General features: G+C 74.6%; 46 protein-coding genes and 1 pseudogene. 38 read left to right on the top strand and 9 right to left on the bottom strand.

Translation table 11 applies throughout. The features are described from left to right. Nucleotides 1-60 precede the first annotated feature (60 nt). The 23 genes from ABD158_RS14065 to ABD158_RS14175 all read left to right on the top strand — a co-directional run bounded on the left by ABD158_RS14065 (nucleotide 61) and on the right by ABD158_RS14175 (nucleotide 24,440). A complete protein-coding gene (locus ABD158_RS14065; protein WP_344008229.1) occupies nucleotides 61-744 on the top strand; it encodes a hypothetical protein in 684 nt (227 codons plus the stop codon). Nucleotides 745-755: 11 nt separating this feature from the next. After that, nucleotides 756-3,071: an ATP-dependent DNA helicase RecG gene (locus tag ABD158_RS14070; RefSeq protein ID WP_344008157.1), complete on the top strand. Its 2,316-nt coding sequence runs from the start codon at nucleotides 756-758 to the stop codon at nucleotides 3,069-3,071. After that, nucleotides 3,068-3,640: a 16S rRNA (guanine(966)-N(2))-methyltransferase RsmD gene (gene rsmD / locus ABD158_RS14075; RefSeq protein WP_344008158.1), complete on the top strand. Its 573-nt coding sequence runs from the start codon at nucleotides 3,068-3,070 to the stop codon at nucleotides 3,638-3,640. Before ABD158_RS14070 ends, rsmD begins: the two co-directional genes overlap by 4 nt. A gap of 12 nt (nucleotides 3,641-3,652) precedes the next feature. Beyond that, the gene (gene coaD / locus ABD158_RS14080; RefSeq protein WP_344008160.1) at nucleotides 3,653-4,132 is read left to right on the top strand and encodes a pantetheine-phosphate adenylyltransferase; all 480 of its coding nucleotides are present in this window, start codon (nucleotides 3,653-3,655) and stop codon (nucleotides 4,130-4,132) included. Between the two features lie 75 nt (nucleotides 4,133-4,207). Next, nucleotides 4,208-4,804 carry a YceD family protein gene (locus ABD158_RS14085; RefSeq protein ID WP_344008161.1) on the top strand — a complete coding sequence of 199 codons (597 nt, stop codon included), beginning with the start codon at nucleotides 4,208-4,210 and terminating at the stop codon, nucleotides 4,802-4,804. Nucleotides 4,805-4,869: 65 nt separating this feature from the next. Further along, complete coding sequence (gene rpmF, locus ABD158_RS14090) at nucleotides 4,870-5,055, top strand: 50S ribosomal protein L32 (protein ID WP_344008162.1); 186 nt, start codon at nucleotides 4,870-4,872, stop codon at nucleotides 5,053-5,055. Nucleotides 5,056-5,066: 11 nt separating this feature from the next. Further along, nucleotides 5,067-5,765 carry a ribonuclease III gene (gene rnc, locus ABD158_RS14095; RefSeq protein ID WP_344008230.1) on the top strand — a complete coding sequence of 233 codons (699 nt, stop codon included), beginning with the start codon at nucleotides 5,067-5,069 and terminating at the stop codon, nucleotides 5,763-5,765. Nucleotides 5,766-5,777: 12 nt separating this feature from the next. Continuing rightward, on the top strand, nucleotides 5,778-6,674 hold the full coding sequence (gene mutM / locus ABD158_RS14100) for a bifunctional DNA-formamidopyrimidine glycosylase/DNA-(apurinic or apyrimidinic site) lyase (RefSeq protein ID WP_344008163.1): 897 nt from the start codon (nucleotides 5,778-5,780) through the stop codon (nucleotides 6,672-6,674). Nucleotides 6,675-6,812: 138 nt separating this feature from the next. Next, nucleotides 6,813-7,025 carry a hypothetical protein gene (locus ABD158_RS14105; protein ID WP_344008164.1) on the top strand — a complete coding sequence of 71 codons (213 nt, stop codon included), beginning with the start codon at nucleotides 6,813-6,815 and terminating at the stop codon, nucleotides 7,023-7,025. A 66-nt stretch (nucleotides 7,026-7,091) separates the two neighbouring features. Further along, the gene (locus tag ABD158_RS14110; protein ID WP_344008166.1) at nucleotides 7,092-8,471 is read left to right on the top strand and encodes an FAD-binding oxidoreductase; all 1,380 of its coding nucleotides are present in this window, start codon (nucleotides 7,092-7,094) and stop codon (nucleotides 8,469-8,471) included. Between the two features lie 190 nt (nucleotides 8,472-8,661). Beyond that, nucleotides 8,662-9,489 carry a type IV toxin-antitoxin system AbiEi family antitoxin domain-containing protein gene (locus ABD158_RS14115; RefSeq protein WP_344008167.1) on the top strand — a complete coding sequence of 276 codons (828 nt, stop codon included), beginning with the start codon at nucleotides 8,662-8,664 and terminating at the stop codon, nucleotides 9,487-9,489. A gap of 291 nt (nucleotides 9,490-9,780) precedes the next feature. Next, nucleotides 9,781-13,362 (top strand): chromosome segregation protein SMC, encoded by a 3,582-nt coding sequence (smc, locus tag ABD158_RS14120; protein ID WP_344008168.1) that lies wholly within the window; start codon nucleotides 9,781-9,783, stop codon nucleotides 13,360-13,362. A 46-nt stretch (nucleotides 13,363-13,408) separates the two neighbouring features. Next, nucleotides 13,409-13,540 carry a hypothetical protein gene (locus tag ABD158_RS14125; RefSeq protein WP_344008169.1) on the top strand — a complete coding sequence of 44 codons (132 nt, stop codon included), beginning with the start codon at nucleotides 13,409-13,411 and terminating at the stop codon, nucleotides 13,538-13,540. 115 nt (nucleotides 13,541-13,655) lie between these two features. After that, nucleotides 13,656-15,017: a TrpB-like pyridoxal phosphate-dependent enzyme gene (locus ABD158_RS14130; RefSeq protein ID WP_344008170.1), complete on the top strand. Its 1,362-nt coding sequence runs from the start codon at nucleotides 13,656-13,658 to the stop codon at nucleotides 15,015-15,017. Further along, on the top strand, nucleotides 15,001-15,498 hold the full coding sequence (locus ABD158_RS14135; protein ID WP_344008171.1) for an acyl-CoA thioesterase: 498 nt from the start codon (nucleotides 15,001-15,003) through the stop codon (nucleotides 15,496-15,498). Before ABD158_RS14130 ends, ABD158_RS14135 begins: the two co-directional genes overlap by 17 nt. A gap of 153 nt (nucleotides 15,499-15,651) precedes the next feature. After that, entirely contained in the window at nucleotides 15,652-15,861 is a 210-nt protein-coding gene (locus ABD158_RS14140; RefSeq protein WP_344008172.1) for a hypothetical protein, read from the top strand. Between the two features lie 47 nt (nucleotides 15,862-15,908). After that, nucleotides 15,909-17,099 carry a signal recognition particle-docking protein FtsY gene (ftsY, locus tag ABD158_RS14145; protein WP_344008173.1) on the top strand — a complete coding sequence of 397 codons (1,191 nt, stop codon included), beginning with the start codon at nucleotides 15,909-15,911 and terminating at the stop codon, nucleotides 17,097-17,099. A 219-nt stretch (nucleotides 17,100-17,318) separates the two neighbouring features. Continuing rightward, entirely contained in the window at nucleotides 17,319-18,626 is a 1,308-nt protein-coding gene (locus ABD158_RS14150; RefSeq protein ID WP_344008174.1) for an ammonium transporter, read from the top strand. Further along, nucleotides 18,623-18,961, top strand: a complete 339-nt coding sequence (locus ABD158_RS14155) for a P-II family nitrogen regulator (protein WP_344008175.1) — start codon at nucleotides 18,623-18,625, stop codon at nucleotides 18,959-18,961. The genes ABD158_RS14150 and ABD158_RS14155 overlap by 4 nt, the downstream gene beginning before the upstream one ends. Before the next feature lie 128 nt (nucleotides 18,962-19,089). Continuing rightward, on the top strand, nucleotides 19,090-21,342 hold the full coding sequence (locus ABD158_RS14160) for a [protein-PII] uridylyltransferase (protein ID WP_344008176.1): 2,253 nt from the start codon (nucleotides 19,090-19,092) through the stop codon (nucleotides 21,340-21,342). A 42-nt stretch (nucleotides 21,343-21,384) separates the two neighbouring features. Beyond that, nucleotides 21,385-22,950 carry a signal recognition particle protein gene (ffh, locus tag ABD158_RS14165; protein ID WP_344008177.1) on the top strand — a complete coding sequence of 522 codons (1,566 nt, stop codon included), beginning with the start codon at nucleotides 21,385-21,387 and terminating at the stop codon, nucleotides 22,948-22,950. Between the two features lie 38 nt (nucleotides 22,951-22,988). Next, nucleotides 22,989-23,327: a hypothetical protein gene (locus ABD158_RS14170; RefSeq protein ID WP_344008178.1), complete on the top strand. Its 339-nt coding sequence runs from the start codon at nucleotides 22,989-22,991 to the stop codon at nucleotides 23,325-23,327. 39 nt (nucleotides 23,328-23,366) lie between these two features. Beyond that, nucleotides 23,367-24,440, top strand: a complete 1,074-nt coding sequence (locus ABD158_RS14175; RefSeq protein ID WP_344008180.1) for an amidohydrolase family protein — start codon at nucleotides 23,367-23,369, stop codon at nucleotides 24,438-24,440. Here ABD158_RS14175 and ABD158_RS14180 read toward each other — a convergent pair. Further along, nucleotides 24,359-25,054, bottom strand: coding sequence for a hypothetical protein (locus ABD158_RS14180; protein ID WP_344008181.1), 696 nt, complete (start codon nucleotides 25,052-25,054; stop codon nucleotides 24,359-24,361). The genes ABD158_RS14175 and ABD158_RS14180 overlap by 82 nt on opposite strands. Before the next feature lie 188 nt (nucleotides 25,055-25,242). On the opposite strand from ABD158_RS14180, the pseudogene rpsP reads away from it, so the two are divergent. The 12 genes and pseudogenes from rpsP to ABD158_RS14240 form a co-directional block, all read left to right on the top strand. Next, a pseudogene (gene rpsP, locus ABD158_RS14185) lies at nucleotides 25,243-25,707 on the top strand (30S ribosomal protein S16); the annotation flags it as partial. Nucleotides 25,708-25,829: 122 nt separating this feature from the next. Then, a complete protein-coding gene (locus ABD158_RS14190) occupies nucleotides 25,830-26,069 on the top strand; it encodes an RNA-binding protein (RefSeq protein ID WP_344008232.1) in 240 nt (79 codons plus the stop codon). Between the two features lie 35 nt (nucleotides 26,070-26,104). Next, complete coding sequence (gene rimM, locus ABD158_RS14195; RefSeq protein WP_344008183.1) at nucleotides 26,105-26,713, top strand: ribosome maturation factor RimM; 609 nt, start codon at nucleotides 26,105-26,107, stop codon at nucleotides 26,711-26,713. Between the two features lie 2 nt (nucleotides 26,714-26,715). Then, complete coding sequence (gene trmD, locus ABD158_RS14200) at nucleotides 26,716-27,876, top strand: tRNA (guanosine(37)-N1)-methyltransferase TrmD (RefSeq protein ID WP_344008184.1); 1,161 nt, start codon at nucleotides 26,716-26,718, stop codon at nucleotides 27,874-27,876. 224 nt (nucleotides 27,877-28,100) lie between these two features. After that, the gene (rplS, locus tag ABD158_RS14205; protein WP_344008185.1) at nucleotides 28,101-28,451 is read left to right on the top strand and encodes a 50S ribosomal protein L19; all 351 of its coding nucleotides are present in this window, start codon (nucleotides 28,101-28,103) and stop codon (nucleotides 28,449-28,451) included. Between the two features lie 46 nt (nucleotides 28,452-28,497). Beyond that, nucleotides 28,498-29,343 (top strand): signal peptidase I, encoded by an 846-nt coding sequence (gene lepB / locus ABD158_RS14210; protein ID WP_344008186.1) that lies wholly within the window; start codon nucleotides 28,498-28,500, stop codon nucleotides 29,341-29,343. Then, entirely contained in the window at nucleotides 29,340-30,080 is a 741-nt protein-coding gene (locus tag ABD158_RS14215) for a ribonuclease HII (RefSeq protein WP_344008187.1), read from the top strand. Before lepB ends, ABD158_RS14215 begins: the two co-directional genes overlap by 4 nt. Nucleotides 30,081-30,161: 81 nt before the next feature. Beyond that, a complete protein-coding gene (locus ABD158_RS14220; RefSeq protein WP_344008188.1) occupies nucleotides 30,162-30,539 on the top strand; it encodes a YraN family protein in 378 nt (125 codons plus the stop codon). Beyond that, nucleotides 30,539-31,516, top strand: a complete 978-nt coding sequence (locus ABD158_RS14225; RefSeq protein WP_344008189.1) for an ATP-binding protein — start codon at nucleotides 30,539-30,541, stop codon at nucleotides 31,514-31,516. Before ABD158_RS14220 ends, ABD158_RS14225 begins: the two co-directional genes overlap by 1 nt. 36 nt (nucleotides 31,517-31,552) lie before the next feature. Continuing rightward, nucleotides 31,553-32,299: a hypothetical protein gene (locus ABD158_RS14230; protein ID WP_344008190.1), complete on the top strand. Its 747-nt coding sequence runs from the start codon at nucleotides 31,553-31,555 to the stop codon at nucleotides 32,297-32,299. Between the two features lie 92 nt (nucleotides 32,300-32,391). After that, a complete protein-coding gene (locus ABD158_RS14235; RefSeq protein WP_344008191.1) occupies nucleotides 32,392-32,913 on the top strand; it encodes a hypothetical protein in 522 nt (173 codons plus the stop codon). A 133-nt stretch (nucleotides 32,914-33,046) separates the two neighbouring features. Then, nucleotides 33,047-33,232: a hypothetical protein gene (locus tag ABD158_RS14240; RefSeq protein WP_344008192.1), complete on the top strand. Its 186-nt coding sequence runs from the start codon at nucleotides 33,047-33,049 to the stop codon at nucleotides 33,230-33,232. Nucleotides 33,233-33,326: 94 nt separating this feature from the next. Here the strand turns inward: ABD158_RS14240 and ABD158_RS14245 are convergent, their stop codons facing one another. The 7 genes from ABD158_RS14245 to ABD158_RS14275 form a co-directional block, all read right to left on the bottom strand. Further along, complete coding sequence (locus ABD158_RS14245) at nucleotides 33,327-36,014, bottom strand: tape measure protein (protein ID WP_344008194.1); 2,688 nt, start codon at nucleotides 36,012-36,014, stop codon at nucleotides 33,327-33,329. Then, entirely contained in the window at nucleotides 36,011-36,244 is a 234-nt protein-coding gene (locus ABD158_RS14250) for a hypothetical protein (RefSeq protein WP_344008195.1), read from the bottom strand. Before ABD158_RS14250 ends, ABD158_RS14245 begins: the two co-directional genes overlap by 4 nt. Before the next feature lie 367 nt (nucleotides 36,245-36,611). Next, a complete protein-coding gene (locus ABD158_RS14255) occupies nucleotides 36,612-36,920 on the bottom strand; it encodes a hypothetical protein (RefSeq protein ID WP_344008196.1) in 309 nt (102 codons plus the stop codon). Next, complete coding sequence (locus ABD158_RS14260) at nucleotides 36,917-37,174, bottom strand: hypothetical protein (protein ID WP_344008197.1); 258 nt, start codon at nucleotides 37,172-37,174, stop codon at nucleotides 36,917-36,919. The genes ABD158_RS14255 and ABD158_RS14260 overlap by 4 nt, the downstream gene beginning before the upstream one ends. A 136-nt stretch (nucleotides 37,175-37,310) precedes the next feature. Beyond that, a complete protein-coding gene (locus ABD158_RS14265) occupies nucleotides 37,311-38,147 on the bottom strand; it encodes a hypothetical protein (RefSeq protein ID WP_344008199.1) in 837 nt (278 codons plus the stop codon). Between the two features lie 34 nt (nucleotides 38,148-38,181). Further along, the gene (locus ABD158_RS14270; protein ID WP_344008200.1) at nucleotides 38,182-38,373 is read right to left on the bottom strand and encodes a hypothetical protein; all 192 of its coding nucleotides are present in this window, start codon (nucleotides 38,371-38,373) and stop codon (nucleotides 38,182-38,184) included. 691 nt (nucleotides 38,374-39,064) lie between these two features. Then, on the bottom strand, nucleotides 39,065-40,645 hold the full coding sequence (locus ABD158_RS14275) for a recombinase family protein (RefSeq protein WP_344008201.1): 1,581 nt from the start codon (nucleotides 40,643-40,645) through the stop codon (nucleotides 39,065-39,067). On the opposite strand from ABD158_RS14275, the gene ABD158_RS14280 reads away from it, so the two are divergent. Genes ABD158_RS14280 through ABD158_RS14290 form a run of 3 tightly spaced genes read left to right on the top strand, consistent with a single transcriptional unit; the run spans nucleotide 40,618 to nucleotide 43,491 of the window. After that, the gene (locus ABD158_RS14280) at nucleotides 40,618-41,352 is read left to right on the top strand and encodes an ATP-binding protein (protein WP_344008202.1); all 735 of its coding nucleotides are present in this window, start codon (nucleotides 40,618-40,620) and stop codon (nucleotides 41,350-41,352) included. The two genes, ABD158_RS14275 and ABD158_RS14280, sit on opposite strands and share 28 nt — an antisense overlap. Then, a complete protein-coding gene (gene dprA, locus ABD158_RS14285) occupies nucleotides 41,349-42,512 on the top strand; it encodes a DNA-processing protein DprA (protein ID WP_344008203.1) in 1,164 nt (387 codons plus the stop codon). The genes ABD158_RS14280 and dprA overlap by 4 nt, the downstream gene beginning before the upstream one ends. Before the next feature lie 28 nt (nucleotides 42,513-42,540). Further along, nucleotides 42,541-43,491: a tyrosine recombinase XerC gene (locus tag ABD158_RS14290; RefSeq protein WP_344008204.1), complete on the top strand. Its 951-nt coding sequence runs from the start codon at nucleotides 42,541-42,543 to the stop codon at nucleotides 43,489-43,491. A gap of 52 nt (nucleotides 43,492-43,543) precedes the next feature. On the opposite strand, the gene ABD158_RS14295 is transcribed toward ABD158_RS14290, so the two are convergent. Further along, nucleotides 43,544-44,092, bottom strand: a complete 549-nt coding sequence (locus tag ABD158_RS14295) for a murein hydrolase activator EnvC family protein (RefSeq protein WP_344008205.1) — start codon at nucleotides 44,090-44,092, stop codon at nucleotides 43,544-43,546. Nucleotides 44,093-44,355: the final 263 nt, after the last annotated feature.

Below are 44,355 nucleotides of genomic sequence, written 5' to 3' on the forward strand. Positions count from 1 at the left end.
TACCCCGACGCGGCCCCGGGCGACGGGTCCGCCGTGCGCACGGGTCGCCGCGTCGTCGCCGTGGCGGCGGGCGAGGGGCTGGCGCGGCTGTTCGGCGAGGCCGGCGCGGTCGTCGTGCCCGGCGGGCCCGGGCGACGACCCTCGGCCGGCGACCTGCTGGCGGCGGTGACCGGCTGCGAGGCCGCGGAGGTCGTGCTCCTGCCCAACGACGCCGACACCGTCGCCACGGCGGAGCTCGCGGCGGGCGAGCTGCGCTCCCGGGCGGCCCGGGCCGGCGACGCCGCGACGACCACCGTCGCGGTCATCCCGACCCGCTCGCAGGTCGAGGGCCTGGCGGCCCTCGCGGTCCACGAGCCGGGCCGCGGGTTCGGGGCCGACGTGCTGGAGATGACGGCGACCGCGCGCCACGTCCGGCAGGGCGCCGTGACCGTCGCGGCGCGGCGGGCCATCACGATGGCCGGCCCCTGCGAGCCCGGTGACGCCCTCGGCGTCGTCGCGGGGGACTTCGCGGTGGTCGGCCAGGACCTCGCGACCGTGGCCCGCGAGGTGGTCGAGCGGCTCCTGGCGGGCGGCGGGGACCTGCTCACCGTGGTGGCGGGCCGCCCCGACCCCGCCACGGGCGCCGACGGGCCTGCGCTCGCCGCCGGGCTCGCGGCGTACGCCGAGGAGGCCCACCCCACCGTCGACGTCGTGGTGTACGACGGGGGCCAGGACCGCTACCCGCTGCTGATCTCCGTCGAGTGAGGGGGGACCCCGTGACCACCAGCGCCCCACCACCCGCCTCCGGGGCCCCGGCCCTCACCCTCGACAGCCCCGTCGCCGCCGTCTTCGGCAAGGCCCACGCCAAGCGCAAGCGCGCCGAGGAGGGCCTCGGGCTGCGCACCCTGGGCGACCTGCTGTGGCACCTGCCGCGCTCCTACGAGGCGGCGGACGAGCCGAGCGACGTGGGCGACCTCAGCGAGGGCCAGGAGGTGAGCGTGGTCGGCCGGGTCATCTCCTGCGAGGTCCGGACCCACGTCGACCGGCGGACCCGCCGCACGGCGTACCGCGTGCAGGTGCGGCTGCAGACGAAGGGCCCGAGCTTCGAGGCGACGTTCTTCGTCGCCAACCCCGGCCACGCGCAGGCCGAGGCCGAGCGGATGCCCGTCGGCTCGCTGGGCGTGTTCACCGGGCGCACCAAGCGGTTCAAGGGCCAGTGGCAGCTCGCGAGCCCCCACAGCTTCATGACCGAGGGCTCCACCCGGCAGGCCGGCGAGGCGCTCGCGGCCAGCGTCAAGGGCCTGATCCCGGTCTACCGCGCCACCAGCGGTCTGGACTCCTTCCAGGTGCTGGCGGCGGTCCACGCCGCGCTCGACCTGCTCGGCGAGGTCCCCGACCCGCTCTCCGCCGAGGACCGCCGCCGGTTCGGGCAGCTCGACCTCACCACGGCGTTCTCCTGGGTCCACGGTCCCGACGACCCCGCCCAGGCCGCCCGCGCCGCCGCACGGCTGCGGTTCACCGAGGCGCTGGTGGCCCAGCTCGTGCTGCTGCGCCGCCGGGCCGCCGCCCGGGAGCGCGGCGCCCGGGCCCGCACGGGGCGACCCGACGGGCTCGCCGACGCCTTCGACGCCCGGCTGCCGTTCACCCTCACCGCGGGCCAGCGGCAGGTGGGCGCCGAGATCGAGGCCGACCTCGCGCAGCCCCACCCGATGAACCGGCTGCTGCAGGGCGAGGTGGGCTCCGGCAAGACGCTGGTCGCCCTGCGCGCGATGCTGCGCGTGGTCGACTCCGGCGGGCAGGCGGCGCTGCTCGCCCCCACCGAGGTGCTGGCCCAGCAGCACCACCGCTCGATCACCGCCATGCTGGGCGACCTGGCCGGGGGAGGGATGCTGGGCGCGAGCGCCGACGCGACCTCCGTCGAGCTGCTCACCGGCTCGATGACCAGGTCGCAGCGTCGCGAGCCGATGCTCCGGGTCGCCTCCGGCGAGGCGGGCATCGTCATCGGCACCCACGCCCTGCTCGAGGACCGGGTCTCCTTCGCCGACCTCGGGCTCGTCGTGGTCGACGAGCAGCACCGCTTCGGCGTCGAGCAGCGGTCGGCGCTGACCGACAAGGCCGGCACGCCGCCGCACGTGCTCGTGATGACCGCGACGCCGATCCCGCGGACCGTCGCCATGACCGTGTTCGGCGACCTCGACACCTCCGTGCTGGGCGAGCTGCCCGCCGGCCGCGCGCCGATCCAGACCAGCGTCGTGCCGGCCTCCGAGGCGCCCCGCTGGCTCGAGCGGGCCTGGCAGCGCGTCCGCGAGGAGGTCGAGGGCGGCCACCAGGTCTACGTCGTGTGCCCCCGGATCACGGGCGACGAGCCGGAGGAGGGCGAGACCGACGCGCTCCAGGGCGACCCCGAGTCCCTCGACGCGCTGCTCGCCGAGGCCGACGGCGCCCGCGACGGCGGGCCCGAGCAGACCGCCAAGGGCCCCGGCCTGGCCGCCGTCGAGGAGGTCCTCGCCGAGCTCGGGGGCGGCCCGCTCGCCGGGCTGCGGCTGGCACCCCTGCACGGGCGGATGCCCCCCGACGTCAAGGACGGCACGATGCGCGCCTTCGCCGCCGGACAGGTCGACGTGCTGGTGTCCACCACGGTGATCGAGGTGGGCGTCGACGTCGCCAACGCCACCACCATGGTCGTCCTCGACGCCGAGCGCTTCGGGGTCTCCCAGCTCCACCAGCTGCGGGGCCGCGTCGGGCGCGGCGGCCTGCCCGGCCTGTGCCTGCTCGTGACCCGCGCGGAGGCCGGCAGCCCGGCGCGCGAGCGGCTGGACGCCGTCGCCGCCACCACCGACGGCTTCGCACTCTCGCGCGTCGACCTCGAGCAGCGCCGCGAGGGCGACGTGCTGGGCCGCAGCCAGTCCGGCTACCGCTCCGGCCTGCGCAGCCTGCGGGTGCTGCGCGACGAGAAGACCATCGTGCGGGCCCGCGAGGCCGCCGAGGAGCTGCTCGCGGAGGACCCCGAACTCGGCTCGCGGTCGATGCTGCGGGCCGAGGTCGAGGACCTCGAGCGCAGCGTCCGCGCCGAGTTCATGGACCGCTCGTGACCCGCCTGATCGGCGGGGCCGCCGGGGGGCGGCGGCTGGCCACGCCGCGCGGCGACGCCACCCGGCCGACCAGCGACCGGGTCCGCGAGGCGCTGTTCTCGGCGCTGGAGGCCGCCACCGGCGGCTTCGACGGGCTGCGCGTGCTCGACCTGTACGCCGGGTCCGGGGCGCTGGGGCTCGAGGCCTGGTCGCGCGGTGCGTCGGCCGTGACCCTCGTCGAGCGCGACCGCGCCACGGCGGGCCTGGTGCGCCGCAACGCCGCCGCCGTCGGCTGCGAGGTCGCCGAGGTCGTCACCGGGGCCGTCGCGACGACCCTGCGCACCCCGCCCGCCGCGCCCTACGACGTGGTGCTCGCGGACCCGCCGTACCCGCTGGGGGAGGAGGCCGTGACCGCGGACCTCGCGGCCCTGGTGGCGCACGGGTGGCTGGACGCCGACGCCGTCGTCGTCCTCGAGCGCTCCGCCCGCGGGCCCGCGCCGACGCTCCCGGCGGGCCTCGAGACCGTCCGGGAGCGCACGTACGGCGAGACCGCGCTGTGGTACCTGCGCCCCGCGCCTCCCGGCCCGTGACAGGCTGAGCGCGTGCACCGCGCCGTCGTCCCCGGGTCGTTCGACCCGGTCACCCTGGGCCACCTCGACGTCGTCCGCCGGGCCGCCCGGCTCTTCGACGAGGTCGTCGTCGCCGTCGGGACCAACCCCTCCAAGAACCGCCTCTTCACCCCCGAGGAGCGGCTGGAGCTGCTGGCCGCCGCGTGCGCGGACCTGCCCGGGGTCCGCGTCGCCGGCTTCACGGGACTGCTCGCCGACTGGTGCGTCGAGCAGGGGGCCGTGGCCGTCGTCAAGGGGGTCCGCGGCGCCGCGGACGTCGGCCACGAGGAGCCGATGGCCCACATGAACGCGCACCTCACCGGCCTCGAGACCGTCCTGCTCCCCGCCGACCCCCGGTGGGCCTTCGTGTCCTCCAGCCTCGTCAAGGAGGTCGCGGCCGGCGGCGGCGACGTGTCGGCGTTCGTCCCCGAGGTCGTCCACGCCGCCCTGCTGTCCCGGCTCGCGGAGCGCTGAGCGCGGGCGGTTTGGTCGCCGTGACGGGCGCCCACTACAGTTGAGCGCTGGATCGACCGTGCCCGGAAGGCAGACGTGACCACCTCCAGCTTGGACCCGCGAGCGCCGCTCGTGCTCGACACGCGCGAGCTCGGCCGACGTCCCGGGACCCAGCGTGAGGTGACGCTGACCGCCCCCGCCCCGGCCGATCTGGGCATCGAAGTCCTCGCCGTCCCCGAGGGGTCGCCGGTCGAGCTGGACCTGCGCCTCGAGGCGGTGATGGAGGGAGTGCTCGTCACCGGCACCGCGCACGCGGCGCTGTCCGGCGAGTGCGTGCGGTGCCTGGAGCCGATCACCGACCCCGAGCGATCGACGGTCGAGGCGAGGTTCCAGGAGCTCTACGTCTACGACGACGAGTCGCAGCGACACGGGCGCACCGCGGACCGACAGCAGGACCTGGACGACGAGACCCACCGGCTCGAGGGCGACCTGCTCGACCTGGAGCCGGTGCTGCGGGACGCGGTGGTCCTGGGACTGCCGTTCCAGCCGCTGTGCTCCGACGACTGCCCCGGACTGTGCGTCGAGTGCGGCGCACGCCTGGCGGACGACCCGGAGCACGACCACGGGGAGCCGGTGGACCCGCGGTGGTCCAAGCTCGCGGCGCTCACGCAGGACCGAACCGACGCAGACTGACACGGACCGGACCCCCGGTCGTGGACCATGGCCGGACCATCCGGCCCAGCACGAGGAGAAGAACAGTGGCTGTCCCGAAGCGGAAGATGTCGCGCAGCAACACCCGGCACCGCCGGTCGCAGTGGAAGGCCGTCGCGCCGACCCTGGTGAGCTGCGCCAACCCCGCCTGCGGTGAGAAGCACCTGCCGCACCGCGCGTGCGGCGCCTGCGGGCAGTACGGCGCCCGCGCCGCCCGTCGCCAGGTCCTCTGAGGCCCGCGACCCTGAACTACAGCGAGCTGCGTGGGGCGCTCGGCGATCCGGTCCTGGACGCCGAGCTCCTCGAGCGCGCCCTCACGCACCGCTCGTACGCCTACGAGCACGGTGGTCTGCCGACCAACGAGCGCCTGGAGTTCCTGGGTGACTCCGTGCTCGGGGTCGTGGTCACCGAGACGCTCTACCTGACCCACCCGGACCTCTCCGAGGGCCGCCTGGCCAAGCTGCGCGCCGCCGTCGTCAACGCACGCGCGCTGGCGGGGGTGGCCCGGGGCATCGGGCTGGGGGAGCACGTCAAGCTGGGCCGCGGCGAGGAGAGCACCGGCGGGCGCGACAAGGCCTCGATCCTCTCCGACACCGTCGAGGCCGTCATCGGCGCGATCCACCTCTCCGGCGGCCTGGAGGTCGCGGCCCAGGTGGTGCACCGGCTCTTCGACCCGCTGATGGCGACCGCGGCCGAGCTCGGCGCGGGCCTCGACTGGAAGACCTCGCTGCAGGAGCTGGCCGCCGAGCACGACCTCGGGGTCCCGGAGTACGTCATCACCGACGAGGGTCCCGACCACGCGAAGACCTTCACCGCCCGCGTGCGGGTCGGCGGCGGTCTGCACGGCCACGGCGTGGGGCGCTCCAAGAAGGAGGCCGAGCAGGCGGCCGCGCAGACGGCGTACGGCGAGATGCTCACCGAGCGCGAGATCACGACGTCCTGAGGCGGTCCTGAGGTGCCCGAGCTCCCCGAGGTGGAGGTCGTCCGCGCCGGCCTCGAGCGGTGGGTCACCGGCGCCGTCGTCGTCGGCGTCGACGTGCTGCACGAGCGTCCCGTGAGGCGCGACCCCCGCGGTCCCGCCGGCTTCGCCGCGGCGCTGACCGGTCGCCGGCTCGGCCCCGCGCGCCGGCGCGGCAAGTACCTCTGGGTGCCGCTCGAGCCCCACGAGGGCGAGGACGGCCCCGGCGACGCGCTGATGGCGCACCTCGGGATGAGCGGGCAGATGCTCGTCGAGGCCCCGGACGCCCCCGACGAGCGCCACCTGCGGGTGCGGATGCGCCTGGAGGGCGCCGCCGACGGCCGCGAGCTGCGCTTCGTCGACCAGCGGATGTTCGGCGGCCTCGCGATCAGCGACGGCGGCGCCGTGGTGCCCCCCGAGATCTCGCACGTCGCCCGCGACCCGCTCGAGGCCGACTTCGACGACGGCGACTGGGTGCGGCGCGTGCGGCGCCGCCACGCGGGGATCAAGCGCCTGCTGCTCGACCAGGGCCTGATCTCCGGCGTCGGCAACATCTACGCCGACGAGTCGCTGTGGCGTGCGCGGCTCCACGGCGAGCGGCCCGGCGACCGGCTGACCCAGACCCGCTGCCGCGAGCTGCTCGGGCACGTGCGGGACGTCATGACCGAGGCGCTGGCCCAGGGCGGCACGTCGTTCGACGCCCTCTACGTCGACGTCAACGGCGCGTCCGGCTACTTCGACCGCTCGTTGGCGGCGTACGGCCAGGAGGGCCGCCCGTGCCAGCGGTGCGGCACCGCGATCCGCCGCGTGGCGTTCACCAACCGCTCCTCGTTCTTCTGCCCGGCGTGCCAGCCGGCGCCGCGGCGGCGTCGTGTCGCCCCGGGCGCCCGGTGAGCGGGGTTTGACCGGCGTCGGCGGCGGGTGTCACTCTGGTCGACGGCCCTCATCGGGGCCCACCACTGCCGTCGGGGGCCACCTGCGTCCGGCGTGCACCACCCGTCACACGCACACCCACGTCCGTCCGGAGGACCCATGGCCAAGGCACTGATCGGTCACCTGGAGCGCGGCTCGCGCCCGTCCGCGCTGCTCGAGGTCGACAACGCGCGCCTGCGCGCCCGGGTCGCCGACCTCGAGGCGCTCGTGCGTCGCCTCGCCGAGGAGAACGACGTCCTCGCCGCCCGCGCCGCCGGGCTCGACGCCCGCCTCGGGCTCCACGCCGCCGACGAGGCGCTGCAGCCCGCCTGAGACCCGCGGGCCCTCGGGCCCGACGGCCGGGTGCCGTCCGTCACACCGCGTGGTTCGATGGACGGCATGGACACCGCCGACCCCACGGCCCCGCTGGACCAGCTGCGGGCTTCCCTGCCCGCCGACGTTGTCGAGACCCGCCCGGACTCGATGGAGGCCTTCCGCCGGGACTGGTCGCGCGACGCCGGCGCCGGCATGCCGCTGGCCGTCGTCCGACCGCGCGACGCCGGCGAGGTCCAGGCCACCGTGCGGTGGGCCGCGGAGCACCGCGTGCCGGTCGTGCCCCGTGGCGCCGGCAGCGGCCTGTCCGGCGGCGCGAGCGCCGTCGGGGGCGGCCTCGTGCTCAGCCTCGACCGCATGCGTGCGATCGACGTCGACGTGGCCACCCAGGTCGCCTACGTCGAGCCGGGCGCGCTGAACGCGGAGGTCAAGGCCGCGGCCGCCGAGCAGGGGCTCTGGTACGCGCCCGACCCCGCGTCGTACGCGATCTCCTCGATCGGCGGCAACGTCGCCACCAACGCGGGCGGCCTGTGCTGCGTCAAGTACGGCGTGACGGCCGACTACGTGCTGGGCATGGACGTGGTCCTGGCCGACGGCCGGCTGGTCACCCTCGGTGGTCCCCGGATCAAGGACGTCGCCGGGCTCAGCCTGGTCCAGCTGTTCGTCGGCAGCGAGGGGATGCTCGGCGTGATCACGCGGGTCGTCCTGCGGCTGCAGCCGCCGCCCCCGACGCCGGCGACCCTGGTCGCGACCTTCCCGACCACGCGCTCGGCCGCCGACGCGGTCGTCGCCATCCGCAGCGCCACCCGGCCCTCGATGCTCGAGCTGATGGACGCGGCCTCGGTCAACGCGGTCGAGGACCACCGCGCGATGGGCCTCGACCGCAGCGCGGGCGCCCTGCTGATCGGACGCTCGGACGCCCCGGGCGCGGCGCGCGCCGACGAGGTCGCGCTGATGGAGAAGGCGTGCGCCGAGGCCGGAGCCGTCGAGGTGTTCGTGACCGAGGACGCCGACGAGGGCGAGATGTTCGCCGAGGCGCGCCGGGCGGCGTTCCCCGCGATCGAGACCCGCGGGTCGGTGATGCTCGAGGACGTCGGCGTCCCGGTCCCGCTGCTGCCCGACCTGCTGACCGCGATCGCCGACGTCGCCGAGCGCCACGACCTCGAGATCCCGACCGTCGCCCACGCCGGGGACGGCAACACCCACCCCATCGTCGTCTTCGACGCCGCCGACCCCGCCTCGGTCGAGCGCGCCCACGCCGCCTTCGCCGAGGTGATGGCGGCCGCCATCGCCCTCGGCGGCACCATCACCGGCGAGCACGGGGTCGGCCGGGCCAAGAAGGCCGCCCTGCCCGACCAGCTGGGCGAGGACGTCATGGACCTCAACCGCCGCGTCAAGGCCGCCCTAGACCCCGCCAACATCCTCAACCCCGGCGCCGTCCTGTAGCCGAGTCGGCAGGTGTGTGCGCCCGGGGTGTGCCGAGTCGGCAGGTGCGTGCGCCCGGGGTGTGCCGAGTCGGCAGGTGTGTGCGCCCGGGGTGTGCCGAGTCGGCGCTCGCGTGCGGTCCCGGGCGTCGTTGTCCACAGGGCGCCGGCTCGTGGGGTACGACGGGGCCCGGCGCGGGCAGCACTCCTCTATGCCGACCGTCGAGACCACGCCGTACCTGCCCGCCTCCTTCCCGCTCCCGCGCGACGAGCCCTTCACCCGGGCCCAGGCCCTGGCGTGCGGGCTGGGGCCGCGCCGCCTGGCGGGGCTCTGCGACCAGGGCCTCCTGCGCCGCCCGGTCCGGGGGGTCTACCTGGCCTCCGAGGCGGGGGACTCGCTGCGGCTGCGGGCCCGCTCGCTCAGCCTCGTGGTGCCCCCGGACGCGGTCGTCTGCGACCGCCACGCCGGGTGGCTCCTCGGTGCCGAGATGGCGCTGGCTCCCGGTGAGCACCTGGCGCTGAGACCGGTCTCGCTCTTCCGCCCCTCCGGTCACGGTCGCGTACGACGGGGTCTCGTCGAGGGCGGCGAGCGCAACCTGCGACCCGAGGACGTCACGACGGTGCACGGCGTCCGGGTCACCACCGCGCTGCGGACCGCCCACGACCTCGGGCGGGTGCGCGACCCCCGCTTCGCGCTGCCCGCCATGGACGCCGTGGCACGCCTGGGGCACTTCGGGCTGCCGGACCTGGTGGCCGGCGTCCCGCGGTTCGCCGGCATGCGGTGGGTCAGCACGCTGCGCGCGATGGCCCCGCTCGTGGACCCCCGGGCCGAGTCGCCGCCGGAGTCGATCCTGCGCATGGAGTGCCTCGACGCCGGTCTCGGCTTCCTCGAGCCCCAGGTGGAGGTCTGGGAGCACGGCGCCCTGGTCGCGCGCCTCGACCTCGGCTGCGCGGACCTGCGTCTCGCGGTCGAGTACGACGGGGAGGACTGGCACTCCAGCCCGGCCCAGCTCGCGCACGACCGGGCCCGACGGACCTAACTCCGCCAGGTCCACGGCTGGGTGGTCGTGGTCGTGCGCAAGGAGCACCTCTTCGGCTCCGAGACCCACCTGCTCGTCCCGATGATCCGCGCCGGCCTCGCCGAGGCCCGCCGGCGTGCCGGTGCCCGGGCCGGGTGAGCGCACGCGAGTGCCGGCTCGACGTCCCCGGGGCGCACGCGAGCGCCGACTCGCGGCTGCTCGGCGCGGGTCGCGGGCGCCGGGGGCGGGCGCCGCTAGGGTGAGCGCGCCGCTTCCCCTGGCCAGATCCGCCCACGCCGGTGAGGAGAGCCCGTGTACCTGAAGAGCCTGACGCTGAAGGGCTTCAAGTCCTTCGCGTCCTCGACGACGCTGCGGCTCGAGCCGGGCATCACCTGCGTGGTGGGACCCAACGGCTCCGGCAAGTCCAACGTGGTCGACGCGCTCGCCTGGGTGATGGGGGAGCAGGGGGCCAAGTCGCTGCGCGGTGGCAAGATGGAGGACGTCATCTTCGCCGGCACCTCCGGGCGCGCCCCGCTCGGTCGCGCCGAGGTGCAGCTGACCATCGACAACACCGACGGCGCGCTGCCGATCGAGTACGCCGAGGTCACGATCAGCCGCACGATGTTCCGCAACGGCGGCTCCGAGTACGCCATCAACGGCCAGGGCTGCCGCCTGCTCGACGTCCAGGAGCTGCTCAGCGACTCCGGCATCGGCCGCGAGATGCACGTCATCGTCGGCCAGGGCCAGCTCGACTCCATCCTGCGGGCGACGCCGGAGGAGCGCCGTGGCTTCATCGAGGAGGCCGCCGGCGTCCTCAAGCACCGCAAGCGCAAGGAGAAGGCGCTCCGCAAGCTCGACGCCTGCGAGGGCAACCTCACCCGGCTCGGTGACCTGCTCGGCGAGATCCGGCGCCAGCTGAAGCCGCTGGGACGCCAGGCCGAGGTCGCCCGCCGGGCCGCCACCGTGCAGGCCGACGTGCGCGACGCCCGCGCGCGCCTGCTCGCCGACGACGTCGTCGCGGCCCGCGACGCCCTGCAGCGCGACCTCGCCGACGAGACCGCGCTCCGGGCCCGCCAGCAGGAGGTCGAGCAGCAGCTGACGGCGGCCCGCGAGGAGGAGGCCCGCCTCGAGGCCGCGCTGCGCGAGGACCTGCCCGCCCTGGCCGCGGCCCAGGAGACCTGGTTCGGGCTCACCGGCCTCGCCGAGCGCCTCCGCGGCACCCGGTCGCTGGCCGCCGAGCGCCTCCGCAGCGCGCGGTCCGGCGCCGGCGGCGAGGAGCGCACCGGGCGCGACCCCGACGAGACCGAGGCCGAGGCGACCCGCGTCCGCGCCCAGGAGCAGGCCATCACCGCGGAGGTCGACGAGCGTCGTACGACGCTCGAGCAGGCCGTCGCCGCCCGCACGGCCGCGGAGGACGAGGCCGCCGCCGAGGACCGTCGCCTCGCCGGTCAGCAGCGCGCCGCGGCCGACCGTCGCGAGGGCCTGGCCCGGCTCCACGGCAAGGTCAACGCGCTGCGATCCCGCGCCGCCGCCGCCGAGGCGGAGGTCGGCCGGCTCTCCGACGCCCGCGCCGAGGCCGAGGCCCGCGCCGAGCGCGCCCAGCGCGACTTCACCGCCCTCGAGACCCGCGTGGCCGGCCTGGACGCGGGGGAGGAGGGCCTGGACGCCGAGCACGAGGACGCCAGCGCCGCCCTCGCCGACGTCGAGGCCCGGCTCGCCGAGGTCGCCTCCCAGGCCGCGCAGGCCGACCGCGACCGCACCGCGCTCGCCGCCCGCAAGGACGCCCTCGAGCTGGGCCTGGCCCGCAAGGACGGCGCGGGTGCGCTGCTCGCCGCGACCGACCAGGTCTCCGGCGTGCTGGGCTCGGTGGCCGCCCTGCTCACGGTCCGACCCGGTCACGAGGCCGCGGTCGCGGCCGCCCTCGGGGCCGCGGCCGACGCGGTCGTCGTCGCCGACCCCGACGCCGCCCTCGCCGCGATGGACCACCTGCGCGCCGCCGACCTCGGACGCGCCGCCATGGTGCTCACCGACCCCGTGGGCGCCGCCGACGACCGGCCCGAGCCGCCCGCCGGCACCACCTGGGCCACCGACGTGGTCGACGGCCCCGACGGCACCGGCCCGGCCCTGCGGCGCCTCCTCGGCGACGTCGTGCTCGTCGCCGACCCCGCCGAGGCGCGGGCCGTCGTCGCCGCCCGTCCCGAGCTGGTCGCGGTCACGGCCGAGGGCGACGTGCTCGGCCGGCACTGGGCCGCGGGCGGCTCCTCGAGCCAGCCCAGCCTGCTGGAGGTGCAGGCGGCCGTCGACGAGGCCTCCGCCCGGCTCGCCGAGGTCACCGCGACCGGTGAGCGCCTCACCTTCGCCACGTCCCGGCTCGAGGCCGAGCAGCTCGAGGCCCGCCAGCGGGTCGACGTCGCCCTCGCCCGCCTGCACGAGTCCGACGCCACCCTCGCCGCCGTCGCCGAGGAGCTCGGCCAGCACGGCTCGGCCGCGCGCGCGGCCCGCGGGGAGGCCGACCGGCTCGCCGCCGCGATCACCGCCGCCGGCCAGGCCCGCGACGCCGACCTCGAGGGACTCGCCGAGCTCGAGTCCCGCCTCGCGCAGGCCGAGGCCGCCCCGGAGGAGGAGCCCGACACGGCGCGCCGGGACGAGCTGGCGACCGCGGCCCGCGCCGCCCGGCAGGACGAGACCGACGCGCGGCTGGCGCTGCGCACGAGCGAGGAGCGGTCCCGCGCCATCCACGGGCGCGCCGACGCGCTGCTCCGGTCCGCCCGGGCCGAGCGCGAGGCCCGCGCCAAGGCCGTCGAGCGGCGCCGGCGCCTCGAGCACCAGGCCCGCGTCGCCGGTGCGGTCGAGCGGACGGCGGACCTCGTGCTCGCCCGCCTGGAGGGCTCCGTGGCCACCGCGGCCGCCGCCCGCGCGGAGGTCGAGGCGGGCCGCGTGGAGCGTGAGACCTCGCTGCGCGAGACCCGCGGCCGGCTCCGTGAGCTGAGCACCCGCGCCGACGAGCTGCGCAGCTCCGCGCACCGCGACGAGATGGCGCGGGCCGAGCAGCGCATGCGTCTCGAGCAGCTCGCCGAGCGCGCCATGGGCGAGATCGGGCTCGACCCCGACGCGCTCGTCGCGGAGTTCGGGCCCCACGTCGCGGTCCCCGTGGCCGGCGGGGACACCACCGCCGGGGGTGAGGAGCAGGACGACCGCGACCCGCCGGACGAGCCCCCCACCACGCCGTACGACCGGGACGAGCAGACCGCACGGCTGCGCCGGGCCGAGCGCGCCCTGGCCCAGCTCGGCAAGGTGAACCCGCTGGCGCTGGAGGAGTTCACCGCGATGGAGGAGCGCCACCGCTTCCTCACCGAGCAGGTGGAGGACCTGCGGCGCACCAAGCAGGACCTCCTGGACATCGTCACGCAGGTCGACGCCCGGGTGGAGCAGGTCTTCACCGAGGCCTGGCACGACGTCGCCGCCGCCTTCGACCACGTCTTCTCCCGGCTGTTCCCCGGCGGGGAGGGCCGGCTGCTGCTCACCGACCCCGACCACATGCTCACCACGGGCGTCGACGTCGAGGCGCGCCCCCCGGGCAAGAAGGTCAAGCGCCTGTCGCTGCTCTCCGGCGGGGAGCGCTCCCTGGTCGCCGTCGCGTTCCTGGTGGCGCTGTTCAAGGCCCGGCCCAGCCCGTTCTACATCCTCGACGAGGTCGAGGCCGCGCTGGACGACACCAACCTCGGCCGGCTGCTCGAGATCTACGAGGAGCTGCGCGAGTCCAGCCAGCTGCTCGTCATCACCCACCAGAAGCGCACGATGGAGGTCGGCGACGCCCTGTACGGCGTGACCATGCGCGGCGACGGCGTCTCCACCGTCATCAGCCAGCGGCTCCGCGAGCCCGAGCCCGCCTGACGGACACCGTGCCCGCGCCGTCGACCGGGGTGGGAGCCTCGGCGCCGTGACCGCCACCACCCGGACCGCCGTCCTGCCCCAGCTCGCGCCCGCCGGCACGCCGGACGCGGGCGCCCGGACGGCCGTGCTCCGGACCCGCGTCCTCGCCCGCTGCCGCCTCGTCCTCGAGCCCGGCTGAGCTCCCGCCGCGCCCCGGGCGACCGGGGCCACCTCACCGACCCGACCCACCGGACACCCGCACCCGCACCCGCCCGACAGACTCACCCCCACCCCCCGTCCCCCGAGGAGTCCCCGTGACCGACGAGCGCAGCACGTTCCTGCTGGACGAGACCCAGATCCCCACGCAGTGGTACAACATCGTGCCGGACCTGCCCGAGCCCCCGCCGCCGCCGCTGCACCCGGGCACGCACGAGCCGGTCGGCCCCGACGACCTGGCCCCCCTGTTCCCGCAGGCGCTCATCGAGCAGGAGATGACGACCGAGCGCTGGGTCGACATCCCCGGCGGCGTCCTGGACGTCTACCGGATCTGGCGGCCCTCGCCGCTGGTGCGCGCGCGGCGCCTCGAGAAGCTGCTCGACACCCCGGCCAAGATCTACTTCAAGTACGAGGGCGTCAGCCCCGCCGGCTCCCACAAGCCCAACACCGCCGTCCCGCAGGCCTGGTACAACCACGCCGAGGGCGTCCAGCGGCTCACCACCGAGACCGGCGCCGGGCAGTGGGGCACCTCGCTGGCCTTCGCCACGGCCCAGTACGGGATGGACTGCGAGGTCTGGCAGGTCCGCAGCAGCTACGACCAGAAGCCCGCCCGCCGCACCATGATGGAGATCTACGGCGCGACGCTCCACGCGAGTCCCTCGGAGCTGACGGAGGCCGGCCGCGGCATCCTCGCGGCCACCCCGGACTCCCCGGGGTCGCTGGGCATCGCGATCTCCGAGGCCGTCGAGGCCGCCGTGGGCCGCGAGGACACCCGCTACGCGCTCGGCAGCGTGCTCAACCACGTCCTGCTGCACCAGACCGTCATCGGCGAGGAGGCGCTGCGCCAGCTCGAGATGGCGGGGGACACCCCCGACGTCCTGGTCGGCTGCACCGGCGGCGGGTCCAACTTCGGCGGGCTGATCTTCCCGTTCCTGCGCGAGAAGCTCGCCGGCCGGATGGATCCCACCATCCGCTGCGTCGAGCCCGCCTCGTGCCCGACCCTGACTCGTGGCGAGTACCGCTACGACTTCGGCGACGCGGTCGGCATGACGCCGCTGATGAAGATGCACACGCTGGGCCACGGCTTCGTGCCCGACCCGATCCACGCCGGCGGCCTGCGCTACCACGGCATGGCGCCCCTGGTCTCCCACGTCTACGAGCTCGGCCTCGCCGAGGCCGAGTCGATCGGGCAGGTCGAGTGCTTCACCGCCGCGCTGATGTTCGCCCGCACCCAGGGCATCGTCCCGGCGCCGGAGCCCACCCACGCGATCGCGGCCGCCATCCGCGAGGCGCAGAAGTGCAAGGAGGAGGGGGTCTCGCGCACGATCCTCACCGCGCTGTGCGGGCACGGCCACCTCGACATGGGCGCGTACGAGTCGTTCCTCGCGGGCCGGATGACCGACCTCGACCTGAGCGACGAGACCATCCGGGAGGCCATGGCCGGTGTGCCCACCCTCTGACCCGGCCTCTGACCCGGCCCCGGCGCGGGCCCCGCGGCCCACGCGTGCCGACTACGCGCACTGGCGCACCGTCACCACCCGGTGGCGCGACGACGACTCCTACCGCCACTTCAACAACGCGACGTACTACGAGCTGGTCGACACCGCGGTCAACGCCTTCCTGATCGAGGCCACCGGCAGCGACCCGCGGGACTGGCCCGAGTTCGGGATCGTCGCCGAGACCGGCTGCCGCTACTTCCGCGAGATCGGCTTCCCCGCGCCGGTCGACGTGGGGCTCGTCTTCGAGCGCCTCGGGCGGTCCTCGGTGACCTACCGGATCGGGATGTTCCAGGGGGGCAGCGGCGCCGAGGACGACGAGGCGGCCGCCGAGGCCCGCTTCGTGCAGGTGTACGTCGAGCGCGAGCGGCAGGGCGTTGGCCGCGCGGTCGTCGGCGTGCCGGACCGCGTGCGGACCGCCGTGGAGCCCCTCCTGCGGTCCTGACCGGGCCCCCTCCCCGGCCCCGCGGGGCCCCGGGGAGGGGGCCTCCGGGTGCTCCGCCGACGACGTTTCACGGACAGTCACACCGCTGTGTTTCACTGGTGTGAGTCAGGGGCCAGGGGGGCCTCGGGCATGCGTTCCGTGAAGGGTTCTGCTGTGTTGTTCATCGTCACCGCGATGTTCTTGATCCTCGTCCTCGCCACCGCCGTGGTGGTCTTCGTCGCCTACCCCTACCGGGGCTCCGAGGTGCCGGGCGCGCCCTGGTTCGGGGAGGCCGTCGAGCGCTGGTCGCAGCGCCTGCGCCCGCTCGACGAGGACGAGCAGCGCGAGCTGCGCGCCGCCGCGCGCGACCGCGCCCGCGACTGACCGGCGGCCCGGGGCGCGCACCCGGGCTTCTGGTTGGATCACTTCCCATGGGTTACTTCGCTGACTGGGTGCTGCTCGTCGTCGGCCTCCTCCTGGTGGCCGTCGTCTCCGGCGTCGCGCTGCTCTCCGGGAGCCGTCGCCGGCGCGACGGCGACACGGACGAGGTCGCGCCGCCCTCCGGCGGCACCGACGTCCTGGCGCCCGAGCGCGACGACACCCGGCAGGACGCCCCGTCGGCCCCGCCTCGCACCGTCGAGCCGGACGCCCCGGCGGCGCCCGTCGAGCCCGAGGCCCCGGCCGCGCCCGAGGTCGACAGGCCCGAGAGCGCGGCGTCCCGGCTGGTCCGGCTGCGGCAGCGGCTCTCGCGCTCCCAGGGGGCGCTCGGCAAGGGCCTGCTCGCGCTGCTCTCCCGCGACCGCCTCGACGAGGACACGTGGGAGGACATCGAGGACACCCTGCTCGCCGCCGACATCGGCGTCGCGCCCACCCAGGAGCTGGTCGAGCGGCTGCGCACCCGGCTGCGCGTCGAGGGCTCCGGCGCCGCCGACGTGCGCGCCGTCCTGAAGGAGGAGCTCCTCGCCCTCGTCGACCCGGGCATGGACCGCCGCCTCGCGGTCTCCGGGGAGGACGGCCAGCCCGGCGTCGTCCTCGTGGTCGGCGTCAACGGGGCCGGCAAGACGACGACGGTCGGCAAGATCGCCCGGATCCTGCGGTCCGAGGACCTCGCGGTCGTCATGGGCGCCGCGGACACGTTCCGCGCCGCCGCCGTCGAGCAGCTGGCCACCTGGGGTGAGCGCGTCGACGTCGAGGTCGTCCGCGGGCCCGAGGGCACCGACCCGGCCAGCGTCGCGTTCGAGGCGGTGCGCACCGCCAAGGAGAAGGGTGTCGACACCGTCCTCGTCGACACCGCGGGCCGGCTGCAGAACAAGGCGGGGCTCATGGACGAGCTCGGCAAGGTCAAGCGGGTCATCGAGAAGCAGGCCCCGGTCACCGAGGTCCTCCTCGTCCTCGACGCCACCACCGGGCAGAACGGCATGGTCCAGGCCCGGGTCTTCTCCGAGGTCGTCGACGTGACCGGCATCGTGCTGACCAAGCTCGACGGCTCCGCGAAGGGCGGCATCGTCGTCGCCGTCCAGCGCGAGCTGGGCGTCCCGGTCAAGCTCGTGGGCCTCGGCGAGGGGGCCGACGACCTCGCGCCCTTCGACGCCGAGGCGTTCACCGAGGCCCTCCTCGGCTGAGCCCGCTCCCGCGGCGGGGGCCCGCGGGTGCGGTTAACACGCTCGTAACACCGGGCCGTGAGGTGTTTCCCGACCGAAACACCCGCCGGACCCGAGCGAAACCTCCGGAGCCGAGAGTCGGGGACACGTCGGGCGGAGCGCGGCGACAGCGACGTCGCCGCCTCCCGCCCTCTCCCGCACCCGCTCCCTGGAGGTCCCGTGGCTGGGTATCACGCCTTCATGCTCGTCGCGACAGCGTTCGTCATGATGATGACCGTGCCGGCGCTCGCGCTGTTCTACGGCGGCATGTCCCGTTCCAAGTCCGTGCTCAACATGATGATGATGTCGTTCGTCGCGGCGGCCATCGTCGGTCCGCTCTACGTCCTGGTCGGCTGGTCGATCGGCTGGTCCGAGGGCAACCCGATCTTCGGCAACCCGTTCGACCAGTTCCTGCTGGAGGGCGTGACCACCGACGCCTACGTCGGCATGGCCTTCCAGATGACCTTCGCGGTCATCACCGCCGCGCTGATCAGCGGTGCGCTCGAGGGCCGCATGAAGTTCTCCGCCTGGGTGCTGTTCGTCCCGATCTGGGCCGTGCTCGTCTACTTCCCGATGGCCTACATGGTCTTCGGCTGCCAGGACAACTCCCTGATCTGCGGCCAGATCGGGGCGCAGGACTACGCCGGCGGCACCGCCGTCCACATCAACGCGGGCATCGCGGCCCTCGTCCTCGTCCTGCTGCTCGGCAAGCGCCGCGGCTGGCCGAAGGAGACGATGCGGCCCCACAACCTGACGCTGACGATGCTCGGCGCGGGCCTGCTGTGGATGGGCTGGTACGGCTTCAACGTCGGGTCGATCGTCTTCGCCGACGGCTACGACGAGGCGCAGTTCCTCTCCGAGACCGGCCGCACCTTCGCCAACACCACCCTCGCCGCCATGACCGCGATCCTCGGCTGGCTGCTCATCGAGCGGATGATCTCGGGCAAGGCCACCACCCTCGGCGCGGCGTCCGGCATCGTGGCGGGCCTCGTGGCCATCACCCCGGCCGCCGGCGCGGTCGACATCGGTGGCGCCATGGCCATCGGCGTGATCGCGGGCGGCGTCTGCGCCGTCGCGGTGGGCTGGAAGTACAAGCTGGGCTACGACGACTCCCTCGACGTCGTGGGCGTCCACCTCGTCGGCGGCGTCATCGGCACCGTCCTGATCGGGCTGTTCTCCACCGCCGACGGCGCCGGCGGCGTCGACGGGCTGTTCTACGGTGGCGGCGTGGACTCGCTGGTCGACCAGGTGCTGGGCGTGCTCGTCGCGGTCGTCTACGTGGGTGTCCTGACCCTCGTCATCGGCCTGGCGATCAAGTTCACGATCGGGCTGCGCGTCGACGACGAGGACGAGGCCACCGGCATCGACCTGGTCGCCCACGGCGAGAGCGCCTACGACCTGCACACCGGTCTCGGCGGCGGCGTCTCCTCGGGGCTCGCCTCCAACGCCCCGATCAAGCCCGAGGCCTCCACCCGGGCCCCCTCCACCACGAAGGAGAACCACGCGTGAAGCTCGTGACCGCGGTGATCAAGCCGCACAAGTGGGAAGAGGTCCGGGAGGCGCTCGAGACCTTCGGCGTGACCGGCATGACCGTCAGCGAGGTCAGCGGCTACGGCCGGCAGAAGGGCCACACCGAGGTCTACCGCGGCGCGGAGTACGACATCGCGCTCGTGCCCAAGCTGCGCATCGAGATCGTGGTGGAGGACTCCGACGCCGACGACATCGTCGGGATCGTGGTCCGCACCGCGCAGACCGGGCGCATCGGCGACGGCAAGGTCTGGGTCAGCGGCGTCGACACGGTCGTGCGGGTCCGCACCGGCGACCGCGACACCGCCGCCATCTGAGCCCCGCACGCACACCCCCACCACGTGCCCCGCCCCGCTTCGGCGCGGCGGGGCACGTCGGTGTCCGGCCGCCCCCCGGCACCGGCGCCGCGGCGGGGGACGGGCACGAACCGAGAGGAGCCAGGGCGATGACCGCTGCCGACCGCGCCGCCCGCAGCGAGGCCGCCGACCGCCTGTGCGCCGCGGCGTACGACGAGGCGCAGGGCCCGGCGACCGGGGTCGCCCTCGTCGCCGTCGGCGGCTACGGGCGCGGCGAGCTGGCCCCGTGCTCCGACCTGGACGTCGTCCTGGTCCACGACGACGACGTGGACGACAGCGTGCTGGCGCCGGTGCTCGAGCGCCTCTGGTACCCGCTGTGGGACTCCGGGAGCCGCGTCGACCACGCGGTGCGCTCGGCGGCGGAGATGACCGACACGGCCGCCGAGGACCTGAAGGTGATGCTCGGCCACCTCGACCTGCGCCACCTGGCCGGGGACCCGCACCTCACGCTGCGGCTGCGCTCGCAGCAGCTCGGCCAGTGGCGCCGCGACGCCCGTCGGCGCCTGCCCGCGCTGCGCGACCTCGTCCGCTCCCGCCACCACGTCACCGGTGAGCTCGCCCACGCCTCGGTGCCCGACCTCAAGGAGTCCCAGGGCGGGCTGCGGGACGCCACCGTGCTGCGGGCGCTGGTCGCGACCTGGCTCGTCGACGTGCCCCAGGGGGCGGCCGAGAGCGCCCGGCTCGACCTGCTCGACGTCCGCGACGCCCTCCACGAGCTGACCGGCCGGCCGGGGGACCGGATCGCCCCCGAGACCTGGGAGCCGCTGGCCGAGCGTCTGGGGCTGGCCGACGGCCTCGCCGCCCAGCGCCACGTGCGCACCCTCGGCCGCCGTCTCACCCACGTGTCGCGGCTGACCTGGCGCCGCGTGGACGCCGTGCTCGCCGGCCCCGCCGTGCGCGGGGTCCGCCGTCCCGGGCTGGTCCGGCTGGCCCCGGGCGTCGCCCTGGCCGGCGGCGAGGTGGTGCTGGACCGCTCCGCCCGTCCCGCCGCCGACCCGGCGCTGCTGCTGCGGGCCTGCGCCGAGGCCGCGGAGCGGGAGCTCCCGCTGGCGCCCGCCACCGCGGCGCGCCTGGCCCGCGAGGGGGCGCCGCTGGGGGAGCGGTGGCCCGACGAGGCGCGCCGGCTGCTGGTGCGCCTGCTCGCCGCCGGACCCGGGCTGCTGCCGGTCTGGGAGACGCTGGAGGAGACCGGGGCCCTCGACGCGGTGCTGCCGGAGTGGGAGCGGATCCGGCTGTTCCCGCACGCCTCGCCGGTCCACCGCTTCACCGTCGACCGCCACGTCGTCGAGACCTGCGTGGCGGCCGCCGGCCTGATCCGGACCGTGGCCCGCCCCGACGTCCTCGCCGTCGCCGCCCTGCTGCACGACATCGGCAAGGGCGGGTACGGCGACCACAGCGTCGAGGGCGAGCCGATCGCCCGCGCCGCGGCCACCCGGATGGGCTTCGACGCCGACGAGGTCGACCTGATCGGCACTCTGGTGCGCCACCACCTGCTGCTGGCCGAGACGGCCACCAGCCGCGACCCCGACGACCCGGTCACCGTCGCCGCCGTCGCGGACGCCGTCCGCACCCCCGACGCGCTGAGCCTGCTCGTCGCGCTGACCGAGGCCGACGCCCGGGCGGCCTCGCCGAAGGCGTGGTCGACGTGGCGGGCGGGGCTGGTGCGCCGGCTGGCCGACCGGGTGCTGGCCGCCCTGGTGGCCCGCGCAGCCGGGGTCTCCGCGCCGCGTGTCGCCGACGAGGAGGTGCCGGTGCCCGACGCCGTACGTGCCGACCCCCGCCGGGCGTCGTTCACCGTGACCCCGACGCCGGACGGCGCCCGGGTCACCGCCGTGTCCGGCGACCGCGTCGGCCTGCTCGCCGACGTGTCCGCGGTGCTGGCGCTGCAGCGGGCGTCGGTGCGGGCCGCGCGCGCCTGGTCGCAGGAGTCCGCCGGGGTCCCGCTCGGCGTCTCCGCCTGGGACGTCGCCGACCCCGACCTCGACCCGGCCGTGCTGCGCCAGCGGTTCGAGGCGCTCGTCGACGGCCGCGTCGAGACCGGCCGCCGCCTCGCGCTGACCTCCGCCCCGGGGGACCTGCCGCCGAGCGTGGAGGTGCACCACGAGGCCTCCCGGACCGCCACCGTGCTCGAGGTCCGCGCGACCGACCGGCCCACGGTCGTCCACCACGTCTGCGCCGCGCTCGCGCGCCTCGACATCGTGGTCCGCTCCGCCCACGTCGACACCCTCGGGCCGCAGGCGGTCGACGTGTTCTACCTGCAGGAGGCCTCCGCCGGCGCCCTGCCGGACGAGCGCGCCGCAGAGGCCGCCCACGCCGTCCGGGCGGTCCTGACCGGCGGCTAGGGTGGATCGACTGCCCGACCCCGAGCCAGCAGGGACCACGACGTGTTCGCCACCCTCTCCGACCGCCTCGCCGACACCTTCAAGAACCTCCGCGGCAAGGGCCGCCTGTCCGAGGCCGACATCGACGCCACGGCGCGCGAGATCCGCATCGCGCTGCTGGAGGCCGACGTCGCGCTGCCCGTGGTCAAGGAGTTCACCCGGGCGGTGAAGGAGCGGGCCCGCGGCGCGGAGGTCAGCGGGGCCCTGAACCCGGCCCAGCAGGTCGTCAAGATCGTCAACGAGGAGCTCGTGGCGATCCTCGGCGGCGAGACCCGCCGCCTGCGCTACGCCAAGTCGGGGCCGACGGTGATCCTGCTCGCCGGCCTCCAGGGTGCCGGCAAGACCACGCTGGCGGCCAAGCTCGCGAAGTGGCTCAAGGACCAGGGCAAGAGCCCCGTCCTCGTGGCCTGCGACCTGCAGCGACCCAACGCCGTCCAGCAGCTGCAGGTCAACGGCGAGCGGGTCGGCGTCCCGGTCTTCGCGCCGGAGCCCGGCAACGGCACCGGCGACCCGGTGGCCGTCGCGACCGCGTCCCTCGAGCACGCCCGGCGGACCCTCCACGACGTGGTCATCGTCGACACCGCCGGCCGTCTCGGCGTCGACGCCGAGATGATGCAGCAGGCCGCCGACATCCGCGACGCCGTCCGGCCCGACGAGGTGCTCTTCGTCGTCGACGCCATGATCGGCCAGGACGCGGTCTCCACGGCGCAGGCCTTCCTCGACGGCGTGGGCTTCGACGGCGTCGTGCTCACCAAGCTCGACGGCGACGCCCGCGGTGGCGCCGCCCTGTCGATCCGCGGCATCACCGACCGGCCGGTCATGTTCGCCTCCTCGGGCGAGAAGATGACCGACTTCGACGTCTTCCACCCCGACCGCATGGCCTCGCGCATCCTCGACATGGGTGACGTGATGACCCTGATCGAGCAGGCCGAGAAGGCCTTCGACTCCGAGAAGGCCCTGAAGGCCGCGGAGAAGCTGGGCAGCGGCGGGGACTTCACGCTCGACGACTTCCTCGAGCAGATGCAGCAGGTCCGCAAGCTCGGCTCGCTGTCCTCGATCCTCGGGATGCTCCCCGGCATGGGCCAGATGCGCGAGCAGCTCGCCGACTTCGACGAGCGCTCCATCGACCGCATCCAGGCCGTCATCCAGTCGATGACCCCGGCGGAGCGGGCCGACCCGACCATCATCAACGGCTCGCGTCGCGCCCGGATCGCGAAGGGGTGCGGGCAGACCGTCTCCGACGTCAACCAGCTCGTCGACCGGTTCTTCGAGGCGCGCAAGATGATGCAGCAGATGGCGCGCGGCGGCGGGATCCCCGGCATGCCGGGCATGCCCGGCATGCCCGGCATGGGCGGCGGCAAGCGGGGCAAGGCGCGCCAGCAGGTCAAGAAGGGCAAGCCGCGCCGGTCCGGCAACCCCGCGAAGGCGGCCCAGGCCAAGCCCGCCGCCGCGCCCGCGGGCGCGGGCGGCGCCTCGCCGTTCGGCCGCCCCGACGGCGAGCCGGTGGACTACCAGAAGGCCGCCGCCGAGCTGGACCTGCCCGACGACCTGAAGAAGTTCCTGCGCTGAGCGCGCCCGGCACGGTCCTGGTCGTCGACGCGGCCAACGTGGTCGGCGCGCGCGCCGACGGGTGGTGGCGCGACCGCGCGGGCGCGGCCCGGCGCCTCCACGAGGCGCTGATGACCGCGGACGTCCCGCAGGCCGCCGTGGTCCTCGTGCTCGAGGGCGGGGCCAAGGGCGGGGTGCGGGCCGGGCGGGACGCCCACGTCCGCACCGTCCACGCCGCCCGCGACGGCGACGCCGAGATCGTCGCCCAGGCCCAGGCGGCCGTCGACGCGGGAGCACGCACGACCGTCGTTACCGCCGACCGCGTCCTGCAGGGCCGCGTCCTGGCCGTCGGTGCCGAGTACGTCGGCCCCACCTGGCTGCTCGCACTGCTCGACTGAGCGGCGCGCCCGGGTCGCGATGGCCTAGGTTCAGCGGGCATGAGCGCAGCACTGAGGATCGCCGGCCCCGTCCTGCCCGACGGCGAGGTCCGCGAGCTGTACGTCGTGGACGGGCGGGTCACCTACGAGCGCCAGCCCGGCGCCGAGACCCTCGCCGAGGGCTGGGTCGTGCCGGGCCTGGTCGACGCCCACTGCCACCTCGGTCTCGACGACGACGGGCCGGTGGGCCCGGCCGAGGTCGAGGAGCAGGCGGTCGCGGACCGCGACGGCGGCGCCCTGCTGATCCGCGACTGCGGGTCGGCGGCGGACACCCGCTGGGTGCAGGAGCGCGACGACCTGCCGCGGCTGATCCGCTGCGGGCGCCACCTCGCGGCCCACCGGCGCTACATCCGCGGCTACGCCCACGAGGTCGAGCCGGCCGAGCTGGCGGCGTACGCCGCGGCCGAGGCGCGGCGCGGCGACGGCTGGGTCAAGCTGGTCGGCGACTGGATCGACCGTGGGGAGGGCGACCTCGCGCCGTCGTTCCCCGCGGCGGCCTTCGCCGCCGCCATCGACGCCGCCCACGCCGAGGGCGCGAAGGTGACCGCGCACTGCTTCGGTCGCGACGTCCTGCCCGGCCTGATCGACGCCGGCATCGACTGCCTCGAGCACGGCACCGGGCTCACGGAGGACCTCGTCGAGGCGATGGTCGCCCACGGCACCGCCCTCGTGCCGACCGTCATGCAGCTCGACAAGTTCCCCGAGCACGCCGCGGCGGGCGCCGAGCGCTTCCCCGACTACGCCGCCACGATGGCCGACCTCTACGAGCGGATGCCCGCGACCCTCATGGCCGCGCACGAGGCCGGTGTGCCGCTCTACGCCGGCTCCGACGGCGGGGGCATCAGCCGGCACGGCAACCTTGCCGGCGAGGTCGTCGCGCTGCACCGCATCGGCCTGAGCCCTCACGACGCGCTGGGCGCGGCCAGCTGGCGGGCCCGAGCCTGGCTGGGCCACCCCGGGCTCGAGGAGGGGGCGCCGGCGGACCTCGTGGTCTACCCGGCCGACCCGCTCGCCGACCTGTCCGTGCTGGCGTCGCCGTCGCGGGTGGTGCTCCGCGGCGCGCCGGTCGCGTAGAGCACCGCCACCAGGGCCAGGACGACGACGCCCAGCAGCGCCAGCCCGATCCCGCCCACCGTCGACAGCACCCCTCCGACGATCGGCCCGGGCCCGCCGGGGTCCGGCGAGACCCGGACCTCGAGGCCCTCGGCCCCGGTGCAGGTCAGCTCGAGCGAGGCGCCCGTCGGTGCGACGACGGCCCAGCCCACCCAGGAGCCGCCGGCGTCGCCGTAGGTGACCCGGCCGGAGGGCGGCTCGAGGGCCAGCTCCGCCCCGTCGTCGTCACGGACCGCGCAGTCGGGTGCCGGGGAGCCCTCGGGGTGCATGAGCAGGCGGTCCCGCGATCCGTCGAGCGTGACCTGGTGGGGCGCGCCGTCGACGGGCACGACGCCGTCGACGTCCGTCGCGGCCCCCAGTGTCGTGACGAAGCCACCCACCGCCAGGACGATCCCCACCAGCACCATGACCGCTGGCAGCGCGCACCAGGCCGCCCGCGGCCGGCGGCGGCGCGCCGCCGGCGGCCCGTACGGCGGTCCCGGCGGCGCGCCGTACGGCGGGCCCGGCGGGGGGCCCGGCGGCGGGCCGTGGGGCGGGCCGTGGGGTGGGGGAGGCGGTCCCGGAGGATGGCTCATGGCCGTCAGGATGCCCGGCCCGGCCTGATTCACACCCGGTCGCCGGTGCGTGGCACACTTGCCGGTCGAGCGCCGTGCGCCTCGGGCCCTCTCACCCGACGCCGCCGCTCCCGCCGAGGACCACCGCCCGGACCCCACCCGGACCCGGGGCCTCACCCAGACACGAGCAACGAGGAGACACCACAGACGTGGCCGTCAAGATCCGTTTGAAGCGCATGGGCAAGGTCCGCGTGCCGCAGTACCGCATCGTCGTCGTCGACTCGCGCAAGAAGCGCGACGGGCGCGTGATCGAGGAGATCGGCAAGTACCACCCCAAGGAGGAGCCGTCGCTGATCGACGTCGTCTCCGACCGGGCGCAGTACTGGCTGGGCGTCGGCGCGCAGCCCACCGAGACCGTGCAGTCGCTGCTGTCCGTGACCGGCGACTGGCAGAAGTTCAAGGGCTCCGCCGGCACCGAGGGCCGCCTCAAGCACGCCGCCGAGAAGCGCTCCAAGCTCGACATCTTCAACGAGGCGCTCAAGGAGGCCGGCTCCGAGTCGGTCGCCGCGACCACGCCGAAGTCGTCCGCCAAGGACGAGAAGAAGGACGAGAAGGCGGCCCCCGCGGCCACCGAGACCCCGGCCGTCGAGACCCCCGAGGGTGCGACCGAGCAGGCCGAGGTCGAGGAGACCAAGGCGCTCGACGCCGAGAAGCAGCAGGAGCCCGAGGACGGCGCCAAGGGCGACGCCGACGGCACCGACGCCGCCACGCCCTCCTCGTGACCGTCTCGACCGGCATGCTCGCCGAGGCCCTCGAGCACCTCGTGCGCGGCGTGGTCGACCACCCGGACGACGTCCGGGTCGACGACCGCGACCTGCGTCGCGGCTCGGTGCTCGAGGTCCGGGTGCACCCCACCGACCTCGGCAAGGTGATCGGGCGCGGTGGCCGCACGGCCACCTCGTTCCGCACCGTCGTGTCGGCGCTGGCCGGTCGCAGCGGGGCCCGCGTCGACTTCGTCGACGTGGACCGCCGCTGAGCACCGACGGCCCCGGCCGCGGAGACCCGCAGCAGATGACCGGACCCGGCTCCGACCTGCCCGTCGAGGTGGTCGTGGGCCGGGTCGGTCGTCCGCACGGTCTCAAGGGCGAGGTCACCGTCGAGGTCCGCACCGACTCGCCCGAGCGCCGGTTCGCACCGGGTGTCCACCTCCGCGGCGAGACCGGCCGCGACACGACGGCCCCCCCCGCCGCGGTCGCCGACCTCGAGGTCGCCAGCGTGCGCGAGCACCAGGGCCGCCTGCTGGTCCGGTTCGACGGGTTCGCCGATCGCGACGGGGCCGAGACCCTGCGTGGCACCCTGCTCCACACCTCGGTGCCCGCCGACGAGACGCCCGAGGACCCCGACGAGTTCTACGACCACCAGCTCGTGGGGCTGCGCGCCGAGGACCTCGACGGGCACCACCTGGGCGAGGTCGTCCGCGTCGTGCACGGCGCCCAGGACCTCCTGGAGGTCCGTACGCCCCAGGGCCACCACGGGCTCGTGCCGTTCGTCGCGGCGCTCGTGCCCGAGGTCGACGTCCCCGGCGGCCGCGTGGTCGTCGCCGACCGTCCCGGCCTCGTGACGCCGTTCCCCGACGACGCGCCCGCCCACGAGGACGCACCCCTGCCCGGGGACCGCTGAGCGTGCGCGTCGACGTCGTCACCGTCTTCCCCGCCTACCTCGACGCGCTGGACCTGTCGCTGCCCGGCCGGGCCCGGCGCAACGGGCTGCTCGACCTGCGCGTCCACGACCTGCGCGACTTCACCCACGACCGCCACCGGACCGTCGACGACACGCCCGCGGGCGGCGGCGCGGGCATGGTGATGCGGCCCGAGCCGTGGGGCGAGGCGCTCGACGCCCTCGACCTCGACGGCGCCACCCTCGTGGTGCCGACCCCGGCGGGGGAGCCCCTCACCCAGGCCCGCGCCCGCGACCTCGCCACCCGCGAGCGCCTCGTCGTGGCCTGCGGCCGCTACGAGGGCATCGACCAGCGCGTCGTCGACCACGCCCGCACCCGCACCGAGGTCGTCGAGGTCTCCCTCGGCGACTACGTGCTCAACGGCGGCGAGGTGGCGGCGCTGGCCGTCGTCGAGGCGGTCGTGCGGCTGCTGCCCGGGGTCGTCGGCAATCCCGCGTCGCTGGTCGAGGAGTCCCACGAGGCCGGTCTGCTCGAGGCACCCGTCTACACCAGGCCGCCCTCCTGGCGTGGTCTCGACGTGCCGCCGGTGCTGCTCTCCGGCGACCACGCCCGGGTGGCCGCCTGGCGCGCCGACGCCGCCGCGCGTCGGACCGCGGAGCGACGCCCCGACCTGCTCCACGCCTCGAGGGTCGTCGACGGCTGGGAGGTCGTCCCCGCCGTGGCGGGGGACGCGCCCGAGCTGCTCGTGCTGCAGCTGGCCTGCTGGGTCCCCGAGGCCCTCGCGAACGGCGACCTGACCATCCCACCGCTGCACGAGGACCTCGCCGACGTGACGGCCGGGATCGCGGCGTGGGACACCTACGTCGTCCGCGCGGCCGGCCGGCTCGTGGGCTCGGTGCGCGGACGCCTGGACGGCACGACCTGGGAGGTGGGCCGGCTCATGGTCGCCCCCGACCTGCGCGGCCGCGGGCTGGGGCGCCTGCTGCTCGACCACGGCGAGGCGGTGGCCCACCCCGACGCCGCGTCGTACCGGCTGGTGACGGGTCGTCACAGCGAGGCGAACCTGCGCCGCTACCGACGTGCGGGCTACCGGGTCGAGCGCGTGCTGGACGACTTCCCCTCCGGCCCGGTGGTCCTGGGCAAGCCCCGTCGCGCCCGGCCCTGAGCCCCGCCGCGACGGATTACGGGCCCCCCGGGCCGCTGTGGCAGACTTGCCCACCGGTCCAGCCGGTCGAAGACGGACCGCCCGGGGCGCACGCGCGCCGGGGATCCGCGTCGGGCTCCTGCCACAGGGGGAGCGGCGCCGCCGGCCAGCAGTGCTGGACCTCCTGCACGACTTCCCGCTCGACACCGTCCGCGGCTGACCTGTGGCACCCGCGAGGAGAGATCATGACCAACGTCATCACCCAGCTCGACAGCGCCATCCGCCGCGACGACGTCCCCGAGTTCCGCGCCGGCGACACCATCAAGGTGCACGTGAAGGTCGTCGAGGGCAACCGCAGCCGCGTCCAGGTCTTCCAGGGCATCGTGATCCGCGTGCACGGCTCCGGCATCGGCCGCACCTTCACCGTCCGCAAGGTCTCCTTCGGCGTCGGCGTCGAGCGCACCTTCCCGCTGCACTCCCCGATCTTCGACGAGGTCGAGGTCGTGACCCGCGGCGACGTGCGCCGCGCGAAGCTCTACTACCTGCGCAACCTGCGCGGCAAGGCCGCCCGCATCAAGGAGCGTCGCGAGGTCTGAGCCCGCGACCGGCCCCGTTTCCGCGGGGCTGGTTAGGCTCCTGGACGTGACGACCCGAGACGAGAGCCCCGCCGGACCGGGTCCGGGCGGCGGCGGTCCCGGCGGCGCCGGCGGCCCCGACGGCGGAGGTCTCGCGACCGCGGACGACGCGGACGAGCGTCCCCGGCCCCGGCGTCGCGGGCTGCGGCTGTGGCAGGAGACCGCGTTGCTCCTGGCGCTGGCGCTCGTGCTCGCCCTGGTGATCAAGACCTTCTTCCTGCAGGCCTTCTACATCCCCTCGGAGTCGATGGAGCCGGGCCTGGTCAAGGACGACCGGATCCTGGTCCAGAAGGTCTCCTACTGGGGAGGCGGCACCCCGCAGCGCGGGGACGTCGTCGTCTTCGAGGACCCGGGCGGCTGGCTCAGCTCCTCGGCGTCCACGCCGGCCCCGACGGACGGCCCGGTCGGTCTGCTCACCTCCGCGATGACCCGGATCGGGCTGTACCCCACCGGCGGTCACCTCGTGAAGCGGGTGATCGGCGTCGCGGGCGACACCATCGAGTGCTGCGACGCCCAGGGCCGCCTGGTCGTCAACGGCGTGCCGATCGACGAGAAGGGCTACACCAAGCCCGGCTCGACCCGCGACTGCGCCGGCCCCATGATCGCCAGCTGCGACTGGTCGACCGGGCCGGTGCCCGAGGGCGAGATCTTCGTGATGGGCGACAACCGCAACCGCTCCGCGGACTCCACGGTGCACATGTGCCCGCAGAACGCCACCGACTGCACGCCGGGCCGCGAGTTCGTGCCCGTCGACCTCGTGGTCGGCAAGGTGTTCGTCGTGGTCTGGCCGCGCGAGAACTTCCGCTGGGTCGAGCGCCCCGACTCGTTCGCGGACGTGCCCGCGGGCTCGTGACCGCCCGCGTCGTCGGCTCCACGGTCCGTCGTGACGCCGGGCTCTACGGCTACGAGCGCGCGCTGCGCCGCACCGGCCTGGAGCACGTCGCGGGCGCCGACGAGGCCGGTCGCGGCGCCTGCGCCGGGCCCCTGGTCGCGGGGGCCGTCGTGCTGCCCGACGGGCGGGGCGGCGTCGTGCCGGGCCTGGCGGACTCCAAGCTCCTCACCGAGGCGGCCCGCGAGCGCTGCTACGCCCAGGTGGTCCGGCGGGCCGTGGCCTGGTCGGCGGTGGTGCTCTCGCACCAGGAGTGCGACCGCCTCGGGATGCACGTCGCCAACCTCGAGGCGCTGCGCCGCGCCGTCGCGCTGCTCCAGCCCCGCCCCGACTTCGTGCTCACCGACGGCTTCCCGGTCGACGGGCTGCCCGCCCCGGGCCTGGCGATGTGGAAGGGCGACCGGGTCGCGGCCTGCGTCGCCGCCGCGTCGGTGGTGGCCAAGGTGACCCGGGACCGCCTGATGCGACGGCTCGACGCCGAGCACCCGGCGTACGGCTTCGCGGTGCACAAGGGCTACATCACCGCCGCCCACTCCGCGGCGCTCGCCGAGCACGGACCGAGCGCGGTGCACCGGATGCGGTTCGTCAACGTCCGTCGGGCGGCCGGCCTCGAGGTGGCCGACGGCGACGGACCGGACGGCCCGGGGCGGCCGGACGCACCTCCGCGGTGGGCCACCCCGCCTCCCCAGGCCGCCCGCTGACCCCGTCGTCCCCAGGCTCCGCGGCGGCCCCGCCGCCCGGCCTCGCCCGCGCCCAGGCTGGGGCGCGAGGAGGTCGACGACATGACGACGACAGCAGCGAGCAAGCAGGCCCTGGGGGCCTACGGCGAGGACGTGGCCGCCCGCTACCTGGTGGAGCAGGGCATGGTCCTGCTCGACCGGAACTGGCGCTCCACCGAGGACCCGGTGGGGGAGGTGGACCTGGTCCTGCGTCACGGCGACGTGATGGTCGTGTGCGAGGTGAAGACCCGCACCTCCGAGGACTACGGCACGCCGCACGAGGCGGTCGACGAGGCCAAGGTCGAGCGGCTCCGGGGCCTGGCCCGGCGCTGGGCGGAGGTGCACGGCGCGACCCCGCCGGAGACCCGGGTGGACGTGGTCGCGGTGCTGCGGCCCCCGCGCGGCGCGGCGAGGGTCGAGCACGTGGTCGGGGTCGGCTGATGCCGGTCGCGACCTGCCGCACGGTGTCCCTGCACGGCGCCGTCGGCCACCTCATCGACGTGCAGACCGACGTCTCGCCCGGCCAGGTGGGTCTGACGATGGTCGGTCGCCCGGACACGTCGCTCTCGGAGTCGCGGGACCGGTGCCGGATGGCGGTCGTCAACAGCCGGCTGTCGTGGCCGGCGACCAAGCGGATCACCGTCCTGCTCTCGCCGGCCGACCTGCCCAAGCGCGGCACCCACTTCGACCTCGCGATCGCCGCGTCGGTGCTGGCCGCGGCCGGCACGGTGCCGCCCGAGAGCCTGGCGGGCACGGTGATGGTGGGCGAGCTGACCCTCGACGGCGGCCTGCGGTCGGTGCCCGGGGTCCTGCCGATGGTCCTGGCGGCGTCCGAGCGCGGCATCGAGCGGGTCTTCGTGCCCGAGCCGCAGGCCGGCGAGGCCGCGATGGTGCCGGGCATGACCGTGATCGGGGTCCGCTCGCTGAGCCAGGTGGTGGCCGTGCTCACGGGGGAGGAGGTGCCTCCCGCCCCGCCGGTGGCGGCGATGTCGGGCACCCGCCTGCTGAGCTGGCGCTCGCAGGACCGCCGCGAGGAGGTCGACCTGGCCGACCTGCACGGCCTCGCCGAGGTCAAGTACGCCGTCGAGGTCGCCGCCGCGGGCGGCCACCACCTGATGCTCTCGGGGCCCAAGGGCTCCGGCAAGACCAGCATCGCCGAGCGCATCCCGAGCATCCTGCCCCCGCTGACCCCGGAGGAGTCGCTGGAGCTGACCACGATCCACTCCCTCGCCGGCGCCCTCGAGAGCGGCGACGAGCGGCTGTGGACGCCGCCCTGGTCCGCGCCCCACCACGACGCGAGCAAGGCCAGCCTGATCGGTGGCGGCAGCGGGCAGGTCCGCCCCGGTGAGCTGTCGCGCGCCCACGCGGGCAAGACCAAAGGTTACTCCGGCCGCCGGCCGCGCCACCTAGCGTGTTGAGCCAGGGGTGTCGGCGGTCCGTCGTATCCTTGAGGTGTGGCGGGGGTTCAGGCAGACAGCTCGGCGATGACGTCAGCGACGGTGTCTGCGCTCAGCGATCGGGGGGCGACGTTTGCCCGTCTCGCGACGACAAGGCTGCGAACGACTGACGTGCTTGGCGCCTCGGGGTCCGCTGCCACTGTCGCCCGTCTGACGGCGATGAAGCCGGTCTCGGTGAGGGCGATGAAGCCGGTCTCGCTCACGTCGCTCGGCGTTGGCCGTGTCGACACGACGTACGCCCGTCTGACGGCGATGAAGCCGGTCTCGGTGAGGGCGATGAAGCCGGTCTCGCTCACGTCGCTCGGCGTTGGCCGTGTCGACACGACGTACGCCCGTCTGACGGCGATGAAGCCGGCGGGTTTCGACGCGGCGTCGATCGCCCGTCTTGCCTCGACGGAGCAGCTTCGTGGTCTCGGCGCGGATCTGCGTACGTGGCAGAAACTGGCCGACCGCGCTGGCGCGCTCTCTTTCGCAGACGCTCAAACGTCTGACCTAGAGACCGTGGTGAGCGGCCACAGCTTTGAGGCGGTCGCTGCCGGACCCGGCGGTGACGCCGATCGAGACGTCGTCCGGCTCCTCTGGGCCACCTATGCCAGTGTCTTACTCTTCTCCGTCTGCGCGACGATCTATGTCAGGCACCCCGACTTTTCTGACGTCGTCCTCGACGCGACCTCGCCGCTCACGTGGTCGTGGATGCTGGCGGCAGCTATCTACAAGTCGCGCGGCGACGACAGCGGGCGCTAACCCCTAATTCGCGCGTGGCGGGTGAGGGGGTCTCGCGCGCTGCTCGGCGCGCCATACGGAAGTGCCGCCTACGCACGGCGCACAGTAGCGACGTGGAAGAACTGCGGATCAGCATCCAGTCCGTTGCGGTGCTCGTCGCAATTGGCGGACTCTTTGCGGCCCTCCGGATTGCCAAGGCTGACCGACGTGCGGCCGATCTGCGAGCGGAGAAGGATCGGGAGGAGGCGGAGCGGCGCGCCACCGAAGCCAGACGCGAAGAGTCCTTGCGGTCGCAGCGGGCCGATGAGCGCGCCCGCTGGGAGGCGGACCGTCGCTTCCGACTAGAACTGCTGATCCGACTTTCTGTGAATCTCGAACACGGTGGTTCCACAGACGCCGGTGAGCGGAAGCGACTCGGCGCCGAGGCCAGCGCCCTGATCGCGGCGCTCGGTCCGGAGGTTCTGCCAGAACTGCATTCACTGAGGGGAAGCGAGGAGCATATCGCCGAGGTTCAGGCACGAATGGCGGAAAAAGGCCCCGACCGTTGGACCTGGGCAGAGAATGCGGCCTCCGTGGCCTTTGCGCTCCAGCGGGTGCAAGCGGAGCGATCGCCGGATAACGATCCGGTTACGTAAGGCGCCTCTCGTGGTCGGCTCCAAGCGGTTGACCTGCGGCGAGCTGAGGTGCGCGAGTCACGCCAATCGTGAGGCGCCGGGCGTGACTGACGTGAGTATTGCTCCGGGCTGGCGAAGGCTTCAGCGTTCTGCCATGACGAAGCCGCAGATGACTCAGCTCACCGACGTCGCCGCCCGTGAGCGCGCCGCCGCGTACCTCGGAACCGTGGTCATGCCGGACCACGAGGACCACCTCGACGACTGCGAGTTTGCCAACCTCGCCGACGCGCTTGCAGAAGCGTTCGCGAAGGTGGATGCCCTCTACTCGGCAAGCCTGTAGGCGCTGAAGCACGAAAACCCCCGGCCCGGAGCGTCTGCTCCAGACCGGGGGCTTCGTTCGTTCGGTGAGCGCCGGGCTCAGGTCAGACCGGTGCTCATCGCATCCTCCTGACGGTCCCGGCGAAGTCGTCCTCGCCGTGGTAGGTGTCGGCGGCGACCTCGCGGAGGTACGCCTCGAATCGCCGGTCGCCGACGACGAGGTCGACGCGGCGGGGGCCGGCGTCGCGCTCGGCGAAGCTGTCGGCGAAGGCCCGGAATTGGCGGTGGTTGTAGACGGCCTCGGGGCGCTTGCTCGCGTTGTACGCGAGGGCCCCGGGCTCCAGGACGCCGCCGTTGTCGAAGATCCCGGTCGGGATCGGGTTGTCCGGGATAGGGCCGAAGTTGGGGAGCTTCCCGTTAATCCAGGAGACCGCCCCACGCCCGGCGCTCCGTGCCGCGCTCTTCGCGTAGCCGCCCCAATCGCCGGCGAGGGATCCGAGCGAGATTCCGGAGAGGGTGGACTTGATCGCCTTGATCGCGTCGAGCCACTTCTTCGCCTTCGCGAGGACGCCCCCGCCCTTCTTCTTCGCCTTCCCGGAGCCCGTCATGCCGGCGAGCCCGCCCTCGGCGAAGCCGGGGAGCGAGCCGTGAGCGTTCAGGTAGTCCAGGGCGCCCGGGTGGTTCTTCTCGAAGCGGCGCCGGGAGCTCTTCCGCACGACGAACTCGTCGCGGTGGACGATGCCGGCGGGCTCGTACTTGCCGCCCTGCCCGGTGTAGCCGCCGGACGAGAAGCCGAGGCTCACGAACGGCGGGGTTCCGACGCCCGGGATCGCCCCGATCATCTTCCGGAGGCCGTTGTTATAGACCGTGTCGACGACGAAGCGGACCGGCGCGGACGCAGCGCTCTTGATCCCCTCCCAGGTGGAGCGGATGCCGGAGACGCCCTTCGAGAACGCGCTCTTCGCGGCGGTCATCGCCCGCGAGATCCCGTCGCGGATCGCGTCCCATCCCTTCTGGGCGACGGACTTCAGCCGGGGCCAGAGCGCGCGCCAGGGGGCCGTCAGGACGGCGATTCCCTTCGAGAGCGCCCCCTTCAGGGCCGTGAAGGCATTCGAGAAGATCACGCGGGCGCGGGCCCAGCCGGCGCGCGCGAGAGTGCCGATCAGCGAGAAGACGCGCCTCCAGGGAGCCGTGATCGTCTTCACGCCATTCACGAAGAACTTGACGACGGCCTTAAAGCCGGCCGACGTCGCCTTCCCGATTGCCGAGAATGCGCCCTTAACGAATCCCTTCAGCGCGGCCCAGAAAGTCTTCCAGCGGGTAACAATCCACTTAATGCCGCCCCGGAAGATTCCGAGAATGCCGGCATTCCACCAAACCTTCAGGGCCCCGATGACGAAGTCGATCGCGCCCGAAAAGATCTGCTTCAGCGCCTCCCAGGCGCCCTTCCAGTCGCCCTCGACGAGGGAGGCGATCAGGTTGAAGACGCCCGAGATCACGCCGACGATGCCCTTCACGGCCTGGACGACGCCCTTGATCGCGCCGACGAGGGCCGAGCCGAAGATCCCGATCAGGAACTTCGCGACGGGGGCGACGATCGGAAGGATCCGCTGGAAGGCGGGGAGGAGCTGGGTCCGGATCGCCTCACCGATCCTGCGGAGGCCAGGGCCCAGGGCGCCCATGATCGAGGCGCCGACGGACTGAAGGGTCGGGAGGATCGCGTCGACGAATCTCATGAGGGAAGCGCCGACCGAGCTCAGCGTGTCGCCCCACGCCGAGAGGCCGGCCTTGCCGCCTACGGCGGTCGAGACGACGCCCCCGATCCCGGAGGCGATCGAAGAGAACATGCCGACCCAGCGGCCGATCCCGTTCCCGGCGCCGCCCTGGAAGATCGAGACAAGGCCGGTCAGGGCCGTCGCGAGCCCGCCCATGAGCGGCTCGACGAACTTGATCGCCCCGCCGAGGCCGCTCTTCAGCATCGGCATGAGGGGCTGTATCGCGTCAGCGAGCCCGATCAGCGTCTTGTCCTTCAGCGTCGAGAAGAGGCCGGCGACGCTCCCGGCTTGCTTTGCCATGAGACCGCCGAAGCGGGTCGTCTCCCCGGCGAGGCCGGAGGAGCCGTTCTTGATCCCCTTCAGGAGGGCGGGGATCGCCTTCCCGGCCTGGACCGTGCCGGCGGTTACCTGCTCCTGCATTTCGGCGGCGGTGACGCCGTACTGATTGGCGAGGATCTTCAGGGCGGGGATGCCGGCGTCGGTGAGCTGGAGCAGCTCCTCGCTCTGGACCTTCCCCTTCGCCTGGATCTGGCCGACAGCGGTTGAGATTCGGTCGAGCCCCTCTTCGCCGAGGCCGAGGCCGGCGGCGGCGTCGCCGAGGGTGGTCAGGGTCGGGATGACGTCCTTAACGTCGAAGCCAAACGCGAGGAGCTTCTGGGAGGACTCGGTGAGCCCGGTCAGCTCGAAGGGCGTCTTCTCTGCGGCGCTCTTGATCTGCCCGAGGAAGCGGTCGGCAGCCTTCGCGGAGCCGAGCATCGTCTCGAATCCGATTCGGGACTGCTCCAGCTCGGCGGCGGTCTTCAGCCCCGCGCCGGCCAGGAGGGAGGCGCCTCCGATTGCAGCGAAGGCGCCCCCCTTCAGGAGACCGCCCAGGGCGCCGGTGAACTTCGAGCCGAAGCCCTTTCCGGCGCGGTCTCCGCTGCGTCCGGCGTCGCGCTCGACGACGCCGAGCTCGCGGCGGATCGCCGGAGCAAGGCCGCGTGTTTCGGGAAGGATTGAGATATAGGCGGAGCCGATCTCGATACTCACGACAGGCCCCCGACGTAGAAGAGCTCGCGGTTCAGGAGGTCGAGGCGCGCGGCCTCCAGCGTCTCGGCGTCGGGCCACGGCAGGCCCGCGCGGTCGAGGTGCGCCGCGAGGACGTCGTCGGGCTTCTCGCCGGGGGCGTGGAGCACCTCGGGCGGGACGTTGCGAAGCCAGCTCGGCACGCGCACGCGCTTACGCCGGGCGTAGAGCGCGGCTGGGAAAGGGACGGTCATTCGAGGTTCCTTGTCGTGAAATGCCGAAAGCCCCTCGACCCCGAATGGGGCGAGGGGCATCGGCGGTGGGATTAGGCGCCGTAGGGGCACGCCTGCCGCGCCGTCAGCGCAAGGAGGCGGGCGTGGTCGACGACGCACCGGCGAGGTCGGGCCACCCGCCGTCGTCGCAGCAGTGAGCGCATGAGGGCCTCCAGGTGGGTTTAGAAAAGGCCCAGGAGGGCCCAGTGGTGGGTCGATGTGGGTGAGCCGGGGCTAGCGCCTCGCGCGGCTCAGAAACGGCCCTGTGGACTCAGAGACCCGTGTGTGTAAGTGCCTAATGCCGAGGAGCGGCCCGGCCGGACGGGGGAGGGGGTCCCCCCTGGGGTCCTCAGTCCGTCCGCCGGAGCGTCGGGCGCTGGGAGCGGTCCGGATCGGCGTCGAGGCCGGTGAGCCACACCTCGCCCTCTCGGTCTGTGGGCAGCGCGGCGACCCGCCGAACGGGCAAGCCCTCGAAGTCCATCGCGACGGGCAGCTCGCCGCCGGCGAGGAGGTGGGCGATCAGCTCGGCGCGGGTGTCGAAGGAGGGGCGCGCGCGTCGGACAGGTGTCGAGCCGGCGGGCAGCGGCAGTGTGAAGACGTCGGCCTCGTCTTCTTCGAGCGCGTCGAGTGCGTCGGGCGGCAGGGCCTCGGCGCTCACGCGGCGTCGACCTCGGGCGCCAGGGTCAGGCGGCGGTAGCCGAGCACGGCGCGCGCTGCCTCGACGTCGATCAGCCCGACGCGGGGGAAGCCGTGAGCGTCGAGCCACGCCTCCAGGTCCCGGGTTCGGCCAGGGCGGGCAGGGTCGAGGAGCGGGGCGGGGACGCACTCGATCAGCCACGCCGGGGGCTGGGGGACGACGACCGGGTCGGCGGTCTTGCGGCTGTCGACGGGGCGGCGGAGGTTGGCGGTCACGGGGTCTCGCTTTCTCGTTGGTCGGGGTGGGCGGGCGGAGGAAGCCGAGGGGTGAGAGAGCCCCGCCCCCTCCCGTGCGCCCGGCGCCGGAAAGGGACGGCGTTGGGTAGCGCGAGGACGGGGCTCGCTCGGACTGTCAGACGCCGGGGGGGAGACCAAGGATTTCGGCCAAGTTCTCGTCGCGCGACCGCTTCGTGACGGCGTCGAGGACGCGGCGAACGGTCGCGTCGACGTCGTCTGAGGTCGTGGGCCAGCGGACAGCAGCTCCCAACGCGTGGGCGCGGGCGAACCACACGACGGGCACGTCGCGACTGAATTGGGCGGTGCCGGTTACTCGTAGCCCCCTCACCGCGTAGAGCAGCGACGCGAGTACGTGCCGGGACGCGGTTCTCGGCACGTCGAGGAGCGCCAACCGTGCGACGTCGTTCGCACTCAAGACGTTTGAGCCGACCGGGTTCGGTCCGGCAGGGACGACGCCGAGCAGCGGCCCGAGCGCCAGGGCGGCGCCGGTCAGGAGATCGGCGGCGGGGACTGCCTCGTAGTAGGCACGGTGGGCGTCGGGGTGCAGGGCGGCGATGCTTGCCGCTTCTGGGCTCGTCGTCGGGGGAACGGCCGGCGCCGACGCGTTCAGCGTTCGGACGCTCGGGGCGAGACGCTCGCCGAACGTGGCAACGACCTCGTCGGCGTGACGGATTGCCGCGTCGTACGCGAGGCCCTCTCGGCGGTCGCGGAGGCGCTGTGCGACCGGCCTGATTGCCTCGGCGCGGGCCAGGCGTTCGCCGTAGGCGGCGAGGAGGTCGGCATAGTCCTCGGTCCCGATCGCTCCGGCGAGGTCCCGCAGGGCTGCGTCCCGCGCGGCGTCGAGGCGGTCGAGCTGGAGGTCGGCGTCCAGGATCCGTGTCACGGCCCCGGGGAGGGGTGCGCCGATGCGGCGCGCGCCGGAGGTGAGCTTGCTGAGTGCGGGGTGCGTCATGGGGTTCTTTCCGTGGGGTGCGGGTGCGGATGGGTCAGTTGCCGGCAAGGCGACGCGCGGCGTCCGCGTCAAGACGCTCGAAGGCGCCGGCGAGAACCTCGGCGAAGGCAGCGACTGAGCTGGATGCGCGGTCGGCCTGCTCGGCGTCTAAGAGGCGTTGCTCGGTGGCGCCGGAGCGGATGACCTCTGCGAGGGCGTGCTCCAGCCGCTCGCGGGAATCAGTCACGACTGCGAGGGGGTCGGCAACACGGCGGGAGGGGCCACGGTGAGGCCCAGAGCGAGAGCGGGGCATGGATGCCTCCTGAAGGGCTTGGGTGTCGGCGCGCCGACGCGGGCCTTGGCGGCGGAGGACGGGACCGGGGGTGCCCGTGCGTCCCGTCAGGGCCGTGCTGGCGTCAGTGAGGCTGCGAGGGCGTCGAGAAGCCGCGCTGTGCGAGCGGCCTCGCGGGCGCGGCGCGCCAGAACGCGCGAGCGGCTCAGACGGTTGCGGCACGTTTGCGAGCACGAGCGGGCATGAGGGCGTGCCGCCTCAAACGGTGACGCGCATACCGGATCGGCGCACGTGAGTCGGTAGAGGGCCACGTGCCTCCTCTCAGCGAAGAAGTGTCATCGGTACGGGTGCCGCCCGAAGAGAGCCCCGCCCAGGACGTGCCGCGACGGGGCTCTCGGCGCACAGGAGGGGACTGGCACCCGCACTACCTAAGTGCGCCTGCGGGGGGAGTGCTGCTCAGTGGCATGGGTCACACCGCCGGGCTTACGTCGGTGGCAGGAACTCAGCACGAGTGACGAAGTGACGGAAGAAGCGTCACTCCCCTATCCGCCTTCGAGAGTCTCTCTCTTGAAGGGGAATAGGGGAGTGACGCTCGATCCGTCACTTCGTCACTCGTGTTAGCCCGAGCGCGGCCTGCGGCCCGGCGCTACGCCTGCCCGGCGAGGTAGTCCGGCGCTGTCTCGCCCCGCCAGAGGAGAGTGACTCGCTCGGTGTCAAGGCCCCGGACCCGGCGGGCACGCCCGACCGGGGTGATCACGATCGGGCCGTCGAGCGCGTCGAGGATGAGCGCCCGCCTCGCGTGTAGGTCTTCGCTCGCCGTCCACGCCTCGGCGATCGAGCGACCCGTCGGGAGGAGCTTGACCTCGTCGACGTCTGGACGTGCCGCGACCTCCTCTCGCCGGGCGTGCAAAGCGACGAGGTGCGCCGAGAGCGCACCGAGGTCGGCCTCGGGCTCCGTCATCGCCCGCGCCGCCTCGTGTATCTCTCGCTCGACAGCCGCGAGGTCGGCTCGGGCGTCGCCCGTCGTGATCGGCCGGACCTCGGAGAAGTGGCCAAAGCGCGCCAAGAACTCAGCGGTTACGAACTCCTCTAGGGCCTCGGCCCTGATCGAGACCTGGGTCCGGCACGCCCCGACCTGATCGGCGGGCTGGCGGTAGAGCGCCGTCGGCTTCGAGGGGCTCGCGCGTACTCCGTACAGCCTGCCGCCGCAGCACGCTGCCGTGACAGCGCCGGAAAGCAGGCGGGTCGCCTTCGCCACTCTCCCCGCCGTGCCCGGGAGCGCGTGCGACCCTCGGCCCCTCGCCGGGGCGCGAACGATCCGACGGAGCTGGGCGAGGGTTTCTTCTTCGAGGACCGGCTCGTACCAACGGATCGGGTTGCCGTCCTCGCCTCGGATCGGTTGCCCTCGGTGCAGGGCGTATCCGGCCGTGTAGGGCGCGGTCAGGAGATTCTGGAGAGTCGGAATCCGCCACGGGCCCCCCCGCCGGGTGGGCACATTTCGCGCGGTCAAGTCGAGGGATATCGCGTACAGCGACGTTCCGGCGAGGACCCGTCCAGCGACTTCACGCACGATCGCCGCCTCGGCGGGGTCGACGATCAGCGTCTTTCCGCCTTCACGTCGCGTTGCGACCGCGTAGCCGTAGGGGCGCTCGCCTCCCCGGTAGCGGCCGACCTCTCGACGAAGGCGTCGCTGAGCTGTCGCGTTCCGGGCGACGATCCGCTCCCGTTCGGCGCGCGCGACCTCGGCCTTAATCACAAAGTTGAAGCGGAAGCCCGTTGGGTCACCCGAAGAGTCGAGGCCGTCGTCGGCCGTAATGAAGCGGACGGGTCGCGCTGTCACAGCGCCGGAGCCGGCGTCCTTCCCCTCCACAACGTCGAGCACGAGGGCGGCAGCGTTCACGCCTTCTCGTGAGAGCCGGTCGCCGCTCCAGGAGATGAGGCAGTCGACTCGCCCCGCACGACCGTCGTCGAGCCACTGGAGGAATCCGGGCCGGTTTCGAATGGCGCCAGAGAGACCGTCGTCGACGCGCACAGCGGCGACCGTGTAGCCGTGCCGATCGGCCAGCGCTCGGCAGTCGGCTTCCATCCCAGCGAGCGAGAGGTTCGACTCTCCGGCTTGTTTTGACAAACGGATGAGAATTGAGGCGGTAGGCAAGACGAGACTCCAGGGGTAGCGGGAGGGGCGGATCGAGAAGGTGAGTGCGCCCGGCATCCCGGCACCGCTCACCTTTCGTCACATCCGCCCACGCCGGCGTGCTCTTCCTCGACGAGTTCCCGCTGTTCCGCACCGACGTCATCGACGCGCTGCGCGAGCCGCTCGAGAGCGGGGAGGTGACCGTCTCGCGCACCGAGGAGTCGGTGACGCTGCCCGCGGGGGCGATGGTCGTGGTGGCGAGCAACCCGTGCCCGTGCGGCCGCTTCCACGTCAGTCCCGCCCTCGACCGGTGCGAGTGCACCGAGGTGCGCCGCCGTCGCTACCGGTCGCGGATCGCGGGTCCGGTCACCGACCGCATCGACATCACCCGCCACGTCGAGCCGCTGCGACGCGGCGATCACGACCCCTTCACCGAGACCGAGACCTCCGCCCAGGTGCGGGTCCGCGTGGCCGCGGCCCGCGAGCGGCAGGCCGCGCGGTACGCCGCGGAGCGCTGGCGCCTGAACGGCCAGGCGACGGGGCCCGGGCTGGTCCAGCGGCACCCCCTCGCCGACGACGCCGCGCGGGACCTGCTGAGCGAGGCCGTGCTGTCGGGGCGCCTGTCCAACCGTGGGGCCACGCGGGTGCACCGCGTCGCCTGGACCGTCGCCGACCTGGCCTCGGTCCGCGCCGGCGTCGACGTCGTGCCGGGCGTGCACGAGGTCGAGGTGGCGCTGCGGCTGCGCACCGGAGAGTCGCTGCCCAGTGCCGCCGTGCGGCCCCGGGCGGGCCGGCGATGACGGCCGTGCCGCCGTCGGCGCCGCCGGGCGTGGGCGAGGCCGAGCGGGTCGCCCGTGCCGCGCTGTCGCGGGTCTTCGAGCCCGGCGACCCCCGTCAGACCGTCCTCGTCGCCGAGCTCGGCGCCGAGGCGCTGTGCGCCCACCTGCTCGCGGAGGCGGACCTCGCGGGGGTGCGCACCGACTACGGCGCGCGCCTGGCCGCGACGGACGGCGCCCAGGAGCTGGAGCGCGCGGCGCGGCGCGGCATCCGGTTCGTCGTGCCCGGCGACCCGGAGTGGCCGCCCGGGCTCGACGACCTGTACGGCGTCGCGCCGGTGCAGGACCGCGGTGGTCCGCCGGTGGGGCTGTGGGTGCGCGGCCCGGTCGGTCTGCACGAGCTGGCCGGCGGGGTCGCGGTGGTGGGATCGCGCTCCGCCTCCGAGTACGGCGCCGCCGTCGCCGGCGACATCGCCGCCGAGGTGGCCGGCGCCGGCCTGCCGGTCGTCTCGGGCGCGGCCTTCGGCATCGACCGGGCGGCGCACGTCGGCGCCGTCAACGCCGAGGGGCGGACCGCCGCGGTCCTCGCCTGCGGGGTCGACCGTGCCTACCCCCGGGAGCACGCCAGGCTGCTGGGCCACCTCGTCGACCACGGCGCCGTCGTCTCGGAGGCGGCGCCGGGCTGCGCGCCGCAGCGGATCCGGTTCCTCGCCCGCAACCGCCTCATCGCGGCGCTCACCGGGTCCACGCTGGTGGTGGAGGCCGCGCTGCGCAGCGGCGCGCTCAGCACAGCCAACTGGGCCTCGCGGCTGCAGCGGACCCTGCTCGGCGTGCCCGGACCGGTGACCAGCGCCCCGTCCGCGGGCGTCCACCAGCTGATCCGCAGCGGCGCCGCGACCCTCGTCACCTCGGGCGCCGAGGTGCTCGAGGCCGTCGGGCGCCCCGGCGAGCACCTCCTCGAGGTGCCCCGCGCCCCGGAGCGGGCGCGGGACCGGCTCACCGCGCGTCAGCGCCAGGTCCTCGACGGGCTGCCGGTGCACGGCGGGGCCCGGGTGGACTCGATCGCCGTCAGCGCCGGGATGGGGGTGGTGGAGGTGCGCGGCAGCCTGGACCGGCTCGCCCGCGCCGGGCTCGTCGAGCGCGACGCGACGGGCTGGCGGCTCGCCGCCGCGGGTCGCGACTGAGTCGTCGCCGCGCTCCTACGATCGGCGGATGAGCGCGCCGGAGGAGCACCCGTCGGTCGACGAGGGTCTCCCGGCGTCGTTGCGGGAGGCCCTCGTGGACTACGAGCGCCACCTGGTCGCCGAGCGGGACGTCACCCCGCACACGGCACGCGCCTACCTGGCCGACGTCGCCGGGCTGCTCGAGCACGCCCGCCGCCGCGGTCTGCGCGACGTCGCCGACCTCGACCTGCGGGCGCTGCGCAGCTGGCTGGCCCTGCAGCAGAGCTCCGGGAAGGCCCGCACCACGGTGGCGCGGAGGGCGACGGCCGCGCGCGTGTTCACCGCCTGGCTGGCCCGCACGGGCCGCACGAGCGCCGATCCCGGGGCGGCGCTGGCCTCGCCGCGGGCCCATCGCACCCTGCCCGCCGTGCTGCGGGCCGACGAGGCGGGCGGCCTGCTCGCCGCAGCGGTCGCCGGGGCCGCGGACGGGTCCCCGACCGGGCTGCGCGACGTCGCCGTCCTCGAGCTGCTGTACGCCACCGGCATCCGGGTGGGCGAGCTCTGCGGTCTCGACGTCGACGACCTCGACGACGACCGGCGCGTCGTCCGGGTGCTCGGCAAGGGCCGCAAGGAGCGCTCGGTGCCCTACGGCCGACCCGCGGCCCTCGCCCTCGACGCCTGGCGGCGCGGTGGACGCCCCGCCCTCGCGACTCCCACGTCCGGCCCGGCCCTGTTCCTCGGGGTCCGCGGCGGCCGCCTCGACCAGCGCGCGGTCCGGACCCTCGTGCACGCCCGCGTCGGGGAGGTGCCCGGGGCCCCCGACATCGGCCCCCACGGGCTGCGCCACTCCGCCGCCACCCACCTGCTCGAGGGCGGCGCGGACCTGCGCAGCGTCCAGGAGATCCTGGGCCACGCCTCGCTGGCGACGACCCAGCGCTACACCCACGTGACCACCGACCGGCTGCGACGCGCCTACCGTCAGGCCCATCCGCGGGCGTGACCTCCGGGCCCCACCGCACCTGCGCCGTCCCGGTGCCTCCGCGGGCCGGCCCTCAGCCCGTGGGCGGGAGCAGGCGCACCGGGCCGGCCCCCACCAGCAGCAGCGGGTCGAGGTAGGTCTCGCCCTCGATCCAGCCCCAGTGCAGGCACGCCGCGGGCGCGCAGTGGCTCGGGGCCGCCTCGAGGTAGCCGATCCGGTCGCCGGCCGCGACCGCGTCGCCGCGCGTCACGGCGGCGGCGACCGGCTCGTACGTCGTGCGGGTCGCGCCGTGGTCGACCACCACCACGCCCCGGCCCGCCAGCACCGAGGCGTGGGACACCCGCCCCGCCAGCGCCGTGCGGACGGGCTGGCCGGGTCGCCCCGCGAGGTCGACGCCCCGGTGGCCCGCGCCGTACGGCGTGGTGGGCGGGTCGAAGCGCGCGACCACCGCCGGCACGGGGTCGAGGGGCCAGACGCCGACGGGGACCTCTCCGGACGGGGCGGACCGGGCGGACGGGGCGCCGGGGACGCCCGCCAGCACCCCGGCGAGCAGGGCGGCGCCCGCGCCGAGGCGGCGCGACGGGCGACGGGTGGCGGGGCGGGCGCGACGTGGCATCGTCATGACCGCAGCCCAGCGCGTCGGCGCGCACGACGCGTCCGCCGCCGCCCGGGCTGGGGAGGAGCCGACCCGACGGGGCCCTGTGGACGTCCGACGGCGTGATTACCGCGGCCCCCTGGCGCTGGACTACCCTGGTCGGCAGCAGCCCCTGCGGGGGTTGACTTCGCACGCTCGCCGACCACGACGGGGCCCTGGGGTCCCGACCACCCGTGGGCGTCGACCTCCGGTCCTGCGGGACCCGGGCCCCGGCCCGGGCAGGCAGGTGG

It is taken from the genome of Nocardioides lentus (genome assembly GCF_039529515.1).
Taxonomy (GTDB): domain Bacteria; phylum Actinomycetota; class Actinomycetes; order Propionibacteriales; family Nocardioidaceae; genus Nocardioides; species Nocardioides lentus.

Excerpts from the sequence above, each read along its gene's own strand:
- ABD158_RS14220 (WP_344008188.1), top strand. The coding sequence starts at position 30,162 with ATGACGACGACAGCAGCGAGCAAGCAGGCCCTGGGGGCCTACGGCGAG.
- ftsY (WP_344008173.1), top strand. The coding sequence starts at position 15,909 with ATGGGTTACTTCGCTGACTGGGTGCTGCTCGTCGTCGGCCTCCTCCTG.
- rimM (WP_344008183.1), top strand. The coding sequence starts at position 26,105 with ATGACCGGACCCGGCTCCGACCTGCCCGTCGAGGTGGTCGTGGGCCGG.
- ABD158_RS14160 (WP_344008176.1), top strand. The coding sequence starts at position 19,090 with ATGACCGCTGCCGACCGCGCCGCCCGCAGCGAGGCCGCCGACCGCCTG.
- ABD158_RS14290 (WP_344008204.1), top strand. The coding sequence starts at position 42,541 with ATGAGCGCGCCGGAGGAGCACCCGTCGGTCGACGAGGGTCTCCCGGCG.
- ABD158_RS14150 (WP_344008174.1), top strand. The coding sequence starts at position 17,319 with ATGCTCGTCGCGACAGCGTTCGTCATGATGATGACCGTGCCGGCGCTC.
- ABD158_RS14225 (WP_344008189.1), top strand. The coding sequence starts at position 30,539 with ATGCCGGTCGCGACCTGCCGCACGGTGTCCCTGCACGGCGCCGTCGGC.
- ABD158_RS14240 (WP_344008192.1), top strand. The coding sequence starts at position 33,047 with ATGACGAAGCCGCAGATGACTCAGCTCACCGACGTCGCCGCCCGTGAG.
- dprA (WP_344008203.1), top strand. The coding sequence starts at position 41,349 with ATGACGGCCGTGCCGCCGTCGGCGCCGCCGGGCGTGGGCGAGGCCGAG.
- ABD158_RS14110 (WP_344008166.1), top strand. The coding sequence starts at position 7,092 with ATGGACACCGCCGACCCCACGGCCCCGCTGGACCAGCTGCGGGCTTCC.
- ABD158_RS14175 (WP_344008180.1), top strand. The coding sequence starts at position 23,367 with ATGAGCGCAGCACTGAGGATCGCCGGCCCCGTCCTGCCCGACGGCGAG.
- ABD158_RS14295 (WP_344008205.1), bottom strand. The coding sequence starts at position 44,092 with ATGACGATGCCACGTCGCGCCCGCCCCGCCACCCGTCGCCCGTCGCGC.
- rplS (WP_344008185.1), top strand. The coding sequence starts at position 28,101 with ATGACCAACGTCATCACCCAGCTCGACAGCGCCATCCGCCGCGACGAC.
- ABD158_RS14190 (WP_344008232.1), top strand. The coding sequence starts at position 25,830 with ATGCTCGCCGAGGCCCTCGAGCACCTCGTGCGCGGCGTGGTCGACCAC.
- ABD158_RS14115 (WP_344008167.1), top strand. The coding sequence starts at position 8,662 with ATGCCGACCGTCGAGACCACGCCGTACCTGCCCGCCTCCTTCCCGCTC.
- ABD158_RS14265 (WP_344008199.1), bottom strand. The coding sequence starts at position 38,147 with ATGACGCACCCCGCACTCAGCAAGCTCACCTCCGGCGCGCGCCGCATC.
- ABD158_RS14180 (WP_344008181.1), bottom strand. The coding sequence starts at position 25,054 with ATGAGCCATCCTCCGGGACCGCCTCCCCCACCCCACGGCCCGCCCCAC.
- ABD158_RS14250 (WP_344008195.1), bottom strand. The coding sequence starts at position 36,244 with ATGACCGTCCCTTTCCCAGCCGCGCTCTACGCCCGGCGTAAGCGCGTG.
- ABD158_RS14105 (WP_344008164.1), top strand. The coding sequence starts at position 6,813 with ATGGCCAAGGCACTGATCGGTCACCTGGAGCGCGGCTCGCGCCCGTCC.